This is a genomic window from Desulfovibrio oxyclinae DSM 11498 (genome assembly GCF_000375485.1).
GTDB lineage: Bacteria > Desulfobacterota > Desulfovibrionia > Desulfovibrionales > Desulfovibrionaceae > Pseudodesulfovibrio > Pseudodesulfovibrio oxyclinae.
The window spans coordinates 1-57,671 of sequence record NZ_AQXE01000015.1; the positions used below are offsets into that span (position 1 = coordinate 1).

Consider the following 57,671-nt stretch of genomic DNA (forward strand, 5'->3'; position numbering starts at 1 on the left):
CCGAGGGCTTTGTGATAGGCAACCCAGCCATTCGTCGAAGTGAGTGCCTTGACCATGATGAACTCGGGCGTGCCGCCGCAGTCGTGAGCGAGCTGNCTGCCGGACACGCCGTCCCCGACCCACGTCACGATGTCGAATCCAAACTCCGGCCCGCGCTGCAGGAAGAAGTCGAGATACTGCCCGCCAAGGGCGTTGTCGTTGCTGCCGTCCCCCACGGTGTAGCCGTCGTTGAAGAACTCCCGAATCCCGTTTGTGGGATTGGCTTCGGCCCCGTTGCTGTTTGTCGCAAGGGACCGTCCGGCACCGCGCACCGTGTCGAACAGCATCCAGGTCCCATCTGCGTCCAGCCGCTTCATGAAAACCAGATCGGGCCGAGCGGCAAGGCCGGATACGGTGGCCTGCACTCCGGTCCCCTCCCGTGCGAGGATGCCGACACCGTCGCCCGGAGCACGATGCGCCGGCTCTTCGAGNTTGGCCGCGCAAAGCGGTTTGAAGCCCACCGGGGGAGCGTAGGCGAACGGCGTCGCCCCGAAGTTCGCGGTCAACGTGTGGGGCTGATTGCCCTGAATCGGGCGGCTCGGGCCATCAAGCGGGGTGAACGGAAAGACTCCCTGCGATACGCCGTTCTTGAAAAGCTCGACCTTGCAGCTATCCCTGTCCACAGCCAGCCCCAGCAGGTCGCCGGATGCGAAACCGGCGATCGGCCCGCCGTTGGTGAGCGTGCCGTCGCTGTTCCAGGCGAAACCGTACACCCCGACAAAGTTCTGCATATCCGTGACGGTGGTGTACTCAATCTCCCAGTAGAATTTGCCCTTGCTGAATCCGATGGTTCCTGTCGTGCGGTCATCGCTGGTGGCACTGCATGTCTGCGTGAGGTTGCCGTTGCTGAGGGTGACGTTCCCCTGCAGATCGCCAAGCACGTACGGCTGGAGAACGCAGTGGTTGTTCGTGGGCGTATCGCTTGTCTGCACAGGCGCACCACCGACGGTCCAGTGGTTGCCGTTGCCGGAAGTGTCCGCGCCGAGGTTTCCGGCATCGGAAAAGTCGAGCCGGAATCCGTTCGTGCCATAGCTGCCTGAATAGCCTTTCGGTATCCACAGGCCGTCGACCTGAGCGGAGAACTTGCCGAACATTTCGGGCGTGAGGGCCAATCCCGGAATGTACTCCACACGTGAGGCATAGCCGTCGAAGAATCGGCCCGTGCTTCGGTTGGAAAACAGGTAACTCGGCTCTGTGGCCGTCATGAAACAGGAGTCGGCGTTCTGCGTTGGATACTGTGCCGTGGAGTACGCAAGCCGTTCGCCGTTCACGAACAGTTTCACCCGCTCTTCGGCTATTGCCTGCGTCGAATCGCGGACCAACAGCACATGTATGTGATTCGTGCAGTCAACGAACACAGGTTCCGTCTGGATGAAGTGAGTGTTGCCGTCGATTTCATCCAGCAGGTGCATCTCGCCAGTTGTCAGCCGCCGAAGCTCGAACTGCTGCACCAAGGAATTCAACTCGGATCGGGCAAAGATCATTTCGCTGGCGATGCCCGAAAGCTTCACCCACATGCTGAGAGTGAACGTTTTCCGGTTATCTTCCGTGACAGGTGTGAGCGTCAGGTCATCGCCAGAGCCGTCAAACTGCGCGGAATAATCAATGCGGTGGGGGAACACGCATGCCTCGCGTGCTCCCTGCCCGGCCATGGGATGGCTAATCGGATCAAGCATCAGGCCACCGCCTTGAAGTTCTGCAGGGCGGTGCCGCGAAGCACGCCGCCGCGCTCAAAGAAGGTGACCACGTCCTCGGCGCCCGGCTCATCCGTCACCGCCGGGGCCGCGCCGCCGGGCCAGCGAATGGACGCGGGCCACGCCACGGACCGGTCGCCGGTGGCGTCCTGCGCCAGCGTCAGTTCGCCCGGCCCAGGGTTCGTGATGCTGATAGCCGTCACATTGCTGGTGAGCGTCAGCATCGCGCGGGGCGCGGCGGCCATGTCCCACGTCACCACTCCGGCCTCGATGACCAGCGCGGTCTGCTCGTACTCCTGCGGCGCAGTCCAGAGGTTGGGAACCGCGATGCCGGGGGCGCCGATGTCCGAGCGTACCTGTGCGGCGGTTCGGTGCTCGTAGGAAAGCGCGTCAGGCGTTACGCGAAGCATCTCGCAGCCAGTCAGGGTCGTCATGTCCGGAAGGGAGCTGGTGGATGCCGCCTGCACAGCTTCGTCGCGGGCGGCCTGCGCCTCCTCGCTGCTGATGCGGGCGATCGCGGCATTGGTCTGCGCCGCGGCCACGTCTTCGCCCGTGGGGCCATTGGCAATATCATCGCCGCTCCAGCACAGAGTGCAGCCTTCCTGCGGATCGGGCATCTTCACATCGCTGACTGCGGACGAGATCCGAAGGCTCACCGAACGGTCCAGCCGTTCGGAAAGCGACTGGCAGATCATGGTCAGCCGATCCAGCGCCCGCTCATGCGTTTCCGCCGGGAATGGACCGTTTTCCATGTAATCCACCTCCTGAAGGATGGCCGGATTGCGTCGGATGACCAGCGTTTCCCCTGCAAGGGGGGCGGTGCTGGTGCGCAGGGTGCCGCCGTATGGGTTGCCTTCGCCTTCAAGGGAATAGTGCGTCCCGCGCAGGAGAATCGCTTCGCTCCCGTCGGGATAACGAAGCACCGCCTGCACGTCGGCTGCTGCGATGAAGAGAAAGGGCACCGCAAAATCTCTGGTGGACCCGTTCCCGGCGTATGATGCCCGACTGGTTGTGGATGAAACCGTCATTGCTTACCTCCTGTTTTGATAGAGTTTGGCCCCGAGGCCAATGGCCGTTCCCCGGGGATTCAGGCCAGCAGCCAGACGTGTCGCGTCTGCCTCGCGGCGTCCGTGGCGAAGGGCTCTCCGTGCCTGTGTCTCGGCATTGTCGAGAGCCTCCTGTTCCTCCTCGTGTTTCTCGGCGCTGCGGGCGGCATCCACCAACGCACGCGATCCGCTCATGGCCAGTCCGGAGCGGCTCGATCTCGCACGCAATGCGCCAAGGCGCCTTTCCCCATGTTCCCGAATATCCCCGGCGTGCTCTTCGCCCTTGTCGAGAATGTCCGTCGCCTTTTCGCGGGCGGCCTGCTCCTTGAGCAATGCCTGCTGCTTGGCGATGTCCTTGGACACATCTCCCTCCTCGTCCCCTTCAGTCATGGAACGAAGGTCGGAAAACATCCGCACGGCTCCATTGATGTCCGCGGCCAGACTTTTACTCATGCCCATGGTCTTTCTCCTTGCTTGTTATTCGTTGATGACGGCCTTCGGCACGATGAGCAGCAGGCACATCGGCAGGGGCTGGTCCTGAACCACAGTGATGCTTCCGTCGCGATCCCATCCACCTGAAAAGAGCACACTTTTGTCGCCGCTCCACGGTTCGGGCGCATTGCCCATGGGTGTGGCGGGGGTGCGGAAGTGGATGGTCTCCAGCCTGTCGGGCGAAGGACCCACCTTGCCGCCGAGAGTGCGGTGGAAGCGAACGGATACGCTCACCACCCGTTTGCGCTTGGTCTGGGCCGTGCCGCGGTACGAACCGGCTTCCATGCGCATGGGCCGCAGCGTGGAGACGAAGGGCAGCCCCGCCTGAATCGTTGATGCTTCTGTATTGAGGCTGATGGTGCCCTGCGCGGATACAGGCACGTCGCTGTGGACCGCGCCGTCCGCCAGCACCGAAACCGTCCGGCCCGCCAGATGTTCCAGCCCGGCGAAGGTGCGCTGTGCGTCGCCTGTGAGCGTGACGCCGCAATCAACGAAGAACGCGTCCACCGGGTCGCCTTCGAATTCCGGGTCCAGCCGCTCAATATATCGGTGTTCGATGCCGCCGGTTTCCCGCCGCACGATGCACCACAGCTCGTCCCGGCCAGATGCCGGGGAGTGGATGGCGCAGATGTGCTCGACGAAACCGTCGGTGATGATGCGACTCCACGCCGTCACTTTCTGATCCCTCTGATAGGTCAGCGCCGCGATATTGCCGTCTTTTCTGAGGCAGAAGATGATGGGATCGGGTTCCTGAAGGCAGGCCAGCATGATCACTCCGGGGCCGGTGATGTGCCCGGAGAGCAGCGTAAGATCAGTGGAAACATAGGCGTCGGATTCGAAACGGTAGGCCATCTCGCGAACCTTGCGCCCGCCGCGCTGGATAAAGATGGAGGCAAACCCGACGTTTTCCGGCTGATGTGGTTCGGCTCCACAGGTGCCCTCATGGCCTGCTTGCGCACCCGCAGGGGTCACCGGATCGCCGGCTCCCGAGCCGCAGACGGTCCATTCTCCGCCCGCACATCCCACCCAGAGTCGCGCCTTGGACACGAGAAAGCGGATACCGTTGGCCTGTCTGCCGGAGAGCGTGAGCTCCACGGCGTCGTCGTCCAGCGGCTTTTCGCCCGGCGGTGCCTCCACGCGGTCGCCGACTTCACAGCTAGTCCAGAACGATTCGTTCAGATTGCCGGACGCATCGTGAATCACCTCTATGTGCGAGCCGAATTTGACGGTGTCGTCAGCCCCATCCGGATCGAAAACCTCTTCGCCCCGGTACTGGTAGTAGCGGAGCGAACCGTCGGCGGTTTTGCCTCGCAGTCCGTATCCTTTTTCAAACAGACCGCCATTCTTTACGGTGAAGTATTCACCGCTCTTGCCCGTTCCGGTGCCGGAGCACGTGAAATCCCGCCAGTCCTCCAGCGGGGCTTCGCGGCTTTTCAGCCGCATGTCCGTGAAGTCGCCCACGCGCGACATCCAGATGGTGGCCGGCCTGTCCGGCGTGGCTGCCAGCACCAGTCGCTCCTGATGGAACGTGACACAGGAAGGGTAGTTGTTCTCCTTCCATTTCTCCGGCTGGTCGATGAATGCGATATCCGTGAGGGTCCAGTCCGCAGCTCCGGCGCAGAGCAGTTTTCTCGGGGGGTGCCTGGGATGGACCAGCACGAGAAAATCACCGGACTGGGCATGGCGCAGTTCGTGGAGTTCATCGGACAGATATGGCAGGTCCATGCGGAATTCAGTGCCGTTTATGAGGACGGGGGAGTCTCCGGAAAAAACACGCATGACTGTCTTCTGACCGACTCGGTCCAGCTCCAGCAGATAGGTGTGTTCCCTGTTGAATTCGAAGGGGATGAACAGACCGGGGCCGTCGCCGAGGGCTTTGGCCATAAAGCGCAGGCCGGACCGTCGCCATGCCCCGCCATGAGGATGGACGAGGAAATTCTCAAGCGTGCGGCAGCCGTTGAAATAGTGGGTGAGGTCCATTCTGCCTTCCAGCCGGGGACTCAATTCCCCGGCCGTGAAGCTGGTCAGAGGCGGTGTGGTGATGGTCATGCTTGCTCCTTTCTCGGGGCCGGTTTTCCGGCGCGATTTGCGCAGCAGTATAGCCCCGGATGAGCGGCCTGGGCGTTTTCGGCGAAGCCGCGGGTGTTTCGGGGCGGAGATTTCCTCTTGACAGGGGATGGGCAGTCGGTAGGAATCCTGCGCACGGAGACACCATGAACGAACTCGCCCAAAAACTTTCGCAGCCCCTTGAAGTGCGCGGTAGGACCGTCGCCAACCGACTCTGGCTGGCCCCGATGGCCGGGCTGGGGCACGTTGCCTTTCGCCATGTGCTGGATGATTTTGGCGGGTGCGGCCTGCTCTTTTCCGAGATGACCTCGGCCAAGGCGCTGCCAACGGAGAATCCCAAGGTCTCTGCCGTGTTCCGCTGGCGCGAGCAGGAGCTCTCGCATCTGGTCTGCCAGATCATGGGCGGCGAGCCGGAAGAGATGGCTGAGGCAGCCAGAAGGGTGGAGCGCGAAGGGTTTTTCGGCGTGGATGTGAACATGGGCTGCTCGGTGGCCGCCATCGTCAAGCGCGGCGCCGGGGCTGCCCTGCTTAAAGAGCCGGAGCGGGCCGAGGCCGTGGTCAGGGCAATCCGCGAGGCCGTGGACATCCCTGTGTTCGTGAAGTTTCGCACCGGCTGGACCCCGGATCCGGCGGGCGCGGTGGAGTTGGCGAGCCGCTTCGAGCAGGCGGGCGCCGACTGTCTCGTCTTTCACCCGCGCGTCTCCCCGGACCGCAGAACACGGCCCCCGATACTGGAGCACATACGGCTGGTGAAGGAAGCCGTGTCCATCCCGGTGTTCGGCAACGGAAACGTCTGCACGCGCGAGGACGCGGCGCACATGCTGGATTCCACCGGCTGCGACGGACTCTCTCTCGGCCGCATGGCCGTGGCGCGGCCGTGGCTTTTCTCGGAGTGGGTCGATGGTGTCGGTTACGGCGCGGACATCTACCGCAGGACCGCGCTGGCGCTGCTCGATGCGCTGGATGAGCACTATGATCCGCAGCGGGGCGTGAAGTTTTACAAGAAGTACGCGGTATACCTTGCCGCCAACTTCGCCTTTGGCCTGAAGCTGCTGCCCCGTCTGACCGGAGCCGATACCCTCGACGGCCTGCGCGAGCTGGCCCGCAGGGAGCTGCGAGATGACATGGCCGTTACCAGCCGTCCCAACAGCCTGCTGTTCACGCGTTGAGCGTTGACACCCCTGCGCCTCGGGCCTAGTCTGCCCGGATTATGCGTACAATCGATCTTTCACGGCCCATACGAAATGGAATGCCGGTCTATCCCGGCGACCCGAAAGTGGACCTGCCGCCAGACGCCTGGTGGCTGGGCATCCCCACCCATGCCGGAACCCACGTGGACGCACCGGCGCACATGCTTGAAGGTGCCCCCGCGCTGGACGAGCTTCCTCTGGACGTTTTCACCGGCCCTGCCGCCGTGCTCGATATTTCGGAAAAGGCCATCGGGCCGAAGCAGCTCAAGGATCTGCCGCAAGGCGTGGACCACCTGCTCCTTCGCAGCGGCTGGGACACACGCTGGGGCTCCGATGCGTATTTCTACGAGCATCCGTACCTGACCCCGGAAGGGGCAGAGGTCCTCGCGGATTCCGGCCTCCTCGGCGTGGGTATGGATTTCCCGTCCCCCGACCCCATGAGCGTGACCGACGCACACCGAATTCTCTTCGGTGCGGGTATGATTCTGGTGGAGAATCTCTGCAATCTTTCGCAGTTGCCGCTTACGGGATTCATTTTCACCTGCCTGCCGCTGCACCTTGAAGGGCGCGATGGTGCGCCGTGTCGCGCCGCGGGGCTGCTGCTGTGAACCGCGAGTCCAATCTTTTCGTCTATTTGATGCTGGTGGGCACCATGGCCCTGTGGGGCGGAACATGGATTTCCGGTAAGATGCTTGCGGGCAGCATGGGGCCGCTTTCGGCGTCGTTTCTGCGGTTTCTCTCAGCCGCGGTTTTTCTGGTGATCAGCGCGTGGATGCAGGAAGGGAAGGTGCCGCGGCTGCCGCTGAAGTTTGTGCCGCATACCGCTTTTCTCGGTCTGACCGGCGTGTTCATGTACAGCTGGTTCTTTTTCAAGGGGCTGGAGAGCATCCCCGCCGGGCGTGCGGCGCTCATCGTGGCCTGCATTCCGGTGTGCGTGGCCTCGGTTTCCGCCATGGTCTTCAAGGAGCGCTTCGGTCCGCTCCGCGTACTGGGGACGTTGATCTCCCTGTTCGGTGTTTCCATGGTGCTCTCCGAGGGCGACCCGCTCTCGCTGCTGAGCCACGGCGTGGCCACCGGCGATCTGCTGATTCTTGGCTGCGTGGTTGCGTGGACCGGCTATTCCATCGGCGGACGTATTGCCATGCGGCATCTTGATCCGGCGCGGGCGGTGACCTGGTCCTGCGTTCTGGGCGCGCTGTTCCTGCTGGGACCGGCTCTTAACGCCGGTCTCGTGGACGATGTGCTGCGATCATCCTTCGGTGACTGGCTGAATATCCTCTATCTGGGCGTCATTGCCACGGGCGTCAGTTACGCGTGGTATTATCGCGGCATCCGGGCCATCGGCCCGTCGCGCGCGGCGATTTTCATCAATCTCGTGCCGGTCTTCGCCATCATATTCGCCCAGATTCTGCTCGGCGAAACCGTTGGACTGGCCGTTCTCGGCGGCGGCGCCATGGTCATCACCGGGGTCTACATGACCAACCGTTTCGCCCGCTGAGGGGAAGGCCAAGGTTCCGTGCGGCCACGGCTGTCAGCAACCCATTTCAAAGCGGCGGGCCCTGTGATACTGTTCCACCATGGAAGACAGACTTGAACGACTCGAATCGCTTGTGGCCATGCAGGACAGGACCATAGAAGAGCTGGACCGCGTGGTGGCCGACCAGCAGCGGCAGATTGACGAGCTGGAACGAAAGCTCATGCTGCTCGGCGAAAAGGTGCGGCGTAACAGCGACTCTCAGGACGAGCGGGATCCCGGGCCGGAGCCTCCGCCTCCGCATTACGGACCGGGTCGGTAACCTTACCGAAAATGAACGTATTTGAAAGCAAGGCGCCCTTCGTATCCATTACGAAGGGCGCTTTCTCGTGTTTTGCTAGCCGACTTTGGCCCCGAGCCAGTTCATGGGCATACCGGCTTCCGGAACCCCTTCGCGGGCATCCACGCCGCGTGCTTCGGAAAGCTTTTCGCGGTAGCTTCTCCAGCAGGAGTCCGCAAGAGCCGTGGAGGCGGAAAGGGGATAGGCGAGCATGGCCGTCAGTCGCGAGGACATGACTTCCGTAAGCAGCGGATCGAAATTGGCCGGGTCGGTCTCGCGTTTGACATAGGAAATGAACAGGGGGGCCTGCTCGTTGCAAAGGATCAGCGAGCCCTGAATTTCCCACTCAGTCACGTCGGCGCCGTCAGTGGACACCACCCGAACCACGCGGACAACGTCCGAAGGCAAGGAATACAGGTAGTCCCAGCGCCAGAGCGGAGCATCGGCCCCTGCGGCGAGTTCGGCCTGCGCCATGGCGCAGTTCCACGGATGCGCCCTGAGGACGGCGTCGCGCACCGCGGGCCAGCGGCGGGAACACAGTTCAGCCCCTTTGCTGCCGTCATCCAGCGACATGATGGGGGCTTCGCCAAGATCGAGCAGGGCGTTGTTGCAGATTTCTATGACGCTTTTGGCCATGTGGGTCATCTCCATTCCTGCCGGTGATCCGGCTCTCCGGGCTTCCGTGCGGGCAGGTTTCGCCGGATGACGCAAAGTATACACCGGGTTTTCCATACCGGAGCGCGACAGGCTATGACGGGTTTTTTCGGGGTAAAGAAGCGTGTTGACAGGCGGTTCCACCGGAAGCTGTATATGTGTTTTCCACAGTATGTGAAAACCCTTTGAGGGGTAGGGCTAGTGCTCCGCTTTTCTTGATATTTGCAGACTGCTAAGGTATGTTGAAAAAATGGCGAATGTAAATATCCCGGAATATAGAATATCCGTCGACCAGTTGCGGCCGGGCGTCTTCATCAGGCTGGAGAAATCCAACTGGTTTTCCCATCCGTTCCTGTTCAATAATTTCAAGGTCAAGGATGAAGAGCAGATTGCGGTGCTGCGCCGTTTGGGCGTCACCGAAATCATCTGCGTTCCGGAAAAGAGCGATGTGCTTCCGCTTTCTCCGTCTCAGGCCCCGCAGCACGAAGCGGCGCAGGAGCAGTCCGTTGAAGCCGAGCAGGCCGTGGACCGCCTCTGGGAGCTCAAGCGCGAGCGCACCAAGCGCCTGCAGGACAAGAAGCGACGCATCGCCGAGTGCGAGGAGCGGTTCAACAGCTCCATTCAGGATTTTTCCAACATCATGAAGGGCATTGTCCGTGGCAATTCCCAGTCGGTCAACGAGGGCATCGCCTTCGTGGGGCGGCTCACGGAGCATTTTCTCACGGACAAGGAATCCACGCTGCACCTGATGAACGTCATGGAGCCTGCCGAACGCATGTATTCCCATGCGCTCAATGTGGCCATACTGTCCATGATGGTCGGTCGCGGCGCCGGGCTTGATTCCGCCCGGATGCAGACGCTTGGCATCGGGGCGCTGTTCCATGACATCGGCAAGACCCGCATTGAAAAGAAGTTGCTCAAAAAGCGCGGCAAGCTAACCCGCTCCGAGCAACAGCTCATGGAGAATCACCCGGCCTTCGGCGTCGAGATTCTCTCCAAGATTCCTGAATTTCCTGCCAATGCCATCGCCGTGGTGCAGCAGCATCACGAGCGCATGGATGGTTCGGGTTATCCCGGAGGACTCAAGGGCGAAGATATTGATCGTCTGGCGCGTATCGTCGGCATCGCAGACGCCTACGACAAGCTCTGCAACCAGCCTGATCCCGACGAATCCCTGACCCCGTATCTCGCGCTCTCCTACATGTTCGGCCAGCAGAAGAATCTTTTCGATCCCGAGTATCTGGCCCTGTTCATCCGCAGTCTCGGCGTCTACCCGCCGGGCACCGTGGTTCAGCTCACCAATGGCGCCATCGGCATGGTCATGTCGGTGAACCCCAACAACCAGCTGCGGCCGAGCGTGGTGCTCTACGACTCGGAAGTGCCTCGCAAGGAGGCGCTCATAGTGGAGTTGGCCGACGAGCCCGACCTGAAAGTGGAGAAAAGCATCAGGCTGGCCCACCTGCCTCAGGAAATCTTCGAATACCTGAGTCCCCGCAAACGCATCAGCTACTTCGTGGACATGGACTAGGCTGTCTCGCCGTCACCCGACCGGCTGCACGGCCTCAGTGCAGCTTTCGGTATTCTCGCGGCGTGAGGCGAAGTCCTCCCTGTTTCCAGAACCCCCTGCCGTTTTTCCGAGCCGCCTTCTGGGCGCGCTCAAACAGTTCCGCGTGTCGGAGGTTCGGCGGCACGGGATAGGCTAGAGCGAATCCCTGCCGCACCAGTTCCAGATTGAGCATGGCGTTCGGGGTGTAGACATAGGCCAGAGTCCGCCCGTAACGGTCGGTCCGCTCTTTGCCGAAGCGCACTTCAAGGGGCTCGTCGCCGAGAAAATCGATAAGGAAATCCCGCGCCGCATCACCCCACTCCTGCCCGTGCTCGGGCGCGTCCACGCCGATCAGCCGGATCTCGGTCTTGCGTCCATTCATTTTCAGCACGAGTGAATCGCCGTCAATGACGCGCAGAAGCGAGTCGGCGGACGCAGGCGGCGTCGCAAGCGCCAAGAACAGAAGGGAAAGAAACGGAATCAGACGTCGCGGCCGGACCCGGCGCCGCCGATGCGGCCGATGTAGGACGCAGGAAGCGGATCCTGCGAGTCGATGAGATCGCGTGCGTCCTTTTCGGACAGAGGACGGTGAAAGAAGAATCCCTGTACGCTTTCGCATTGCAGGTCCTCCAGTTTGACGTGCTGGCGCGACTCCTCGACGCCTTCGGCCACCACGTCCAGCGAGAGGCTGTGTGCGAGCGCGATGACCGCCTTGACGATTTCGCCGCTTTCCTGATCCTCGTCCATGTGCATGACGAAGCTGCGGTCTATCTTGAGCGTGTCCACCGGCAGATGTTGCAACTGCGTCAGGGAGGAATAGCCGGTGCCGAAGTCGTCGATGGCAAGGCGTACCCCGGAGCGTTTGAGCTTGTGCAGAATGCGCAGCGCGTGTTCGGGGTTGTTCATGATGGCGGACTCGGTCAGCTCAAGCTTGAGCCGGTTTCCCGGTACGCCGGACGATTGAAGCGCGGAGATGACGGTATCGTAGAAATTGAGCTGGCAGAACTGTTTTGCGGAAATGTTCACGGCCATGAACAGCGGCATGGCCCCGGGCGATGCCGCCCGCATCTGGGCCAGTGTTTCCAGTGCCCGTTCCAGCACGAAGCGGCCGAGTTCATTGATGAGGCCGGTCTCTTCGGCAACGGGAATGAATTCCGCCGGAGAGATGAGGCCGCGTTCGGGGTGCGACCAGCGGGCCAGCGCCTCGAAGCCGATGACCATTTTTTCCTGTGTCAGCAGGATGGGCTGATATTCCACGTGGAACTCGCCTTCTTCCAGCCCCCGCCGCATGTCATTCTCCAGCGTGAGCTGTTCCACGGCGTTTTCCAGCATACGCGAAGTGAAGACCTTGAAATGATTTCTGCCTGCCTCCTTGGCGCGATGCATGGCGATGTTCGCGTTCTGGAGCAGGTCCTCGGGATGTTCGTAGTCGGTCGGACTCAGCACGATGCCGAAGCTTCCGGTGGTGGTGACGCTGTGGCCGTCGAGCTCATAGCGCTTGGTCAGCTCCTCACGGATGCGCTTGATGATGCGGATGGCCTCACCCGGGTTCTGGAGTTCGTCGAGCAGCAGCACGAACTCGTCTCCCCCGAAGCGGGCCACGGTGTCGAGGCTGCGGACGCCCTTGAGCAGTCGCCGGGCGGTTTCCTGAAGCACCGAGTCGCCAAAGTGGTGGCCCATGGAGTCGTTGATGAGTTTGAAGCGGTCCAGATCGAGAAAGACCACCGCGAAAAAGTAATGCTCGCGACGTTTGGAGCGTTCCATGGCCTGCTTGACGCGGTCGATGCACAGGTTCCGGTTGGCGAGTCCGGTGAGAGGGTCATGCAGGGCCTGATGCCGGAGCTGTTCCTCCATCTGCTTGCGTTCGGTCACATCCCGGAAGCTGAAGCGGATGCCCAGCGGTTTCAGTCCGATGCCGAAGACCTTCCTGCCCACCACCGAAAGCCAGCGTCTGCCGTTTTGCGGGTGGTCGATGCGAAAATCGAGAAAGGCGTCGTCGCGGTCTTTGAAGGAGCCGAGGTAGACGTCCCAGTCATCGCGATCTTCGGGGATGATGATGGAGCGGATCAGCTTGGGTCTTTCGAAAAAGTCCTCAGGCGGCTTCCCGGTGATGCGTTCGCACGAGGGGGAGCAGTACCTGACTTCGCCGGAAGGGCCTATCCAAAGCTCCCAGTCATAGGCGAAGTCGGCAATGGTCCGGTAGCGTTCTTCACCCTGCTTGAGGGCGGCAATGAGCCGCTCGCGCTGACGCACGGCCTTTTCCGTGTTCTGGTCGGCCCGGCGGATGCGAAATCCGACGTAGACGGTGAGGCCCGCCGTGATGGCCAGCACGAAGACCATGAACAGCGTGACCCGGTTTCGGATGACGGCAAATTCTTCCTGAAGGTCTGCCTGATACACCCCGGTGCCGACAACCCAGTCCCAGGGTTCGAACAGCTTGACGTAGGAAATCTTGGGAGAGTTCATGTCGGGCCTGTCGTTCCACTGCCAGCTGTAGGTGATGAACCCTCCACCATCACGAGCCGTGCGAACCGCCTCACGGAACAGGGCGACGCCGTTGGAGTCGGTATAGCCTGCCAGTTCGCGTCCTTCGAGGTTCATCCTGTAGGGATGGACGATCATCTGCGGCGTGGTGTCGTTGATCCAGAAATAGTGCTTGTTCCCCTCGCCGTAGCGCAGGTTTCGAACATAGTCCGCTGCCTTGCGACGTGCGCGAGCCGGAGTCAGCTCTCCGTTTTGCACCTGTAGGTGAAACTGTTCGAGCTGATGCACCACGGTGTGGGAGAGTTCGCGGATGGTTTCCTTGCGTCTTTCCAGGACGGCGTCCTTCATGCTCGGCAGCAGATACGCCCAGATGGCCAGAGACAGGAGCGCAACAGCGGCCAGCGCCGGAAATACGATTCCCAGAGTGGACTTGCGCCGTATGTGTTTTCTGACTGATTTCATGGCAAGGCATTATCCGTGCTGAGGAACATACACCCTAGATGATTGTCCGGCGGTGCGAAAGCATTATGATTCCGTGTCTGCGAAGTGGCAGACGCGGTTGCGGCCTGAGCCCTTGGCCCTGTAGAGGGCCTTGTCCGCCTGCCTGAGAATGGATTTGAGTTCCGGGGTGTCTTCCGAGATGGAGGTCACGCCGATGCTGATGGTCAGCCGCAAGTCTCCCGCCGGCGTTTCAAAGGCAGCCTCTTCCACTGTGCGGCGGAGTCGCTCCGCGGTCTCCACGGCCTCTTTCTGTTCCGTTTCGGGGAGCGCCACGGCAAATTCTTCCCCGCCGATGCGTCCGGGAATGTCGGTTTCACGGAGTTCGGAGTCGAGAATGTGTGCCATGTCGGCCAGCACCAGATCGCCGATGTCGTGCCCGTAGCTGTCGTTGATGTTCTTGAAGTGGTCCAGATCCAGCATGAAAAGGGAAAAAGGCCGGTTATACCGTCTGGCTTTGGCAAATTCCTGTTCCGCCAATTCCATGAAGTGGCGTCGGTTGTACAAGTCGGTGAGCGCGTCGGTGGTGGCAAGCTCCTGAAGTTTGAGCTCGGCTTCCTTGCGTTCGGAAATGTCGCGTACCATGGAAACCGCGTACCATTTGTTGCCGAGGTGGAACGAGGAAACCGAACGCTCGCCGGGGAAGCGGCTGCCGTCCTTGCGCATGGCCGTTACTTCGTTGCTTTCTCCAACCACCTTTCCCTGCCCGGTAAACGCGAATTGGTACATGCCCAGCTGGGCCTGTTCGCGTTCTTCCGGCGGCGTGACGAGGTCATGGATGTTGCTGCCCATCGCCTCTTCCTCGGTGTAACCGAAAACCCTGACCGCGGCATTGTTCCAGAAAATGACGGTGCCGTTGGAATCGATCATGATGATGGCCTCGTAGGCGGCTTCGGCCAGTGCCCGCAGCTTTTCCTCGCTAGCCCGCAGTGCCTCTTCCGATTCCTTGCGGTCTGAGATGTCCATGGAGGCACCCCGGACGCCCTTGAAGTTTCCCTTGTCGTCCCAGTAGGGAACGCCGCTGACATTCATCCAGACCGGAATGCCGTCTTTGGTGACGAAGCGGTGCTCCAGTTCGGAAAAACGCCGCTGGCCGTTCCAGATGTCGCGGAACCACCGCTCCAGCTCCTTTGAATCCTCGTCCGGCATGAAATCGAAGGGAGAAAGGCCGATCAGTTCCTTCGGCGTATAGCCGGTGACCGTATGCACGTCATTGGTCACGAACGTGAAATACCCCTTGTTGTCGATTTCCCAGATGAATTCCCCCACGGCCTCGGACACGTCGCGGAAGCGTTGCTCGGAAGCCCGCAACGCTGATTCCGTCTTCTTGAAGGTGGTGATGTCCTCTTCGACGCCCACGAACTGGAGCAGCTCACCCTGTTCGTCCAGAACGGGGGAGACGGAAAGCAGCACCCAGATGTCTTCGCCGGAACGGCTGCGTTGGAGAACCTCGCCCCGCCAGTCGCGACCTTCGTTGAGCACCGGCCAGATGTCGAAGAAAAATTCCGGTCCGTCCGGTCCGTCGAGAATTTTCGGGGTCGCTCCGATTGCCTCGGGCCCGTCGTATCCCGTCATTTGCGTGAAACGGGGGTTGACGTACAGGATGGTGCCTTTGCGGTCGGTAATGAATACGCCTGCGGAGCTTTGTTCCACTGCCTTGGATAGGGTCTCGGCCCGTTCGCGGTTCTTCAGTTCTTCCGTAACGTCCCTGGCGAACAGCGCCGCGCGGTTCAGTTCCTTGTCCGAGAACGGATATACTACGGAGTGGTATTTGCGACCGCTTCGTTCGTCGTGGAATTCACCGGGCGTGCCTTTGGCAAGAGTCTGCTGAAAATGCTCGCGCCGTCGATTGGCGACATCGGGAGGCAGCAGGTCGAACACTATTTGGCCGACGAGCTTTTCGGGGGGGCGCCCCAGACGCTTTGCCCCGACCTCGTTGATGGAGACGATGGTGCCGTCGGACTCAAGCAGAATGGCAGCATCCGGAGTTGCGTTGAGCAGGGCGCGCGCCGCGTGTTCGCTTTCCCGCAGGCGTTTTTCCGCGGCCCTGCGGTCCGTGACGTTACGCATGGTCACCACAGTGTGCGGCTGCCCGTCAAGGTCGATAAAGGATGTGGTGGTCTCCACAAGGAGGGCCGCACCGCCAGAGTTTTTCATGACGATTTCCGCCGTGCGGTCCTCTGTCTCGGCGTAGAGGACAGTTCCCGCGGGGCCGAGCATGGGAGTGAGCGATGCTTGCGAGTCGGGCCCGGTGAGCACTTCGGCCATGACGCTGCCGAGCATGGCCTGACTGTCATATCCGAAGAGTGTGGCAGCTGCGGGATTCCAGAAGACAGTGCGCCCGTCAGGATCAAGGACGGCAATGGCGTCATGCACGGCGGTGGTGATCGCCTTGAGTCGTTTTTCGTTGTCCCGAAGCGATTGCTCCACCTCAAGGCGTTGTACACGCAGAGAGGCAAGCCGCCAGAGCGCAAGTCCGAGAAAGATGAGCAGCAGGGCCGACATGCCGAAGAACAGCCGGTACCATTCCGGAACCAGTTTGTCCTCAGGCAGAAACGAGACGATCCTGAGTCCGTGTCCCTTTGGCGAGATCATCGGCTTTCCCGGTCGCACCAGGGTGTCCGTGGGGGTGCTCAGGCGATTGAATGTGAACATCCCGTGCTCGTTGTTGAACTGCCCGAAACGTGAATTCATGATCTTGTCCCACGCGTGCGGGAAGTCGCGCCTGAATCGCTCCATGGAGCCGTCCTTACCCGCCAGTCCCCAGTCCTGAGAGGCGGTGGGTCCAACGAGCCAGTATCCGTCGCTGTCCAGAAGCCAGATGCCGGACTGCCTGCTGGCAGACGTCAGCGGCGTGAGCAGTCGGTCGCCGTCGAGACTCAGCACCACCAACCCGAATGTGCCGAAGTCGTTGCGGATGGGAGATGCGAAGCGCAGCATGGGGTGCCGCTCCGAACTGATGCGTCCCATCTTGACGTTCAGGTCCAGATCGGAAATGTACACCGACCCCATGGGGGCGGAGATTCCCTTGCGGAAAAAGGTGGTGTCGTTCCTGTCTTGCAGCAGTTCCTCGGGAACCGGAACCGGTCCTGCGGGCGAGGTGTTGGCCCGTACGAACTCGCGCCCGAATTTGTCGAGAATGAACAGGTTGATGTAGCTTTTCCTGCTCAGGCTGAAGTCGGCAAGCAGCGTGTTGAGGAAGTCTTTGGAGGGCAGGGAGCGGTAGTTTTCGGCGATGAAGCGGGCGAGGAAGACCGCATCGCCGCTGTGCTGTTCGATGGAATGGTCGAAGAGCAGTTTCTGGCGCAGAACCTTGCTGCGTTGCTGAATGGCGACCCGCTCCAAATGGTCGCTTCGCCGGGTCTGGGAAAACCAGCCCGCGGCAAAGACGATGCAGATCGCCAGCGGCGCATACAGCAGCAGAAATTCCTTGAAGGTCTTGCGCATCGGCCCCCGCCTAAAAGGTCGGTTGAAGGTTGCGATCAGGATGGTCTGGCCATCTCGGTTCTGTTCCGTCCTTTGCTTTTGGCCGCGGTCAGCGCGGATTGAAGACGTTGTATGAAGGTCTCGGGGCTGTCATCGGCCTTTGCCTGTGTCACGGAGAGGCTGACGGTGGTGTGCACCCCGGAGGCGAAGGTTTGGGCTTCGATGTCCCGGCGGAGCTTTTCAGCCACGATTCCGGCCTTGTCCAGTTCGATGTGCGGGATGAGAATGAGGAATTTGCCGCCGCGCCAGCGAAAGAGATAGTCGGTGTCCCGAATCCGACCGTTCACATATCGGGCGATGGAAAAAAGCAGCTTGTCGCCTTCACCGTATCCGAAACGTTCGTTCACTTCCTTGAAATTGTCTATGTCGAAGAATATCCCGGCGAGCAGGCTGCCGTAGCGCCTTGTGTTTTCCAGTTCGCGAACGATGACCGAGTCGAACTTCCGGCGGTTGAAGGTCTTGGTCTGCGCGTCGATGACCGTGAGCTTGCCGATGCGTTCCGTAAGCTCCTCTGCCCTGCGGCGATCTTCGCCCATGCGGGCCATGATGCCCCTGAAGACGAGAACGGCCTGGAATCCGAGAAGCAAAAGACCCGCCACGGTAAGCAGGTAGGCGAACTTCATGAGCTCGCCCGCCTTGGCCGGATCGACGGTCATGGAATAAATGACTCCGAAATCAAGCAACAGGACGAGAGCAAGCCCGATAAGCGTCGCCGAGAAAAGCAGGGAAAGGCGGCCCTGTCCGTGCCGGTTCCGAGGCTGAAGGCTCACTTCGCCGCTCCCGGTGCTTTGGCGGGATCGCCTTCCCAGGTGTAGAAGACCGCGCCACGGTCGCTTGCGGAATCGTAGGCTATCTCAACGGAAAAATGGGGCCAGACCCAGCCCTGCCTCGCGCCGACCTGCCTGCCGTTGCCGTACCGCTTCATGAGGGCTTCCTTCAGAAAGAAGTGGTTCGTGCCGCCTTCATAGGCCACGCCTACCCGGTAGAGCCTCTTGTCCTTGAAGTAGTAGGCCACGGAAACCAGCTCGGCTCCGTCCATTTTCAGGGGCTCGTCGCGTCGGAAATAGGTGTCGTCGAAGCCGGGTTCCTGAACCGGGGCCAGCTCCGGCAGGTTGTCTATGTGCGTTCCCCACTGCATACCGCGAAAATCGGACGGCGGCGGTGCGGAAACGTATTGCTGCGCAAAGGCCGACCCGGCGAGAATCAGCAGGACGGCCAGCGCGAGTAGTGTCCTTTTCATGAAACCTCCATTGATATCAAATTGTACAGCCTCTTGAGGGAATTGCAAGTCCGTGATTGTTGGCAATTGCGGTTACGGCGTGTTAATTGTCATGTCAACGAAGGAGGAGTCATGAAAGGTCTTCTGTGTGCCGTGTGCGCCGTTTTTCTGCTGGCTGCGTGCAGTTCGGGGAACAACTCGGGCGAGGAACTTCGTCAGCTTCGCTCGCGCGTCGAGCGGCTGGAGAAGCAGACCGGCCTCTTGCGTGAGGGCATGAAGCAGACCCGCCAGACGCTGGAAGCCGTGGAAAAGGGACTCGCACGCATGGGCGAAGGCGCTTCAGCCAACGCTTCCGGCGATGCCGGGCCAGAACTCTCCGAAGACAAAGTGACCAAGGACGAGCTGGACGACAAGGCGCGCAGGTTTGCCGGTGAAAGCCTCGACAGGCTGCTCGACCTTTCCCGCACCGTGCTCGACCGCCTTGAACAGCAACTGGAACAACTTGAAGAGGAACCCGCGGAACCGGCTCCGGGGCCTGAGGGTTCCCCTGTGGAGGAAACCATATGAAACGTCTGATATTGATTGGAGCCATGCTCCTGATGATCACCGGGTGCGCATCCGGTGGGATCGTGCCGCTGCATTATACCCCCGTGCAGGCCGTCAAGGGCGACTGTCCGGGCGTGGTGAGTCTTATCAAGTTCGAGGACGAGCGGACCAGCGAAGAGCTGGGCTGGACCAAGGAAGGGGAGCCGGTGCGAGCCGCGGGTGATCTGGGCGAATGGGTTGCGCGGGCCGTGTTCACCGAGATGGCCAACGACGACTGTGACGTGCGCTACCATGAAATGGAAGGTGCATTCCCGGCCGACGCCGAACTCAAGGGGCAGGTGCTGCGCGCTTCGCTTGAGCCCACGGAAAAGACTGCGTGGAAGGCGGTGCTTCAGGTCCGCTTTGAGCTGCTCAGGGACGGCAAGACCATTTATGCCGAGAAGGGCTTTGCGGAAGTGGAAAAGCCGGTCCTGCCGGGTGTTGCCAGCCGTGAAGATCTTCTGGACGAAGCTCTCGGCGGTGTCATTGACGTGGTACTTCCGTCCATCATGAGGGAGCTGCGCTCTCTCTGATTCGGCAACTTGGATGGAAACAAAAACGGGCGCGGCTTCACTGGAAGCCGCGCCCGTTTTCATGAGGATCGTCGGTCCTATATGTCAAGCAGGGCTGCGCGAATGTCGCGCTTGCCGAAGCTGCGTGCCTGTCCTTCGTCCCACATGAAGATGTCGATGCGCTTGGAGTAGCGCTTGTTCATGAGGTCGTTGATCTCGAAAATGCCCACTCCCTCGATGCGAATCTTCTTGCCGAAGACCCAGCCCTGATCGAACAGGTCGCGCGAGACGGCCACGGTGCCTTCGCGAACCTTTCTCATGCTGGCCGCGATGAGGGGGTCGGAGTCGGTCTGCTCCTCCACCGGGTTGTACGCCGTAACGGTGACGGTGAGCACGTTGGGCGCGGAGACCGCCTTGGTGAGCAGTCTTGCCTCTTCGATCATCTGTTTCCTTGCTTCGGCCGTCCTTTGGGTCAAGGCCAGCTTGTGGCGCAGGGAATCTATTTCCATGTTCTGCCAAGCCACCACGCCACCCATGAGCACAAGTGCCGTGCAGAGCAAAGGGGCCGCAATCATTATGGAAAAAAATCGCATAAGCACACTCCGTGTTTGTTCCGGGACGAGGCATATAAGGAGTCGAAGCAATCGTGTCAAATCCGGGGCGATATTTTTTTGCAGTACGCAATTTGCGGTCAATCGGCTGAAATTACCGAAAAACCGCTTTGAACGGTCAAATGCGGCCTCGCCCGTGGTTGTGTAATTTCGGTATCTTGAGCAATACTGGAAAAATAACGATTATAGTTAGCTTGTATAGATTGACCGATAGCATGGCCTGTACTAGCGTGGCGAACATACTCGTGTGGGAGGGACGTAATGCTACAATTCCGAGCGCTGCCCGTTGAACGGGGAGACGCTTTTCTGCTTGCCACCGGACGGGGGGCATATCTTGTTGATGGAGGCGGCGGCAGCGAAAAACAGCTGGCCGGGATGCTGCGGTCGCGCGGGGTGAAGAAACTGCGCGCCGCGATCGTGACCCATTTCGATCCGGATCACGTGGACGGGATTCTGTCGCTGATAGGGCAGGGGTTTCCCATAACCGAATGCTGGCTCCCGCAATCTCTGGCGGATGTGTGCCGCTCGGCCGTGGGATTGAACTGCGACATGCGCCGCTGGCACGAGGCGGAGGACGCAGCTCCGACGGAACTGCCCGCCTCCAGAGAGTCTGACGTTCAGGACAACGGACCTGTGCGGAATATTCTTTATTCGGGCGGGCGTCGTCTTGCCGGCCTTGCGCTGGATTGCGCCTTGCGCCTGTCTGAAAAAGGAAGTCCGCAGGATTTCGATGCCCTCTGGCAGGGCATTAGCACCTGCACGGATCAGAACTGCGCGCCCGACGCCTATTTCTCGGTTGCGAGAAAGCTCATCTCCGGAAGCCGGGAGAGCGTCTTCGACATGGCACGCGATATCTGCGGCGGCAACGGGTACCGCCTCTGCGCCGTGGCCGCGGTGGCCGCCTGCAAGGCGCAGCCTGCGGGGGCGCTGACAGAGCTCTGCCAGTCGTTGTCGCTTGCCGCGCAGAGCGCCCTGCTCCTGTGGGACAGTCCTTCGCGTCTGCGATTCTTCTCGCTGGAAAGCGAACGGGTGGATCATCTCATTCCTCATAGTCACATGATGTGTCTCAATGGAGTGGAGGTCGCTCCACGCAGCGTTCCGGGATCATCCGATGCCGAGGAGTTGATCTCGCTGGCACGGGGGCTTGTCGAAGATCGTTTCAGCCGCGTTTTTCGCTATGGCGACCGGGAATGTTCCGTGTTGTTCTGCTCCGATTCGAGCCTGCCGTTTCTGTCCGCGAAGAGTCGAATGGAGTTGGATCGGCCTACCCTCGTCACCGCGCCAAGGCATGGCGGCACCTCGTGCGACAGGGTCTATCCGCTTATCGAGTCGAGAACACCTGAAGAGGATGTCTGGGTACGCACGCACAACCCCGGTCAGTACAAGACTTCCGAATGGTTCAAGGGCATGAAGCGGTTCTTCTGTCTGAACTGTGGGGGCAGCCTCCTGCAGGAGATTGCGGCGGAGCACGACGGCAGGAGCTGGAGAGTCCTTTCCGGCAATACCTGCCCGCGATGACTCGCATTCGCCGGAAAAACGTGCTAGCGGATTCCTGACTTCCGTCTGGAAGTCGAGGAATTATGCGCATACTCAATGTCATCACAGGTCTGAATACCGGCGGCGCCGAGACCATGCTGCTCAAGCTGTGCGGCGGTCTTCGCGCCAAAGGCGCGGATGTGGGTGTGGTCTCGCTGCTGGAGCCCGGCACAGTGGGTCGTCGCATCGCCGAAACCGGCGTGCCGGTCGAGGGACTCGGGATGCGTCGCGGCGTGCCGTCGCCCGGTGCATTGTTCTCCCTTGTATCCAAACTTCGCAGGGACCGCCCCGACGTGGTCCTGTCATGGTTGTACCATGCGGACCTGCTGGCATTTGCGGCCACACGGTTCGTTCCTCGCACCGCGCTGGCCTGGAACCTGCGCTGCTCCTACATGAATCTGGCCGAATACCGGCGCACCACGGGCCTGACGGTCCGTACCTGCGCCGCGCTCTCACGCTTTCCCGATGCCGTCATGGCCAACTCGGAGGAAGCCATCCGTTTTCATGAAACCCTCGGCTACCGACCGCGCCGAACGCAGGTCATCCCCAACGGTTTCGATCTGGAGTTGTTCCGTCCCGATGCCGAGGCTCGCCGTGCGTTCCGTGAGAAGCTGGGCGTTGCCGAAGATGATCTCCTCGTGGGGCTGGCCGGACGGTTTGATCCCATGAAGGATCATGCGACCTTTCTTGCTGGCGCTGGCATTGCGCTGAAGGATAATCCGCGTCTGCGGTTTGCCTTGTGCGGCACGGGTGTGGACGAAGGGAATGCCGAGCTGATGGATTTGGTTCGGGCCACGGGAGCGGCCGAGCGGGTGCATCTGCTTGGCCGGCAGGATGACATGCCGGGATTCATGGCCGGGCTGGATCTGTTGACCCTTTCCTCTATAGGCGAGTCCTTTCCCAACGTGCTGGGCGAAGCCATGGCCTGCGGCGTGCCCTGCGTTTCCACGGATGTGGGGGATGCCGCATCAATCATTGGGGATACCGGAACGATAGTGCCGCCCGCAGACCCGGAAGCGCTGGCGCGGGCGATGGTGGAGCTGTCCCTGATGTCACCGGATTCCCGCGCGGAGTTGGGTGATGCCGCCCGGGCCTGGGTGGAAAGGAATTACGGGTTGGAATCCGTGACGAGTAAATATATTTCCTTTTTGGAGCAATTGCGGAAATAATACCTATACCTTGCACATCATGGCAGAGTGCGGTCATGATACATATCTGTCGATCACCATATAGGGAGTGAAGCATGACGTTTTTCGATTCCGAATATTTCCTCGGGAGTCTGGGCGGAGACAGCGAACTGGCAGCAGAGCTGCTGGACGCTTACCTTGAAGACAGCCCCAAGCGGCGCGACACGCTGGCGCAGGCCGTGGAGACTGGGGATATGGATGGGGCCGCCAAGGCCGCCCATTCCCTCAAGGGCATGTCCGGCGTTGTGCGCGCCACGCGCCTTTCCGAAATGGCTCTGTCCATCGAAATGGCTGCCAAGGAGGGGCGTGAGGATTATCTGCGCGAACAATTTGAACAGTTCGACTCGTCATTTGCCGACGCCATCGGCGAGATGAGGGATTTTCGCGGCTCCATCTAAAGCGGAGATGCCGGCAAAAAAAGGCCCCCGCACCTGTCGGTGCGGGGGCCTTTGCCGTTCTGGATGTCGAACCTAGTTGGATTCGGCTTCGGCGTCCTGCTCGGCTTCGGGCATGGCGTCGAAGTCGATCTGGACCTTGTTCATGCGCTCGGTGACTTCTTCGGTCACGTCGAGTTCCGGGGACATGGACAGCGCGGACTGCTTGGGCAGGATGATGTCGAGGCCCTTTTCCTGACGGTAGGCTTCCAGCTCCTTGACGAAGGCGTCATTGAGCTTGCCGAAGATGCGCTGCTGTTCCTTGCCCATGCTCTGCTGCAGCTTGCCCATGGCCTGCTTGTAGCGAGCGGTGGTTTCCTGATTTTCGTCAGCCTGCATGGCTTCGTAGGCTTCACGTGCTTCCGCCTGAAGGCCTTCGCCCTTCTTCTGCAGGTAGGCCATGGCTTCGGAAGTGGCGGAGTTGCTCTGGAATGCGACGGTCTCGTCCACAACGCCGATCTTCAGGCTGTCGGCCTTCTGCTGCTGGTTGCAGGCGGTGAGGCCGAGAAGGAGGACGAGGGCGCAGAGCGCGGATGCGAAACGTTTCATGTGCTAAAGCTCCAATGTTTGTTTTTTTGATGATTTCAATGGTCCGTCTACGCCCGGGCGAATCAAATGGCAACCCTGTCGAATCCTGCGCTTCGCAGCTCGGATCCGTCGGGGCCGAGAATCAGGCATTCGGTGCCGGGGCGTGACTTGACGAGTTGCAGGCCGTTTCTGGGGCCGAGGACATAGACCGCCGTCGAGAGCGCGTCGGCTTCGGCCGCGTTGCGTGCGATGACGGTGACCCCGGCCGCGGTCCGACAGGGATAGCCGGTTCGGGGATCCAGCAGGTGGGTGAAGCCGCCGGCCTCGGGCCGCAGCGATTCATAGCTGCCGGAGCTGGCCACTGCGCCGTTGCGAAGACGGGTGACCGCAGGATACTCGCTGCCGTCGGGCGACTGTACCGCCACTCGCCACGAGCGGTGCTCGGAGTCGGTTCTGGCCCGGATGTCGCCTCCGGCGTTGATGAGATGCGTGGATGCACCGAAGTCGCTCAGGACCTCGGACGCCCGGTCCACCAGCGCGCCCTTGGCGATGCCGTCGAGGGTTACCGCCATGTCGCAGCCAAGTGTCAGACGCTGGCCGGAAACGACGATGCGTTCGGCGTGCACCAGCTCAAGTGCCTGCGTGATCTGCTTGCGATCCGGCTCGACACCTCTGGCCGCTGCTTCGCGAAAAAGGGTCACCAGCGGGGTGACGGACGGGTCGAACGCGCCGCCCGTGGCCCGGTGCCAGTTGGCTGCCGCCTCCATCAGCGAGACCATCTGCGGTGGCGGGGAAGCGAGTTTTCCGTCGCGGTTGAGCACGGAAAGGGCGGAGGAGCGGTCATGCCCGTCGAAAACGGGCAACTCTCCACGGATGGCTTCAAAGGCTTTCCCGGCCGCCTCGTCGGCAAAGTCCGGAGATTCGTGGGCCACCGTTACGGTGACGAATGTTCCCATGAGCAGTGCCGTGCGGCTGTGCCGTTTCGTACCCGGTGCGGCAAATGCCGTTACGGGCAGGGAACCCGCGCCGAGGGTCAGACCCAGAATGCCAATGCTCCGGATCATGTCTCTGCGGGAAAGTGTGCGGGCCATTCGCTGCTCCCGTGCTTGGGGTTAAGAATCGTTTTCAGACTACGCAACTGGCGTGTTTTTGTCCAGACGACGAGGTTTTCAGGGGGTCTCTTCGTGCCGGGGCACGTTTTGCCCATTGCTCCGGGATGATAACCTGCCGGGATGAAATGTCAATCCCATGGCATGAGTGTTGCTAGATACTGGCACGGAGAATATCGGGAACGTTTTGCCCGGTTGGGGAACCGGGGAGTGCCCGCAGGAGGAAGTCATGGCATTCAGTTCAATGTATATAGGCGCCACCGGGGTGAAGGCGTACAGCGACGGCATGCAGGTCGTCGGCAACAACCTCGCCAACGTCAATACGGTCGGGTACCGCAAGGCGGATATCCATTTCAATTCGCTGATGTACTCCCAGATGGCAACTGGCAGCCACCGCTCGACGGGGGGCGTGATGGAGTCCAGCCAGATGGGCAAGGGCGTCGGCGTCGCGGCCGTGCTTGCGGACTTCAGACAGTCGGCTCTGGAAAGCTCCAATGAAGTCACCGACCTCGCCATTCAGGGCAAGGGATTTTTTGGCGTGGCCGACCCGGACAATTCGGGAGTCTTCTACACCCGTGCCGGAAATTTCCGGTTCGACCGTGAAGGATATCTCGTGAACCCGGCCGGATACCGCCTTCAGGGATACGGCGTGGACCGTGAGACCGGGCAGGCCAACGGCGCCATCGGCAGCGTACAACTGCCCATGGAGGACGTGGTGGTTGACGGCCAGAACATCCGCACGGTGGTCAGCCCGCCGCGCGCCACTTCCTCGGTCTCCATGATCACCAACCTCGACCGCACGAGCCCCGATTCCATTACCAGCAGTTCGAACCCGTTTTTCGCCATGCTCGGCAGTTATGATGCTTCGGACGAGGATCCGCTTGGACGCGCACCCTATACGTCCAGCATCAAGGTTTACGACGAAAACGGCGACCCGCATCAGCTTACGGTGTCCTTTGATCCCGTGAACGAGAACGGGGTTTCCAATGCTTCCGGCGGCAACACTTTCTGGGAATACGCCGTGACGGTTCCGGCTTCCGAGGACGGGCGTGCAGGCTTTCAGGGCACCTCGCAGGCCGGTTTGCTTGCGGTGGGTACTCTCAGCTTCGGCCCCGGCGGCAGCCTCGTGAACATGAGCGCCTATACGGCGGACGCTGCAGGCACCCTCAGCAACTGGGCCCCCGCAGACATGGGTTTGGTGCAGAGCAACGGTGTCCCAACGTTCGACGTGGCTTTCATTTCGTCAAACGGCAGCACCGCCGCGCAGACCGTGGGGCTGGACTTCGGGGTGAGCACCTCGACCCTGAACTGGTCAGGCGGCGCGAGCAACGCGGCCTTCGTGGGGAACAACGCCGCCGCACTGCCGGAAATGAGCGACACCTCTCTGGGCGTGAATAACACCAGCTCCTTCCCGGACGGGTCAAGAACCAAGTTCGCCACGCAGGACGGATACACGCAGGGCTACCTGCGCGATATCTCCATCAGCCGCGACGGATTCGTGGAAGGCAATTTTTCCAACGGGGAGACGGAACGGCTGGCACAGCTGACCCTGTATCGGTTCCAGAACGATTTCGGCCTGCGGCGCGAGGGGGGCAATCTGTTCTCCGCTTCGCAGGATGCGGGCACGATTCTGACCGGAACCCCTGACAGCGAGGCGTTCGGCACCACGAATCAGAACTCGCTGGAGATGTCCAACACGGACATGGCGCAGGAGTTCGCGGACATGATCCTGACCCAGCGTTCCTTCCAGAGCAACACCAAGGTCATCACCACCTCGGACTCCATCCTCAACACCACCATCAACATCAAGAAATAGCTCTTGAATCCGGTGGGCCGGGCGGGTATCTCCATGCACGGAGGTACCCATGAACAGCGAAAGCATCCGGTCCGCCGTTGAAACCGCCCGGGCCGACAGTCCCGCCGGGGCCGAGGCACTTTTCTGCGCCTGTGCGCTCGCGGACGCGCCAGTGCCCTTCGAGATGGCCATCGCCGCCGAAGGCGCCATGCACAATCCCGCCCTGATCAATCCCGCCGCCGCCATGTTCGCGGTGGCCGCCACCCTCGATCCGGTGTGCCGCCTCGGACTTGTCGAGATGGACCACGCCACCGGCACTTTCAGCGTGCCGCAGCAGGTGCGGCGCGTCATTCTTGACGACCTTGACCCCGACGAACGGGCCGTCTGGCAGGCCCGCGCCCTGCATGCCCTGTCGCTGGCCGTGCCCGACGCCGAACCCGGCTCGCAGGTGCCGGAAGCCCTGGCTCCGCACGTTGCCGCCTGCGTTGAAATGGTCCGGGAAGGACTCGCCACGCCCGACGCCAACCGCATCCTGCACCAGTACGGCTTCCTCCTGCATTTTGCCCAGAGGCACGCCGAGGCCGTGGAATACCTTGAAGCCGCGCTCGCAGTGGACAAGCGCCTCAAGCCGGAAACGCACCCCGACATCGCCGCCGACCTCGAAGGCCTCGCCGCTGTGCTGGCCGCAGCCGGGGAGCACGGACGCGCCGTAGAAGTCTACCGGGAGTGTCTGGCCCTGTTCGAAAAAGGGTGGACCGAGAATAACCGGGCCCTCATCCCGGTGCTTGCCGGGTTGGCTTTGTCTCTCAGGGAAACCGGGGAGAAGAGTGAGGCGGATGAGATGGCCCGCAGGACGCGAGAGCTGTTCGAAAGCCATTTCGGTGATCTGCCGGTGGAACCCGACGGCGTGGTGGCGGACTGTTTGAAGATGAATTAGGCGGGCCGCCCCAACAGTCCGGAGAGGAACGAGCGTGGATCGTTGGCCCTGAGGGCGCGGTGAAACGCTCTCTCCGCCTCGGCTTTGATGGCGAGGCCCTGTGCGTAGCGAAGGGTTTCCATGCCCTGCTTGATGCGGAATGAACGTAGGTCGGCGAGCGCGCTTTCAAGCTCAAGCCGCCAGTCGCCGCGCACGTGCAGGGTCAGCATGGCCAGATAGCCGCTGCGGGCATGTTCCAGTCCGCGCTGCCCTCGCGTGGCGTTTTCCATCAGCCGGAGGGATTCGAGATTTTCCGGCTCCAGTTCCAGTGAGGTGACGAGGCAGTCCGTTGCGGCCCCCGGCAGGTGCCGGACGGCGGAAAACGGAAAGCCGTGGCGGATGATTTTCCCCTGTCGCAGCAGTAGTCTGGCCCATTGCCGGAGCATGGCTCCGGAGGACTCCGGCGCATCAGGAATTCTGGCCCCGATCGCTCGCAGGTGCCGCATGAGTATGGCGCGGGCGAGTTCGCGCATAGTGTCGCCGCCGCAGCGCATGGCGGCTGTTGCGGCACACAGGTTCAGATCCGTATTTGTTGCGAACTCCGTGTTGGCGAACACCGTTGCGGCGGATGACGCCATGGCCGCCTTGTCGTCGGCTAGGGCCTGCATCCTGAGCATTGCCGCCGTGACCTCGGCGTCCGCCGGGAGCTGGCGCAGCCGCCGCACCAGTTCGCCGTTGTCCATCACCGAAGGGCCGGACTCCAGCAGGCGTGTCGCGGCAAGTGTCAGCCATTTTTCCTGATTGTTCGATGCTGTCGAGACAGCCTCTTCGGCAAGCTCCAGAATGCGTGCAACGCGGTGCTCCGGCAGATGGTCGCGGTTCACGCGTTCCCAGGCGGCGCGGGCCATGGCCTGACTCGCTGCGCGGTCCGAGAGCAGGTGGTCGCACAGGGCGCGCATCTCGGCGGCGTCCGCGTAAACCGCAGCCTCGATTCCCGGTTCGAAGAGGGCGTCCTGCTCTGAGCCGAGGTCCTGTGTCACCGGCACGCAGCCGCAGGAAGCGGTTTCGAAGAGCCGGAAATTCACCTCGCCCAAAATGGATTCGTTGGGAGCAAGCCGCGAATCGGCATAAAAGTCGAGCATTTGCGGCAGCGTCAGGTCGTCGCGATGGACGAACCGTTCTGCGTATCGTTCGGCAAGGATTTCCACCAGTCGCCGCCGCATGGGACGCTGGGCGGTGACCCGTCCGGCAAAAGCCATGTCGTGGGATCGGTCGCCGAAGGGATGCCATGGGCGGGCGTGTCCGTACCACGGCAGATGCGCCGTGCGCACACCGAAGGCTTCCACCGCCGCTCGCCAGCGTTTCTGCGTGCAAAGGGTAAGATCGAAGAGCTTGGCGTAACAGGAATGCCAGTACGCGTTGAGGTGCGGATCGACCGACCAGAAGAATCGCGGGCAGTCCAACGCATCCAGACCTTCCAGAAAAAGCCGTCTGCCGAGGTTCTCCTGCTGAAAGACGATATCCGGCTCGAAACCGTGAGTCTCAAGCTCGGCGGGCAGGTCCAGCAGGGATCGGTCCGGGCCGGGACGCAGGGAAAGAACCCTGCATCCCGATTCTTCGAAAGCGCGCACCAGCGGCGGCGAGCACTCCACGAGACAGACGTTTTTACCCGGCACCGGCATTTCCCTTCACCAGCGGCCTAGCGCTGCATGTCCTCGATGACGAGTTTGAGTTCGCGGGCCAGTTCGGAAAGTTCCTGCACGGCCCGGTTGGATTCGCTCATGGCACGCGAGGTTTCGTCGGCGATGACGCTGATCTCCTCGGTGGAGCGGGTGACCTCTTCGCTCGCGGCGGACTGCTGTTCGGCGGCGGTGGCGATGTTGCGAACCTGATCCGCGGTCTGCTCCACGAGGGAGACGATCTCCGTCAGAGCGCTGCCGGACTGGTCGGCCAGCTCGGTGCTGCGGTCGATGGCCTTGGTGGCGTTGTCGGTGCTGACGATGTTTTTCTGCGTCGCGCTCTGTATGGCGGAAATGTAGTCGCCCACCTCGGTGGTGGCGGTCATGGTCTTTTCCGCCAGCTTGCGCACCTCGTCGGCAACCACGGCGAAACCGCGTCCCGCCTCGCCGGCGCGTGCGGCCTCGATGGCGGCATTCAGCGCGAGCAGGTTGGTCTGGTCCGCGATGTCGGTGATCACGTTCATTATCTTGGAGATGCCTTCGGCCTGCTTGCCCAGTTCGCCCATGTTGACCTTGAGTTCCGAGGCGCTTTCGTGAACCTGCTTGATGGTGCCGACAACCATTTCGACCACTTCTGCACCCTCCTGTGCGCGCCCCCTTGACTGGTCGGCCAGCTCGGATGCGCTGGAGGCGTTCTTGGCGACTTCGAGCACTGTGGCGTTCATCTCTTCCATGGCCGTGGCCGTGCTGGCGGCGTTTTCACGCTGCTGGTTGGCGCCGCGGCTGGACTGCTCCACCTGCGCGGAAAGCTCTTCCGAGGCGGAGGCCACCTGGTCGGCCACGCGGTTGGCGCGGGCGGCGGCATCCTCAATGGTGCGGTTCTTTTCCTCGATCTGGTTGAGCGTGTTTTTGATGCCTGTCAGATCGTTCATGAGGGCGAAGGCGCCGGTGAGGTTGCCGTCGAGGTCATACAGCGGTGCCACGTCGAAGCGGACATGTATTTGGCTGCCGTCGGGAAGGTCGGAGGTGATCTCGTTGCCGAGGATGGAGCGCTGCTCGCGCATGGCCTGTCCGGTGATGGTGGATTTGCTCGCGTCTCCGTAAAAAAGTTCGCCCATGGTCTTGCCGAGATGGTCTTCGGGCTTGCCGGTGAGCTTGTACAGGTCGGCGTATGCCTGATTCAGGAAGGTCAGCCGTTCGTTGCGGTCCACCACGAGGCACGGGTTGGTCAGGCCCTTGAGGATACCGTCCGCAAAACCAAGCCGGGTCTTGAGTTCGGCCACCATGCTCTGAACGGATGCCTTGAGATGCCCCATCTCGCCATGGTCCGGGATGTCCACCGTCGCGTTGAGATCCCCGGAGCTGACCTTGTCCGTGTAGGTGATCATGCGGTGCAGAGGGGTCTCCACAGCCCGGAAAATGAGGAATGAAACCCCAAGCCCCGCTATGAGCGCGGCAAAGGTCAGGGCTGCCAGCTGGATTTCCGCAAGTTGGCTCTGCTCAAGCAGTTCATTGATGCTGTTTGAAACCACATGGTTGCCGAGCTCGGCGTCCTCTATGGCCTCTTCCACACGGTAGATGGCTTCTTTGGCCTCGGAGAGCATCTTGTTGCCCTCCACCGGACCAATGCCCTGCTCGCGAATGACATCCGCCGCCTCGAAGAAGAGGTCGTGATATTCATCATAGTCCTCAAGCATCCCGGCCAGGGCACGTCGTTCCTTCTCGTTGACATGTCCGGTCTTCGTTGCGAGGTCGCGCAATTGATTGATTTCGGCACGAAGACGCTGCGAGGCCTGTTCGAACCGTTCGAGATACCCGCGCTGCTTGTCCGCATTTCCTGCATTCAGCAGCAGGTCTTTCTCATAGCGTCTATTCTGAAGAATGAGGCGCTGGATGTTGATGGCGGAGTTGGAGAATTCCAGCTCCACCTCGATCATGCGTTCGTTCTTTTGAGAGTTGTCGTAAATCTGGTAGAAACCGATGCCGCCCACTGCCACGGTCAGTACCAGAACCAATGCAAAGCCGGTTATAAGCTTGGCCTTAATCGTTTTCATGCTTTTCGCCCCTTTTGGGATTGCCGTTTGTCACCATCATGGATAGCCGATGACGTCATGGAATTACAAGCATTACTAAATGATTATATGAGCGGTGGAGAATCAGGGGCAATTTGCCCCTAATCCGAACCGGAGGGTGGCCGATAAGAGATGTACGCACCCGATTCAGGGTCCGGAACGGGAACATCGTTCCGGGAGGCCTGCAACGGGAGACGGGGAGAAAAGGGGGAAGGGCTCGACCCTTCCCCCCTTGAAAGAAACCGCAACACCGGAGGGGAGACTGGTGGCACGGGATCGCGAAGGCCTCGATGAGGCCGTGCGCTCAGTATGTTCTTCACGCGCCGATGAGAAGCGTCGAGCCGAGGACGAGGTCGAGAGAGGCCGCCGTCGCCGGATCGAGGAACTCAAGCGGCAGGTCCGCGAGGGCGACTACAGCCCGGACCTCAAGGACATCGCGCGCCTTCTGACGTCCGCCATGGACCCGACCCTGTGACATCCGGGGCGGGCCGCAACGCCTAGCCCTTGAAAACGTCGTTCCTGATGGCCTCGCGGGCCGCTACCGAAAGAAAATCCGCCGGGTCCACGCCGTGTCGGTCGCAGTACTCCGAAATGCGCTCCAGCAGGTGCCGGTGAAACGTCACTTCCACTTCCTCGAAGTCAGAGCCGTCGGGGGCCACTTCCACTGCTGCGAGCTTGGCGTCGCCCGTGGAGGGCAAGGCGCGCACTGCGTCGAAGTCACGCGGTTCCGGCAGTTCTCCACCTGACTCCAACTGCATGGCCGCAAACATCGCCAGCGCCTCGTGCGCCATGTCCAGCGCCTCTTCCATGTCGGCCCCGAAAGTCACGCATTCCGGAAAATCCGGGAAGGTGACGCCGAAGCCGCGCTTTTCTTTCTTGAATACCGCAATATACTGCATTGATGATCGCTCCTTGTCTGTTGCGGTCCTGTTAGCCCCGCATGGAGCGAAACGCAACAGCAACACATTATCGTCACGCTGCGGTCATGCACCGGTGACAGGATCCGGCGTATGCTGCTTCTAGACAAATTCACGAAAACCCCGCATGGTATTATCCATGAAAAAAGGAGGTCGCATGGAAACGGACGAGGCATCTCCCTTCGGGGTGTCGTCAGGCTGAGTTCACTAAACGGAAAACAGCGAACACGGACGGGGGATTATGGCCCAGAAGCATTTTGTCCTCGATACCAACGTCCTCATTGAAAATCCCAAAAGCATCGCTGCCCTCAGAAACGGGCAGGAAAACATCATCCATATTCCCTACACGGTCCTCGCCGAGCTAGACAAGCTCAAGAAGGATCCCCGCGTCGGCCACATCGTGGCCAAGGCAGTCGGGTGCATCCTCCATGACGAAAGCGTGCGCATCCTGCCGCCGGATTTCGCCCAGGAACTGACCGACGAAACCTACGATGACCGCATCCTGAAAGAAATCATGCACATGGCCCCGGAAGAGGCCATCCTCATCACCAACGACCGCATTTTGCAGATCAAGGCCAAGGTTTTCGGCATTCCGTGCGAGGCGTACCGTGATTCGGTACCGTTTCGCTCTGAGTCGCAGAACTACACCGGCTTTGTGGAGCCGGACGAGGAGCCCGTGCCCAACTGCTTCCGCTGGGAAAACGGTACGCCGGTGCTCTACGGACCGGACGGTCCAAAGTCCATGAATTATCAGCATGAGGCGTGGAACGTGAAGCCGCGCAGCGTGTACCAGAACCTCGCGCTGGAACTGATGCTCAATGAAGGCATCGACATTGTCTCCATTCAGTCCGAGGCGGGTTACGGGAAGACATTCCTGGCTCTGGCCGCTGCCCTGTATCTGGTGCTGGAGCGCAAGGACAATCCGTTCCGAAAGATATATCTCGTCAAGCCCGTGGTGGAAATCGGGGCCAAGATGGGATATCTTCCGGGGGACATTGAAGAGAAGATGACGCCTTACGTGCGCTATGTGAGCGACCAGCTCGCCAAGCTGCACGAGATGCGTTCGGCCAACCGTATATTCGCCGACCCTTCGGCGGAGAATCTCAAACTCAACTCGAAGCGGTTCGAGATACAACCGGTGGCCTTCATCAGGGGGATGAACATCGAAAACGCGGTGGTAATCGTCGATGAGATGCAAAACCTCTCGCGTTCCGAGACGCGGGCGTTGCTGACCCGCATGGGCGAGAACGTCAAGTGCATCTGTCTCGGCGATACCCGGCAGGTGGACAACCCCTATCTCAACGAATCCAACAACGGACTGAACTGGGCGGTGAAGAAGCTCAAGGGATACCGCAATTACGCGCATATGGTGCTCAAGGGAGAGCGCTCGCGCGGGCCGATCACCGACATCGTGCTCAAGTCCAAGCTTTAGGAGTGCAACATACCGCATGAGATGTGCGATTATCGCGATGGTCGTGACCCTCGTTTTTGCAGCCACGGCTGGCGCCGCCGAGCAGCAACGCCCGGCGGCGTTTCCCGCTCTGGAGTCCGTGCTGCGTTCGGTGAAGGAGGCCGATTTCTGCGGCGAGACAGTGCCGCTGCACATTGTGGAGGTGCGCGAGCGGTTCGAAAAGGATCTGTTGCTCATGCTTTGGGACCGTGCGCAGGTCATCCTGTGGCTCAAGCGATCCTCGCGCTATTTCCCCCACATCGAAAGGCTGCTCGACATGCGCGAAATGCCGCAGGACCTCAAATACATCGCGGTTATCGAAAGCGCGCTGCGGAATCAGGCCGGATCATGGGCCGGGGCCAAGGGGATGTGGCAGTTCATGCCCTCCACGGGCCGCAAGTACGGGCTTACCGTGAACCGCAGTGTGGATGACAGACGAAACTTCTACTTCGCCACCAAGGCCGCGCTGGACTATCTTCAGGAACTTTACGATCGTTTCGGCTCGTGGACGCTGGCGGCCGCAGCCTACAACATGGGCGAAAACGGGCTGGAGCGACGCATCCGCGATCAGGAGACCGACGACTTCTACCGCCTGCATCTGCCGCCCGAGACCGAACGGTACGTGGTGCGCGCCGTGTGCGCGAGGATGATCATGGAGGATCCGGAACGCTTCGGTTTCGACCTGCGGGAAGAAGATTATTATCCGCCGCTACGGTTCGACCGGGTGCGGGTCAAGGGACGCCGCTCGGTGCCGCTCATCGTGGTCGCCAAGGCCGCCAACACCTATTACAAGATGATAAAGGACCTGAACCCGCAGCTTCTTGGTGATGCCATCCCGCGCGGCAACCATGCGGTCTTTCTCCCGGCCGGTGCCACCGAAGGATTCATGCGCCGATACAACCCGGTGCTGAAGGCGTATCGCGAGGAGAACGGAACGGACACCTATCATGTCCAGCCGGGGGACTCCCTCATCCGCATCGCCCGCAGGCACGGAGTTTCGCTGAAGCGGCTGCGGGAACTCAACGACCTGAGCGCGCAGTGTGTCATCCACCCGGGACAGGTGCTCCGGCTGGAATAAGCCTTAAAGCGAGGCGGCCAGCATCCCGGCGCCGAATGCTGCGATGAACAGCGCCCCCAGAGTGGTGAGCAGGGCGTGGGACCAGTTCAGGATGGTGCGGTTGTGCCCCGCCATGCGAAGCGTCGCGCCTCGCGCGCCCACTGCGGCCCACGCGAACAGGGTGGTGGTCAGCCCCATGCCCACTGCCATGGCGAACATGGCGGCCAGTCCTGACCACAGGATGTTCAACCCCACGGCAAAGGCAAGGACAACGGCTGCGCCGGGACAGGGGATGAGCCCGGTCACGAAGGAGACCAGCAATACGTGGCTTTTCCCTTTACGGGTTTCGGCCACGTCGCCGGGCGTACAGGCCGCGCCTGCTTCGGCTTCGCGGAGAATACCCCCCCTTCTGAGTTCCAGCACGGCTTTCACCGCCAGAAAGACACCCATGAGCATGAGCAGGCCGTAGCTGGCGGGCTGCATGATTTTTGCGGCCTCGTGGAAACCGCCCATGCCTGCGCCGAGAATCAGGTACGCCGCAGCGACAACGGCGATGGCCGACCCCACGTGCACGAAGGTAATGGCGTTGCCCATGAGGGCCCCGAGCCACAGATCGCCGGGCCGCGCGAGGAAGTAGGAACAGACCACGGATTTGCCGTGTCCCGGCCCCACCGCGTGCACCACCCCGTACAGGAAGGAGAGCGCGAGGAAGGTCCAGAAGGCGGGCCCGAGCGGATTGTCGCGGATGTCGCTGCCCAGCGGGGTGATCTTTTCCTTGAGCGCCTTCTGCCATGCGCGGGCCTGCAGGACTACCTTGCGGAAAAAGCTCGGTTCGACCTTCTTCTGCACGGACCCGGGCGGCACCGGGGTCGGGATGGAGACGCCGGAAGGGCTCCCCACCTGAACATGGATGCCCCGCGGGATATTGAATCCGGCCCAGTAGGCGAGGTCCTGCTCGTCCCGGATCGTGTGCTTTGCGGCAAGGTCCGAGGTGTTGGCGTAGGCAATGGCGTCTTCCTTGAGCAGGATGTCGGCGTAGTATTCCTTGTCGTACACGGCCAGTCGGAACATGCCCGGAGCGGGAACCCGCAGGGGAATGAAAAAGTCGTAGATCAGCCTGTTGTCGTCACGAAGGGACGCTTCGAATTCCGTGGCCTCCGGCATGTCCAGCCGCTCCCCGCCGGAAAATGCTGCGGTGAAATAATCAGAATTCTTCAGATAATCGAAGGCCCCGCTCTTGATTTTCTCGCTCCATTGCGGTGCGGAGTCATCCAGCGGCAGGTCGAGGTCCCCGAGCAGGGCGCGGGTGAACATTTCGTCGAAGAGCCAGTGCTGTCGCACGCCCCGGACGCCGTTTTCGTCAACCTCGAAGGTGACTTCGGCGTCGATGAAGACGTGCGGATGAGCTGCGGCCACGAGCGGAATCGCGGCAAGGGCAAGAGCCAGGAAAAGGATTCGCATCTTGGACATGGTCGATGCCTTGTACCTTCGCTCCCTGGCTCGGGCAAGCCGCATTTGCGGGGAAAACGAGGACCGGTCGGGAACAATGAACGTAATTCCCCATATTGCAATATCAATTGGATTACCATAGAGTGATCGGCACCGCTCCGAGAAGCGTGGCGGGCACCAATGCGGAGGATGAATGGCTGGGACTGAAAGCGCAAAACGCGGCACTCCCCTCTTTCCCGGAAGAGGGCGGTCCCTGTCGCGTGACCTTACCGCCAGTCTGGTGGTCATCGTGGTGTTTTTCGCCACGGCCATGATTGCCTACACCTACTGGCATCAGTCCCGCGATATGCGCGACGCGGCCGAACGCAAGGCCGGGGAGCTCACTGCCCGCGTGGTGGAAATCCTCGCCGTCCCCATCTGGAACCTCGACTACGAAAACGCCCGGCTCATCGGCGCCGTCTACGCCCAGAACGAAATGGTGCAGGGCTTTCGCATCTACGGTTCCCGCAACGACGTCATCTACGCCCATGAAAAAATGATCGGCATCAAGCCGGACTTCAGGCGAGTCAAGGACATCGTCTTCGAAGGCCGCACCATCGGCCGCGCCGAAATCGATTTTACCCTCATGAGCGAACGGGATCGCCTTGAACGGCAGATGCTCGTCTCCGTGATGCTCATTCTTGTCTCCGTCGTGGTTATCCTTGCCGTGACGGGCATTTTGCTGCGCGTCTTTCTGGCCACGCCGCTACAGGTCCTTCAAAAGGGCATCAGCCGTGTTGCGCGAGGCGATTTCTCGTATGATTTTGGTGAAATATATCATTCGGAGCTGTTGGAGATAGCCGAGCGGTTCCGGAAGATGAGCACCGAGATCGAAGCGCGCGAACGCAAGCTGCAGGTCATGAACAACACCTTGCAGGAGGCCGAGGAAAAGTATCGCGGCATTTTCGAAAACGCGGTGGAAGGCATCTTCCAATGTACGCCGGAAGGGGAGCTGCTCAATGCGAACCCTGCCATGGCCCGCTTCTTCGGCTACGACTCGGTGAAGGAATTCCTGCTGCGCACGCGCAACGTCAAGGCGCTGATGTTCGTTGACGGTGAGCGTGGCGACATGTTCCTCGACGCGGTCACCGGCGAGGGCGAGATCATTCGCTTCGAGGCCCAGTACCGGCGCAAGGACGGCAGCATCGTCTGGGGGTCCATCAACGCCCGGACCGTGCATGACCGTGACGGGAACATCGTTTCCATCGAGGGCATCCTCGAAGACACCACCGACCGCAAGAAAGCCGAGGAAGAGCTGGCCGACCTCAACCGCCACCTTGAACAGCTGGTCCGCAACCGCACCGAGGACCTTGTGCGCAAGGCGCGGGAGCTGGAGGACGCCAACCGCAGGCTGCGCGAACTGGATGAGATGAAGTCCGCGTTCCTGTCCTCGGTTTCCCATGAGCTTCGTACGCCCCTGACCTCCATTCTGGGTTTCGCCAAGCTCCTTTCTCGGGACTTCAACAAGAATTTCAAGCCTATGGCCGTGGGTGATGACCGGCTCATGCACAAGAGCGAGCGCATCAACGAGAACCTTGAGATCATCGGCCAGGAAGGCGAGCGCCTGACGCGGCTCATCAACGACGTGCTGGACCTGATCAAGATCGAGTCGGGCAGCATGGGCTGGCAGGATCGGCCCATGGACATCGGCGAGCTTGTCGGACGCGGCGTGCAGGCGGTCAAGGGCATCTTTGAGCAGCGCTCCAGCGTGCGGCTCATTCAGGACATCGACCCGAACCTGCCCAAGGTCATGGTGGACCCGGACCGCATGCAGCAGGTGTTTATCAACCTGCTGAACAATGCGGCCAAGTTCACCGAGGACGGCACCGTCACCGTGCGCGCCCGCATGGCGGGCAACGAGATGATGCGTGTGGAGATCGAAGACACCGGCGTGGGCATCGCCGCCGAAGAACTCGACAGCATCTTCGAAAAGTTCCACCAGTCCAGCCTGAACATCATCAAGCACAAACCGCAGGGCACCGGCCTCGGCCTGACCATCTGCCGCGAGATTGTCGAGCATTATGGCGGCCACATCTGGGTGGAGTCCTCCCTCGGAGAGGGCAGCACCTTCGTCTTTACCCTTCCCCTCGAATAGCTACTGAACCAGCCGCCATGTTCCGTCAGGAGCGCGGTAGGCCGTTGCGTGTACCGTGTCCGTCTTTCCGTCCGGGAAGGTGGCGGTCAGAGCCACGTCGCGTTCGATGCGGCCGTGGTCGCGCCGGGCCGGACGCGGAACCGCGGTGTAGCGCATGTCGGTATCCGGGTTGCGCCACTCGCGGCTGGTGCCGGACGGCGTGTGTTCCAGCGTGCGCGAAAGTTGCGCACGGTCTTCCTTGTCCAGTTCGTTTCCTGCAATGTAACCGAGCAGCAGCCCGGTGCCGGCGCCGATGGCGGCTCCCGAAACCTTGTTGTTGAAGGTCAGCGCGCCGATTGTGGCTCCGGCGAGCGCTCCCAGTCCAGCGCCGGTTTGCGCCTTGTTCGCGCAGCCGGTCAGGAGCACAAGCAGCATCAGCATGGGAATCAGAAAGCGGTTCATGATCGTTCTCCTTTTTGCATGGAACAGGGCAAGCTCCGTGCCGGAATCGTTCATGCCGCAAATGCCCCGAAATTGTTGCAGAATCGTTGTGAAGGCGGCGAAGGATGAGCATATTGTGCGTGGAATGAAACGCAAATATTGCTCTAGGGGTGCAAAATGGTGCCGGAAATGAGGGTTCATGTGGTGAATTCTGACAGCAGGGATCACTTCATGGCTTGCGAATTGCGCCGAGAGGTGTTCTTCAGCCATCTCGGCAGCGACTTCGATGGGGTCCGCGACGACCGGGAAGAGGAGAGTATCCATGCGGTCATTCGCGGCGATAAGGGTGTGTGTGCGTGCGGACGCCTGACGGCCATCGGTCCGGCTGGGTGGGTGGTGACGCAGATGTGTGTGGATGAACGGTGGCGGGGACGCGGCCTCGGCAGTCGGATATTGACCACGCTGCTGGCGCAGGCCGTGAAGCACGGCGGCGGTCGCATCGAGCTGGCCTCACGGCTGAAGGCGGTAGGTTTTTACCGTCGTTTCGGATTCATCCCTGCAGGAGAACCGTACCCTTCCCCGAGGACCGGCGCCATGCTGTTGCGCATGGTGCTGGAGCTTTCCGCCAACTGATCCGGGCTATTCCAGCGTCTCCCGGTCATGCAGGCCGAGGAGGTAAAGGATGGAGTCCAGCCCGAGGGAGCTGATGGCCTGACGCGCGCCGCGCTTGACCTTGGGCTTGGCGTGGAAGGCTATGCCGAGGCCCGCGAGGTTGAGCATGGGCAGGTCGTTGGCGCCGTCGCCCACGGCGATGACCTGTTGCAGGCTGATTCCCTCGTGCTCGGCAAGCTGCTGGAGCAGTTCCGCCTTGCGGTCCGCATCCACGATGATCCCTTCGGCGCGGCCCGTGAGCTTGCCGTCGAGAATCTCCAGCTTGTTGGCGAAGACGTAGTCGATGCCCAGTCGTTCCTGTAGCCGTTCTCCGAAGTAGGTGAACCCACCCGAAAGAATGGCGATGGTATAGCCCACGCGCTTGAGGTTGCTGATGAGCCGCTCCGCGCCTTCGGTCAGTGGAAGACGCTCGTAGACCTTTTCGAGCACGGCTTCGTCCAGTCCTTCGAGCAGGGCCAGCCGCTTGCGAAGGCTCTGCTTGAAATCCAGCTCGCCGCGCATGGCCGCTTCCGTGATGGCCGCGACCTTGTCGCCTACGCCCGCTTCCACGGCCAGCTCGTCGATGACTTCGGCCTGAATGAGCGTGGAGTCCATGTCGAAACAGACCAGTCGGCGGTTGCGCCGGAAAATGCTGTCTTCCTGAAAGGCGATGTCCGCGCCTGTTTCGGCGGACATGTCCAGAAACGCCTTGCGGATCACGCCGAGGTCGCCGGGAACGCCGCGCACGGAGAATTCCACGCAGGCGCGTCCGGGATCCCTGCTTTCGTCCAGCGGTCGCCGGCCGGAAAGACGGCGGATGGTGTCGATATTCAGCCCGTTGTCGTGGATGATGCGCGATATGCCCGCGATGTGCTCTGGCGTGATGGCCCGTGCCAGCAGGGTCACGATGTGCCGGGGCCGGTCTGCGGCGTCCACCCAGTTTTCGTAGCGTTCGTTTTCGAGCGGGTGCAGCTTCATGGAGACGCCGAGCTCGTGCGCCTTGAACAGCAGTTCCTTGAGCACGGGCCGCGAGTCGCGGGGCAGCTTGAGAAGAAACCCGAGCGTGAGAAAGTCGTGAATGACCACCTGGCCGATGTCGAGAATGTCCGCGCCGTATTCGGCAAGCACTTCGGAAAGGATGGCGGTCAGGCCCGGACGGTCCTGTCCGGTAACGTGTACGAGAACGGTCTGTTCCATGCTCTGGGCTCCGGTGAGGGTTCTGCTGTGTTCCGGCGGAATGTGTCACAAAACCGGGCGGGAGTAAATCTCGCTCGGCAGTTGACACCGTGCTGTCGTTTGTCTATTTTGCCAAACATGCAAATTGAACCGATGGAAGACATGGGGGCCGCAGGGCTTGCCGATGCCGGAATCGAGGGCTGCGCCGAGGTTTTCAAGGCACTGGGGCATGGTGCCCGGCTGAAGATGGTCTGTATGCTCGTCGAGGGTGAACAGTGCGTCTGCAAGCTTCAGGAGGCAGTGGGGTTGGATATGTCCACAGTCTCGCGGCACCTGTCCGTGCTCAAGCGCGCGGGGGTGGTGAGCTCCAGACGGCAGGGCAACTGGCAATACTATTCGCTCGATCTGGACTGCGTGGGCGGCTTTGTGGCCTGTCTTGCGCAGCGGATGGCAAAGAGGCGGGGGGCGTAATATCATGCAGGATCTCAAGATGGCGCCGCAGGAACCTTGCGCGTGCATGTCGGACGGCAGTGGTGCGAAGCAGGCTCCGCAATGGAGCGCGGCAAGGATTTTCGGGATCGGCATTCCCGCAATCGTGCTGTGGTTTGCGATCTACAAGATGCTCAAGCCGGTCGCCGACCATGTGACCGCGCAGGTCTTCGGGCTGGACATGGCCAAGCCGCTCGGCGCGGCGGTGGCATTCTTTATTTACGACACGCCAAAGGTTTTGATGCTGCTGGTGCTGATCGTGTTCTTCGTGGGTATTCTGCGTTCCTATTTCACGCCGGAACGGGCGCGGGCCATGCTGGCTGGCCGCAGGCAACTGGCAGGCAACGGCCTTGCCGCGGCGCTGGGTGTTGCCACGCCGTTCTGTTCCTGTTCGGCAGTGCCGCTCTTTGTGGGATTCGTCACTGCCGGTGTGCCTCTCGGGGTCACCTTCTCCTTTCTGATTTCCGCGCCCATGGTCAACGAGGTTGCCCTGGTCCTGCTTTACGGCCTGTTCGGCTGGAAGGTGGCCGGAATCTACCTTGTCACCGGGCTTGCCGTGGCCGTGGTGGCAGGCTGGATCATCGGACGACTGAACATGGAGCCGCATCTGCAGGACTGGGTCCGCTCCCAGCTCTCCATGGGCGGCGCTCCCGCATCCGTATCCATGACGCTGAGCGACCGCGTCCGGGCCGGGCTGGAGGCCGTGAAGGAGATCGTGGGCAAGGTCTGGCTCTATGTGGTGATCGGCATCGCGGTGGGTGCGGGCATCCACGGATACGTGCCCGAGGACTTCCTTGCGGGCATCATGGGCCGCGAAGCGTGGTGGGGCGTCCCTGCGGCGGTGGTCATGGGCATCCCCATGTATACCAACGCGGCCGGGATGGTCCCGGTTGTCCATGCACTCATCGGCAAGGGGGCGGCGCTCGGCACCGCGCTGGCGTTCATGATGTCCGTGATCGCCCTATCGCTGCCCGAATTGTTGATCCTGCGCCGCGTGCTCAAGTTCCGGCTGCTTGCGGTCTTCACCGCAGTGGTGGGCGCGGGCATTCTGCTGGTCGGGTATCTCTTCAACGTGTTGATGTAGGATTAGTTTTTTCCGGCACTCCTTGTCACCGCGCGTGCGGAAAGGTATATAAGCCTCCTGGACCCCCTCATTCAGAGTCCGGGAGGCTTCATGCGTTTCGACGGGCCCACACAATGCGGCGTGCACGATGACTACGTCGAAAGCCGCATCAGGGAAAAGATTGAAGACTACAAGCGCTACTCGTTCGACGAGAAGAAAAGCCGCGCGCTGGCCATTTTCTTCGACCTCAGTCAGGAGTTTCAGGCAAGGGATCGGTTCTACGAGACCCTGATCCTCATTCTGAAGGTCATCTTTGAACTCGATAGCGCCATGTACGTGCTGGAAGACGAGGAGACATTCGTCCTCGCTTCCTGTTCGAGCGCCTATTCCAACAACCCGCGTATCACTCGTTCGTGGGATGATGACATGGGCAGCGAAACCGTCAGACGGGGAAAGCGACTGTACATCCCCATTCGCTGCAACCCGGAATTCAACGACATGCTGCCGTTCCCGCCGCCGGACAACATCATAGGGATGCTGGTGGTGGTCATGTCGCAGGAACTCGAAAGCGACATGCTGCTGTTCCTTGAGAAGTACGCCAACCGCGTCGGGTTTCAGCTCCATAACCGCATCCTGCGCGACAGAAGCCGCGAGCACCTCGACTTCATCAGGAATCTGGTGGAGGACATCGGCCACAACGTCATTGTTCCCAATATTTATTTCAAGCTTTATTTCAACAGGTTGAGACGGCGGATCGATTCGCTCTCCGATCTGCGCGACGAGGCCGAGGCCGCAGATAACGAATGCTGTCGCCGGATTGCCAAGAAGCTCGACAGGATGCATGGCGGCCTGCGTGAACAGTACGAGGAGATATACCGCCACTACGTGCAGACCAGCATGTTTCTGGAGACGCTGTTGCGCCGCAGGCACTTCGAGGAAGGACGCTATGTGCTGGAGAAGCGGCCCTGCAACCTCATGAGGCAGGTCATCGAACCGCAGCTGGAGCGGTATCTGGAGCGGATGGCGGAGCGGGACATCAGGGTGGACCTATCGTTTGGCGGAGCGCCGGATCAGGCCGTGCGGATGTACATGGACGTGGGGCTGATTTCGCAGGTCTTCGCCAATCTCTTTTCCAACGCGGTGAAGTACACCGGCAAGGTCGAACTGCCGGACGGCAGGCGTGGCAAGTTCGTCAGCTATGGCTGGCGCATCCTCAAGGACTACTTCGGCCAGGGCGCAAGCGCCATACGCATGTTCGTGTTCACCACTGGCGAGCCGCCGAACGTGGATGATCCCATGGAGCTTTTCGAGCCCGGATTCCGGGGCTCGGACACCGCTGCGGAGCAGGGCTCGGGGCACGGGCTGTATTTCGTAAGGCAGGTGGTGGAACTGCATCGCGGCGAAGTGGGCCTGAAGGTGCACCCCGAGGGGAACGAGATATTCATCATCCTGCCGTTTCAGGTGGAACCGGAGAGGAGCGGCGACGGCCGGAAGTGCGACCTGTAACCGGTCCTCATCAACCCGTTCAGGCGGGTCGGTGCATCACCTTGCGGCGATAGTACGCCAGTACGAGACAGGTGAGCGGCAGAGCCAGCACCAGCCCGAGAAAGCCCAGCAGTTTCCCCCATACAGACAACGAAAGCAGGATCATCCAGGGCGAAAGGCCGAGGCTGTCGCCTTGAAATTTGGGTACCAGAAATCCGTCCTGAAGCGTCTGCACCACGGCGAAGATCAGCCCGACGCCGCCTAGTGCGGCCCAGAAGTTCCCGCCGGTGGCCAGCGCATCCAGCCCGGCCAGAATGAAGGCCGGAATGAGTCCCAGCGTCTGCAGGTAGGGGACCATGTTCAGCAGCCCGATGAACATGCCCAGCAGAACGGCCAGCGGCATTCCCAGAATCAGAAAGCCGATCGAGAACAGCACGCCCACGGTCAGCGCAATGAATGCCTGCGTGCGGAAGTAGCGATCCACGGCTCCGGTGAACTCGTCGGAGAACTCCCTGGCCGGGTTCTGCCACGAGGGCGGCAGCTGGTCGGTCCAGTGCTTGAGACGTTCGAAATCCGCCAGCAGGAAGATGAGGTACAGCAGGATGATCATGAGTCCGCCCACCGCCAGCATGGTGTCTGCGGTGCCGCTCACGAGGTTCCAGACACCGGGAAGCACTTTCTTGGCCGCCTCCTGAGCGGTGTTCAGAAAGCCGGATTCCGTCAGAAGCTCGCGGACTTCGGGGCGTTTCACGAAGTCCACCAGTGCCCTCCAGATGTCCTCGGGCAGATATTCCACGGCGCGTTGCGCCATGTTGGAGTCGTTCACCAGCGAAGTCAGCAACTTGCCGGTTCGGGCCACTTCGCGAATTGCCATGGGCACCGCGATCCACAAGGCGGTTCCGAGCACCACGAAAAGCGAGCTCAGCGTGAGGCCCACGGCAAGCTTGCGATTTTTCACCTTGTCTTGAACCCGCTCCACCAGCGGATTGACGAAATAGGCGAAGGCCAGAGCCGCCGCGAAAGGCAGCAGAACGTCGCTGAGCGTATCGAGAAGCAGCACGGCTCCCCATAACAACGCGGCGGTTATGCCGATGCGGACCACGCTGTCCAGAGTGTACTGTTTGTCGTTCTTGAACATGGGACGGAACCTCCCTTTAGCGATGGGATAGCAGGTGCGAAGGCAATTCTCAACCACAGCGGTAGGTTGCAATACCTGAATCCCGGTGGCATCCAGACGTCATGGAGGAGCTTTGAACAAACCGAGTCTACTTGCTCTGCTGGGCGTCTTTTTGAAGCTGGGAACTACCGCGTTCGGCGGCCCGGCAATGATACCCTACATCAAAAAAGCCGTGGTGGAACGCCATGGATGGCTTGATGAAAAGGATTTCAGCCTCGGCATGGGTGCCGCACAGCTCGTGCCCGGCGCGACCGCCATGCAGGTGGCTGCGTGGGCTGGACTGCGCATCCGCGGCACTGCCGGCGCCTTCGTGGCTTACCTCGGTTTCTCCCTCCCGGCCTTTCTGCTCATGCTCGGCCTGTCCGTTCTGTATTTCAAGGGCGCGGACCTGCCCCGCATACAGGCGGCCTTTGCCGGACTTCAGGTGGTTGTGGTGGCGCTGGTGCTCAGTGCCGCGTTCGATTTTGCCCTGCAGTATTGCGATTCCATCAGGGCGCGTCTGCTCGCCCTGGGCGCAGGTATCTGGCTGGCGTTCAAGGGCAACCCGGTCATCGCGCTCGTGGTGGTCTGCCTTCTGGCAGTGCCTCTTTTTCGCGAGCTCCCCGCCCTGCGTCCCGACGCACCGCCCGGCGGCAGGCGTGGCGGGTTTCTCGTGCCATCCTGCCTTGTTCTCATTGCCGTGGCCTGCTGGCTCGTATTGCGCTCCTACCTGCCTGAACTCGGTGGGCTGGCCGCGCTCATGGCCCGCATCGACCTCTTCGCATTCGGCGGCGGGTACGTCTCCGTGCCGCTCATGCTGCACGAGGTGGTGGAAGTGCGCGGTTGGCTGACCGAAGCAGGGTTCATGGACGGCATCGCGCTGGGCCAGCTCACCCCGGGGCCCATCGTCATGACCGCCACCTTCGTGGGATACAAGGTGGCCGGACTGGTTGGCGCCGCCGTGGCAACCGTAGCGGTTTTTACCCCCTCTTTTATCATTCTGCGCTTCATCGCTCCCGTATCCCGCCTTCTGGTGGCCTCACCCGTTGCCGCCAGAATGCTCAAGGGCAGCCTCATCGGCCTCGTGGGACTCATGGCCGCCGTAGCGGGAAGATTTGTCCTGAGCACCGACTGGACGGCTGTCTCGGTCGCCATCGCCGTGGGGGCATTCATTGCCCTCAGAATGCGGGTTGACGTGCTTCGTGTGGTGGTCTGCGGGGCCGCCGCTGCAACCTTTCTTTTGTAAAGGGGCAAAAGCTCACATGATTTCATTGACTTTTTCCATTTGCGGAGTGACAAAATAACTAATCCTCCCCGAAGTGGCGTTGCTTTCGGGGGCGGAGGCCGGACGTATCATTTCAACGAAACCGGGGGGTTTTCGTGATCAAGAACATGCCGTTCCAGTCCAAGTTGCTGATAGGGGTTCTTTCGGTGGTGGGCCTCGCGATCATTACCATGTCAACCATCACCTACATTCAGGTTCAAAGTTCGCTCACGGTTCTGGGCGAAACATCCATGGAGGCCTTCTCGGAGAGCATCTACCGCATGATGGAGATGCAGCAGTCCACGCTCGCGGACAAGGTCAAAGGCGACCTTTCCTACATGGATGCGGAGATCGAGGAAGAAGGGACACCGTATCTGGATCGAAACGATACCACGTCCATGACCATCGTGAACCAGATCACGGGCAAAACCGAGCGGGTGACCATCCCGAAGATGAAGATGGGCCTGAACACGGTGACGCAGAACTACGACGTCGTGGACAGGGTGCAGAAGCGCGTGGGCGGTACGGCAACCATATTTCAATTGCTGCCCGGAAAGCTGCTGCGCATCTCGACGAACGTGCAGAAGAAAGACGGCAGCCGTGCTGTGGGCACCTACATTCCGTCGTCCAGCCCGGTCTACAAGACCATAATGAAAGGCGAAACCTATTACGGCATCGCCTACGTGGTGAACGCGTGGTACCAGACCGGCTACAGACCGCTCAAGAACGCCTCCGGCGAGATCATCGGCGTGGTCTACGTGGGGCGCAAGATTCTTACCGACGAATTTCGCAAGGCCGTGGAAGCCGCAAGCATCGGCGGCGAAGGCTACGGATTCATTTTCAACCGCAAGGGAACCCTGATTCTGCACCCCAGCCTCGAAGGCAAGACTCTGGCCGACTATTCCTTCTGGTCCGACTTCAGCGAGGAAAAGGACGGCATCGTCAAATACGTCTTCCGAGGCGACGATAAGCAGGTCTTCATCAAGTATTTCGAGCCATGGGGCTGGAGTTACGGCTTCTCTCTCACCCAGACGGAAATGATGCACGGCGTGGACAAGAAGGTCCTTTACTGGAATGTCGGAATCGCCGCCGCAGCCTTGCTGGTCATCTCGCTGATTCTCGTGCTGCTTGTCCGCGTGGTGGTGCGCCCCCTGCGAGGACTCTCCGCCTTCACGCACAAGGTGGCGGAAGGCAACTACAATGCGGAAATAAGCTACCCCGCCCGCGACGCCATTGGCGAAACGATCGATGCCGTTCGGGACATGACCGCCGAACTCAAGACCAAGCTCGGCTTTGCGCAGGGGCTTCTCAGCGGCATTACCATTCCGTGCGTCGTGGTAGACATGGATGAACGGATAACCTTCATCAACCAGCAGGAACTTGACCTCTTCGACAAGCCCGGAAAGCCCGATGACTACATCGGACAACCCTTCGGCGAGTTCGTCTACGGCGATTCCAGTCAGAGGACCAAGCTGCACGAATGCCTGCATCAGGACAGATGCCTGCTCGGTGTCGAGACCTCCGGAAAAACAGAGAAGGGCAAACGGTACGACATCATAGTTGATTCGGCCCCCCTCAAGGATCTCGACGGCAAGATCATCGGCGGCTTCACCCTTATCAAGGACATGACCGCCATCAAGCAGGGCGAACGCCGGGCCGTGGCCCAGCGCGAGAACATCGTGAACATCGCGCAGGAAGCCGACACCATCTCGGAGCAGCTCTCCTCGGCCGCCGAACAACTCGCCGCGCAAGTCGAACAGGCTTCACGCGGCACCGACTTGCAACAGGAACGCGTGGCCGAAACATCCACCGCCATGGAACAGATGAACGCCACCGTGCTGGAAGTCGCCAAAAATGCCTCCGATGCCGCCGAAAACGCCGATAATGCCAAGCAGCAGGCGCAGGACGGAGCCAACATCGTGGAGCAGGTGGTTCGCGCCATCAACCGCATCGAAGCACGCTCCGAGCAACTCAGAAACAGCATGAGCACCCTCGGAGAACAGGCCGACGGCATCGGCACCGTCATGCAGGTTATAGAAGACATCGCCGACCAGACCAACCTGCTCGCGCTCAACGCCGCCATTGAAGCCGCCCGCGCAGGCGAGGCGGGACGAGGCTTCGCAGTCGTCGCCGACGAAGTCCGCAAACTGGCCGAAAAGACCATGGCCGCCACCAAGGAAGTGGGACAGGCCGTTCGGGATATTCAGGACGGTGCCAGAGAAAACCTCGAATCCACCGAAGAGGCCGTCGCCGCCATCACCGAAGGTACCGAACTCGCCGGAAAGGCCGGAGCCTCCATGACCGAAATCCAGGCGCTCGTGGAACAATCCGCAGATCAGGTCCGAAACATCGCCACCGCCGCGGAAGAACAGTCCGCCACCAGCGAAGAAGTCAACCGCGCCACGGACGAGATCAACACCATCTCCTCCGAAACCGCCCGAGCCATGCAAGAGTCGCGCGAAGCCATCGAATCGCTCGCCGCACAGGCCTCAAAACTGCAACAGCTCATCGAACGGATGCAGGAATAAACGAAGGCCTTCGTTTTCAACGACAGACAATACAGACAAGTAAAGGGCGGGCCCATGGGCCCGCCCTTTACTTGTGCCTCCGGCGGCCCTTCGGGTACCCTCCGGGGGCTTAAGAACCCTTTTGCAAAAGGGTTCTTAAGAATCTCCCAAAAACATTTGTGTTGCCAAGCCGCACTCGGCTTTCCGAAAGCTAAGGTGCGGAGGCGGCTTGGCGTATATGCTGACGGCGGTTTTTTAGCTCTGAGGGATATGACGAACCTAAGCAGCTCCAAACCGTGCAGCCATGACACATTGAACACAAATTCCCGTCAGCGGGTTTGCAGCTGGAACGCGAGTTATGCGGCCGCATGAACCCGGCAGCTGCAAGCCCGCTGACAACGCAGGGATTCCAAAGGGGGCCCGCCCCTTTGGTCCGCCTGAGGGGCCCGCCGGAGGCATTGTCGTTTATACCATTTGCAGGTTTCGGCCTGTTGGCCGACCTTCCTTTTTGCTTGCGCAGAAAAAAGAAGGCAAAAACTGCGCTTGTGGGGGAACGCCGCCGCTCTCGGCGAGAGGCTCTATGACGCGGTCACTGCTCCTGGAGAAATGTTTGTGCCTACAAACATCACCCGGACCTGCGTGACCGGTCAAAAGAGCCTCTATGCCTCGATCGGCATTGCTGCGGTACTTGGTTGGCGGGAGTAGAAGCTTTGTTGGAAGTNCAGGTGGGAAGTCTGTGGGCTGACGGAATCCCGCTTAACTCAGTTCTGCTANGGAAGCTCGTCAGCCAAGACGCACAGAACATAGATTCTCGTCAGCGGGGTTGCAGCTGGGACGCGGGTTGTGCGGCCGCATGACCCCGGCAGCTGCAAGCCCGCTGACAACTCAGGGATTCCAAAGGGGGCCCGCCCCTTTGGTCCGCCTGAAAGGCCCGCCGGAGGCACACCAAAAAGGGGCGCGGTAAAACCGCGCTCCTTTTTTCTGAAAAGATGGTGCTTCCTAAATGCCGAGTTCGTTCTTGAGGTACTGGAAGTCGATATTTTCTGCCACGAGGTCGGCGCCCTGTTTGATTTTGATGGCGTCGCGCAGTTTGTGGCGAGAGAGTATGGAGTCCATTTTCTTGGCGACGGAGTAGGTATCTTCGCGCACCATGATGATGGGTGTTTCGAGCACTTCGGAGCGGGTGAGGATGATATCGTTGGGGTAGAGGTTTCCTGTGAGCACGAGGCAGGGGCAGTCGCCTTCGAGGGCCACGAGCTGCACGTCGGAGCGGTCGCCGCCAACGATGATGGCGGAGTTTTTCTTTTTGCGGAAGTGGGTCATGAAGTTTTCGACCTGCATGGTGCCGATAAGGAAGCTTTCGACGACGCGATCCGCCTTGTTGTGTGCGGAGATGATCTTGCCGCCGAGGCGGTCTGCGAGGTCGCCTACCTTGATGGCGCCCATGAGGGGGTCTCTGGGGATGACGCCGAGGACCTTGATGCCGCGCCGTTCGAAGAAGGGTGCGAGCAGCTGGTTGACTTCTTCCATGAAGTGCGGGGGCACGTCGTTGAGGATGACGCCTGCGAGCTGGTCGCCGAGGTGTTCCTTCATCATGGCGAGGTAGTCGTATTTGAACTCTTTTTCGAAGCGGTCGATGATGACTGCCTTGATGCCGAGCTTCTTGATGATGGTGACGGCGTCGGTGTCGCAGTATTTGCCGGAGTACATGGAGCCGGAGCCTGCCACGAGGGTCAGGTCGCGGTCCTTGGAAATGTTCTGGTAGCAGTCGGCGATGCGGTCGGAGAGGCCGTCGATCTTGCCGGTGAAGGCTTTGACCTTGAAGTCCTGGGTGACCACGACGGGGGTGACCATTTCGGGATCCTGTTCGAGGCCGAGGATGTCCTGCACGAAGAGGGCGTCCTCGTCGCCGAGTTTGCCGTCGGATTCCACGGGCATGGCGCCGACGGGCTTCATGTAGCCGATGTTCAGCCCGTCCTTGAGGAGCTTTTGGCCGATGCCCATGACGATCATGTTCTTGCCTGAGTAACCGCTGGTGGAACCTATGTAGAGACCGGGCATTGCATGCATCCTTTGTTGTTTCGGTTGGCGCCGGATCAGTGCGTGGCGCTTTCCATTCTTTCAAGCATGTAGCGCATCAGTCGCGCGGTTGGCAAGGCTCGCCGAGCACGACGCGTATTCCGGTGACGAGTGCCCCTTCGGGACCGGCTATGACGGGGTCGAGTTCGGCTTCGAGCACTTCGGGGAAGTCGTTTGCGAACTGGGACATGGTCAGGACGATATCTTCGAGGGCCTTGAGATCGGCGGCCTTCTTGCCTCGTGCGCCCTGCAGCAGGGGGAACAGGCGGATTTCGCGGATCACGGCCTGTGCTTCCTGTACGGTGAGCGGGGCGATGCGGTAGGCTCTATCGCCGAGAAATTCCGCTGACGGGCCGGACATGCCGAATTCGAGCAGCGGGCCGAACTGCGGGTCCTGCTTGATGCGCACGGTGCATTCCGGGGCGTTTTCGGGGCCCATGGATTGAACGAAACAGCCGGAGACGTGCGCGTCCGGTCGGTTGCGGGTGGTGGCGGAGGTAATATCGAAAAAGGCCTGCCGCACATCGTCGGGGGTGTGCAGGGCGAGCCTGACGCCGCCGAATTCGCTGATGTCGCCCACGCCTTCGGCCACGAGCTTGAGAACTACGGGATAGCCGATTTTCTTGGCGTGCTTCACGGCCTGATCCGCTGTGCGGGCCAGCTTGGTTTCGGGCACGGGCAGTTCGTAGGCGTAGGCTACGTCAAAGGCCTGCGGACCGGAGATTTCGCTCAGGCCGATGTCGCGCATGGATTTGAAGACTTTCTCGGCCTTGCCCCGGTCGCGGCGGAAGCATATTTCCACCGGGTACTGCCGGGTCTGCCAGCGCCACTGGGTGTACATGGCGTCTGCGGCGGCAACGGCGGGCTCGGGATAAGCGTAGCAGGGAATGCCGGATTCGAGCAGGAAGTCGCGGCCCGGGCCGACTTTTTCGTCGCCCATGAGACAGGCGAAAAATGGTTTGTCGGAGTTTTTGGAGACCTCGGCGATGATCTGTGCGGTCTCCATGATCTCCGCGGATGCCGTCGGCGTGAGCAGCGCGAGGACGCTGTGCGTGGCCGGGTCTTCGGCCACGGCTTCCAGAGCGGCCTTGTAGCGGTCTGCGCCCGCGTCGCCGATGATGTCGATGGGATTGTAGAGGGCCGCGTAGGACGGCAGGGCTTCGCGTAGTTTCTCCAGTGTGGCGTCGGAGGGTCGGGGCAGTTCGAGATCCGAGTTCTCGCAGGCGTCAGCGGCGAGGATGCCGGGACCGCCGGAGTTGGTGACCACGGTCAGGTTCGGACCCTTGGGCAGCGGCTGTGTGGAGAAGGCACGGGCGAGATCGAAAAGCGAGTCGAGCCCGTCGGCCACGATGATGCCGGACTGTTTGAACGCAGCGGTGCAGGCGGCTTCGGATCCGGCCACGGCACCCGTGTGGCTGGAAACGGCGCGGGCACCTGCCTGCGTGACGCCTGCCTTGATCATGATGACGGGCTTGTGCCCGGTGACGCGGGCGGCGGCGTTCATGAAGTCGCGGCCGTTGTCGAGGGATTCGAGGTAGCCGATGATGACCGAGGTGGCGGGGTCGTCTCCGAGGGTCTCAAGGGCGTCGGCCTCGGTGATGCCGGCCTTGTTGCCGAGGCTCAGGAAGCGGGAAAAGCCGATGCCGTTCTCCAGCGACCAGTCGAGCACGGATGCGCAGAGGGCGCCGGACTGGGAGAAGAAGCCGATGTTGCCGGGCATGGGTGCGTCCTGCGCGATGGAGGCGTTGAGCCCGGAGGACGCGTCGATGATGCCGAGGCTGTTGGGGCCGAGCAGGGTGAAATTGTACCGCGCGGCCATCTCCGCCATTTTCAGTTCCAGTGCCAGCCCGTCGCGGCCGGTCTCGCGGAATCCGGCGGAGAGCACGGCTATGGCGCCCACGTGGGCATCGGCCAGCTCGCGCATGGCGTCGAGCACCTTGTCGCGCGGCAGGCATATGACGCCGAGGTCGGGCGGCCGGGGCAGGTCGGCACAGGAGGTGAAGACGGGCAGATCGCGGATGGTTCCGCCTGCGGGATTGACTGGAAAGATTTTCCCCTTGTATCCTGCGGCCTGCAGGTTGGCGACCACGAGGTTCCCCAGTTTCGAGGAACTGCGCGATGCACCCACCACGGCCACGGAGTCCGGGTGGAAAAGAGCTTTGGACCTGTCGACGGAAATCATCATAAATTTAGGATCTCTTGTGAATATATCATGTCTTGAGGCATCTATCCACTATCGTTTCAGCCAAGTCAAGCACGCGGAAACCGCGCTGACACACAGTTCCTACGCCAATGAGTCCGGCGGAGGCGACCATAACGAACGACTTGAGTATCTTGGAGATGCGGTGCTGGAGCTGTGCATTTCCGAAGAGGGATTCAAGCGTTATCCCGACGCTCCGGAGGGCATTCTTACGCGCATCCGCTCGGACCTTGTCAAGGAGGAAAGCCTTGCGGTCATAGCCAGAGGCATTTCCCTGCACGAGTATATCCTTTTGGGCAAGGGTGAGGAGCGCCAAGGCGGGCGAGACCGCGACGCGTTGCTGGCCGACGCGCTGGAGGCCCTGTTCGGCGCAATTTTCCTCGACGCGGGCTTCAATCGGGCGCGCGAGGTCATCCTTGCCATGTTCGAGACCCGCTGGCCGGAAAAGCCTATGCTGCCGGTCCGCAAGGACTACAAGAGTCGCCTTCAGGAAGTGACGCAGCGGCTGTTTCAGGACCGTCCCCTTTACGTATTGACCGGAACGCGCGGTCCCGAGCATCAGAAGATTTTCGACGTGGAGGTGACCATCCCCGACGGACGGACCTTCGACGGCTCCGGCTCCGGCGTGAGGCGCGCGGAACAGCACGCGGCCAGCCGCGCCCTTGAAGCGCTCGGGGAACCCTTCGACTAGGCGGACGCCACCGCCACCAGCCGCTCCAGCATGGTCAGCACCGAGCGCCATGCCTGCGGGCGGAAGTCGCCGTTTTCCAGCATCATGTGGGCGAGCCCGTTGAACGGGCGCATTTCTCTGGGACTCTCGGACCAGAAGGACTCGTTCAGCAGTTCGCCTTTTGCCACGCCATTGCGGAACTGCCTGCCGGTTTCGGACAGGTGGGAGAGCAGGCGTGTGGTTTCTTCCGGGGCCAGTTCCCGTGCCCGTCCCAGTGCTTTTTCAGGATGGTCTTGCGACCATAATCCGAAATGATGGCCGAAAAAGCCCTGCCAGAATCCCGAAAGCAGCCGGTCCTCGTCGGGGCGGCATTCAGTCTCGCACAGCGGCTCCAGATGATACAGGCCGTGCCCGTTGCGCGCGGTGCGGAACAGTTCCAGTCCGGGCAGGCGCATCCGGGCAAGCTGGTCGGCTCGTGCACCGCGGGCCATGCGGTGGGCGAGGGCGGCGATTCGCTTGGGGTCGAACGGGTCGCGGCATTCGAGGCTGTCCTTGACGCAGACCCAGCACCCCTTGGCGCAGTCCAGATCCGAGCGCAGCACGTAATGTCCGGGCTGGAACGGTCCGGTCTCCCACGGATTCACGTTGCCCATGCTCAGGTTCAGGCATTTGAGACCGGTCCACGCCGCCAGATGCATGGGGCCGGTGTCCGGGGTGATAAACAGAGCCAGCGTCTGGCCCACCGCGCCGAATTCGTCAAGGCCGAGCTTGCCGCAAAGGTTGAGCGCCGGGGCCTTGGCCAGTCGCTCCACTTCCCTGCCCAGTTCAATTTCGGCCGGTCCGCCGAAGAGCACCGGACGAAGTCCCCGATTGAGCAGGGCGAGCACCAGTCCGGCCCAGAAGCGTGCGGAGGGGCGTTTTGCCGGTTCGCTGGCTCCCAGAAAGAATCCTACCCGTGTCACATCGTCCGGCAGGGTGCGGGGGCCGTCGAAGCGCGTCTCGGCCATGCGTCGCAGCGGGATGCAGTCCAGCGCGTTCAGGTCGGCCCAGTGAAAGCGGTTGTAGCGGTTGTTGCGTACGAGCGAGCTACGATACATTTGCCAGTTGCCATGCACGTGGCGCACGCCCTGCGCATCCATGGACGGGCCGAATCGTTCCTCGGTTGCAAGGTCGTGGCATAGGCATGCGGCCTTTTCCTGAATGCTCAAATTGATCACGGCGCGGTACTGCCGCTTTTTGAGCACGTCCACACCGCTCCACGGGATGTACGTGACCTTCGGCGAGACGGGCATCAGGGGGCGGAAAAATGATTCCTCGGCCGCCACGAGAATCTCGCGGCCCGGATATTCGCGGCTAAGCCAGAGAAAGAGCGGGAACGACAGAATCAGGTCGCCCATGCGCTGCATCTGGAGCACGAGGACGGGTTTGTCCATGCGGCGCGTCTCCGTCTATCCGAAGGTTGCCCGCATATGTTCGATGAGCGAAGCCATGCGGTGGTCGTAGGTATGCTCTGCCAGAACCCGCCTGCGCCCTGCGTCCGCGATCCGTTGTCGGGCCTGCGGATCCGCGAGGTAGCGTTCCAGCAGTTCGGGTATTTCGTCCTTGGTGCGATAGGCGATCACTTCCGTGCCGGGCTCGAAGAGGTCTTCGAGTCCCATCCGGTCGTCGGTGAGCAGAAACGCTCCGCAGCAGGGCACGTCGAACACGCGCTGGTTCACGGCCCCCTTCATCTGGCGGCTGGTGCAGTTGAAGTTGATCTCGCTGACAGGGTAGAACGAGGGGAGGTCGTCGTAGTAGCTCAGTTCCTTGTGATACCGCCACCCCTTCACGTGCTTGAACAGTTCGGTCCAGCCCTTGTCGCCCACGAGTAGCGGGTTGAAGGGCATGGTCCGCGCGATGCAGTCGCGCCGGTACAGGCAGGTGGCCAGCCACGTGATGTAGGTCTCGTAGGCCAGCTTGCGGCCGGGCTCGATGGCATTCAGCTCGGCGCTCAGGTCGGGCCGGACGCGGGCGATGAACGCCCTTGCCGTGCGCTCCTTGGCCTCCACGAATTCCTCGGCCAGATCGAAGCTCGCCTCCACCAGTGAGAAGGAAGGTTGCGCCGCCACGAAGCGGCGTTCAGTCTTGGTCTTCATGGAATTGCCCACAAAGGACACGCGCGCCCGCCATTCGTCGGGAACGGAACGGTCGCCGGGCACGAAGCGTGTGGCGTCGCAGCCCAGAGGCAGATGATGGACGGTGTCGAAGCCGAAATCCGCCAGCGGGGCCACCGTATCCACGTCCCACGTGAACAGGGCCGTGCGGCAACCGGTAAGGTTTCGGTAGGTGTCCAGAATGAGAAAGGGGCTGTCCACAAACCATGAGGCAAGTGGAATATCCGCTTCGTCCAGCAGCTTCGCCAGCACGCCCTCGTGGTCCACGCCGAGGTGGTTCACCGTGAGTACGAAGTCCGGTTTGAAATCGTTCAGGGTGTCGCGGACCGTGGTCACGAAGGTGTCGAGGTCCATCTCCTTGGTCCCGAAATCCAGCAGCCTGCACGGCACTTCCAGCCTGTTCAGGGCTGCCAGCACCTCTCCGAGCAGAAAGTACTGGCTGGTCATAAGCAGGATTCTGGGCGGATTTTCAGGCAACTTCGGCGGGTTGTATCCTTCCGGGTAATTCATGATTTGAGGTGTACCCCCGCAGGCCCTATATGTCCATAGGTTGGGCGTAAAACCGACAGGAGGAAAAAGCTGCCTCCGTATGTGTGTTTGTAAATGTCTGTAATGTTATACAAAATTTTTGGCACGGTACTTGATTGCATCCGAGGCAAAGGAGTCCGAGATGCAGAATGTTCCCATCAGCGAGCAGCACAAGAATGCGGCCACCAAGTGGCAGTCCGAAGCGGTGAAGAACGTCAACGCCGACATTGGCGGCAATCTGTTTGACGAACTGCTTCTGAAGCAGGCCGAAGTGGTCAATGAGGATTGCGCCACCGCCACCGTGGCCGCCAACGACCAGATGGCCGAGACCGCTTCAAAGGCGGTTGACGACAGGGCCGAAGATTCGCGCGAGCATGAAGTGGGCGAATCTGCCGTTGAAGCGGCCGAAAAGGAGCGCGCGGAAAACCGTCAGGACGAGGTGCCGCCCAAAAAGGCCGCCGAGGAGCGCATGACCGAAGAGGATGTCCGCAATCTTGAGGAAGACCTCAAGGAATACGGGCTGTCCGAAGAGGAAATCCGCGACCTTGAAGAGCAGGCCGCCAGTGAGGAAGGCCTGACATGGGGCCAGTTCGTCGGTTTTCTCTCCCAGAAGATGCAGGGCATGAAGGGCGTTTCCCTGAGTGATGAACAGGTCAAGGGGCTCAACTCCTTCCTGAACAAGCTCGGTTTCGACGCCAAGGGCGCCGAAAAGGTCCTGAACATGCTCCGCAACGGCGACACCGAAAAGGCCCTCGACGCCATCCAGCAGAAGCTGGCCGCCATGGGCGACGATGCCAACATCAAGCTCGACAAGAACGAGATTGAAGCATTCGTTTCCGCCATGAGTCTCTCCAAGGAGGCTTCGGCCAAATTGCGCGAACTCATGGGCAAGGCTCAGGCTCCCAAGGACCTGCGTGAAGCGTTTGCCGGACTCCGCGACGAGCTCGACCGCATGGACGCCAAGGATGTCAAGCTGGTCCGGGCCGTGAGCGATGCCCTGAAGGAAGCCACTGACGAAGGGAAGAATCAGGGCCACGCCGCCAAGCATCTCGGCGCCGACGTGGACATGCGCCAGCGTCTGGCCATGAACGAGCGCGGCAACAACGGCGGCATGAACGCCAACACCGGACAGAAGGACAGCCGCGACGCGGCCATGGAGTCCTTCATGCAGCAGTCCGGCGAGGGCGAGAGCGAAGGGGACGACTTTTCCTCTTGGAAGTCCTTCTTCTCAAGACTTCGCGAGGATCCCACCGGCGGCGGCCAGAGCCGTCTGCGCAACGCGGTGAAGACCTCCAACGAGTTTGCTGCGGCGCAGAACAGCGCATCCGCCAAGAGCGATACCGCCCAGACCATGACCGAGCGCACCGCCGCTCCGCGCATGGCCAAGCAGGTGGAGAACGCCTTCATCAAGAATCTTGGGCAGGGCAACAAGCAGCTCACCGTCCAGCTGAATCCCGAAAATCTGGGCAAGCTGCACGTGGTGCTCCAGAGCCGTGGCGACGAAGTCCGTGCCGTAATCCGTGCCGACAACCCCGAAACCGCCCGCATGCTCACCGACCAGCTGGAGAGCATCCGCAACTCGTTGCAGGAGCAGGGGGTCAAGGTTTCCCGGCTGGAAGTTCAGACCGGG

The 57,671-nt window shown here is 61.1% G+C and carries 48 protein-coding genes (1 of these 48 running past the window's edge); 24 read left to right on the top strand and 24 right to left on the bottom strand.

Annotated features, from left to right (window positions below; all coding sequences use genetic code 11):
• The 4 genes from B149_RS0114320 to B149_RS0114335 form a co-directional block, all read right to left on the bottom strand.
• Nucleotides 1-1,715, bottom strand: a 1,715-nt coding sequence (locus tag B149_RS0114320) for a DUF7483 domain-containing protein (RefSeq protein WP_026167631.1), incomplete at its 3' end; no start/stop codon positions are given.
• Nucleotides 1,715-2,761 (bottom strand): hypothetical protein, encoded by a 1,047-nt coding sequence (locus tag B149_RS18110; RefSeq protein ID WP_018125858.1) that lies wholly within the window; start codon nt 2,759-2,761, stop codon nt 1,715-1,717. The genes B149_RS18110 and B149_RS0114320, both read right to left, overlap by 1 nt.
• A gap of 3 nt (nt 2,762-2,764) precedes the next feature.
• A complete protein-coding gene (locus B149_RS0114330) occupies nt 2,765-3,238 on the bottom strand; it encodes a hypothetical protein (RefSeq protein ID WP_018125859.1) in 474 nt (157 codons plus the stop codon).
• A gap of 18 nt (nt 3,239-3,256) precedes the next feature.
• Complete coding sequence (locus tag B149_RS0114335; RefSeq protein WP_018125860.1) at nt 3,257-5,320, bottom strand: phage tail protein; 2,064 nt, start codon at nt 5,318-5,320, stop codon at nt 3,257-3,259.
• Between the two features lie 164 nt (nt 5,321-5,484).
• Here B149_RS0114335 and B149_RS0114340 point away from each other — a divergent pair, with 164 nt between their 5' ends.
• From B149_RS0114340 to B149_RS0114355, 4 genes are all read left to right on the top strand, one after another.
• Complete coding sequence (locus B149_RS0114340; protein WP_018125861.1) at nt 5,485-6,507, top strand: tRNA dihydrouridine synthase; 1,023 nt, start codon at nt 5,485-5,487, stop codon at nt 6,505-6,507.
• A 41-nt stretch (nt 6,508-6,548) separates the two neighbouring features.
• Nucleotides 6,549-7,136, top strand: coding sequence for a cyclase family protein (locus B149_RS0114345; protein WP_026167632.1), 588 nt, complete (start codon nt 6,549-6,551; stop codon nt 7,134-7,136).
• Nucleotides 7,133-8,026: a DMT family transporter gene (locus B149_RS0114350; protein WP_018125863.1), complete on the top strand. Its 894-nt coding sequence runs from the start codon at nt 7,133-7,135 to the stop codon at nt 8,024-8,026. The genes B149_RS0114345 and B149_RS0114350 overlap by 4 nt, the downstream gene beginning before the upstream one ends.
• 79 nt (nt 8,027-8,105) lie before the next feature.
• Nucleotides 8,106-8,324 carry a SlyX family protein gene (locus B149_RS0114355; protein WP_018125864.1) on the top strand — a complete coding sequence of 73 codons (219 nt, stop codon included), beginning with the start codon at nt 8,106-8,108 and terminating at the stop codon, nt 8,322-8,324.
• Nucleotides 8,325-8,399: 75 nt separating this feature from the next.
• Here the strand turns inward: B149_RS0114355 and B149_RS0114360 are convergent, their stop codons facing one another.
• Complete coding sequence (locus B149_RS0114360; protein ID WP_026167633.1) at nt 8,400-8,978, bottom strand: phage connector family protein; 579 nt, start codon at nt 8,976-8,978, stop codon at nt 8,400-8,402.
• Between the two features lie 268 nt (nt 8,979-9,246).
• On the opposite strand from B149_RS0114360, the gene B149_RS0114365 reads away from it, so the two are divergent.
• A complete protein-coding gene (locus tag B149_RS0114365) occupies nt 9,247-10,524 on the top strand; it encodes an HD-GYP domain-containing protein (RefSeq protein WP_040372964.1) in 1,278 nt (425 codons plus the stop codon).
• Nucleotides 10,525-10,558: 34 nt separating this feature from the next.
• On the opposite strand, the gene B149_RS18745 is transcribed toward B149_RS0114365, so the two are convergent.
• The 5 genes from B149_RS18745 to B149_RS0114390 form a co-directional block, all read right to left on the bottom strand.
• Nucleotides 10,559-10,924, bottom strand: a complete 366-nt coding sequence (locus B149_RS18745) for a thermonuclease family protein (protein ID WP_245533225.1) — start codon at nt 10,922-10,924, stop codon at nt 10,559-10,561.
• Nucleotides 10,925-11,022: 98 nt separating this feature from the next.
• Complete coding sequence (locus B149_RS17415; protein WP_051069594.1) at nt 11,023-13,488, bottom strand: EAL domain-containing protein; 2,466 nt, start codon at nt 13,486-13,488, stop codon at nt 11,023-11,025.
• Between the two features lie 63 nt (nt 13,489-13,551).
• Entirely contained in the window at nt 13,552-16,971 is a 3,420-nt protein-coding gene (locus B149_RS0114380) for a PAS domain S-box protein (protein WP_018125868.1), read from the bottom strand.
• Between the two features lie 35 nt (nt 16,972-17,006).
• A complete protein-coding gene (locus tag B149_RS17420; RefSeq protein ID WP_018125869.1) occupies nt 17,007-17,780 on the bottom strand; it encodes a GGDEF domain-containing protein in 774 nt (257 codons plus the stop codon).
• Entirely contained in the window at nt 17,777-18,250 is a 474-nt protein-coding gene (locus tag B149_RS0114390; RefSeq protein WP_018125870.1) for a hypothetical protein, read from the bottom strand. Before B149_RS0114390 ends, B149_RS17420 begins: the two co-directional genes overlap by 4 nt.
• Before the next feature lie 111 nt (nt 18,251-18,361).
• Between B149_RS0114390 and B149_RS0114395 the strand changes: the two genes are divergently transcribed.
• Nucleotides 18,362-18,796, top strand: coding sequence for a hypothetical protein (locus B149_RS0114395; protein WP_018125871.1), 435 nt, complete (start codon nt 18,362-18,364; stop codon nt 18,794-18,796).
• Nucleotides 18,793-19,347 carry a hypothetical protein gene (locus tag B149_RS0114400; RefSeq protein WP_018125872.1) on the top strand — a complete coding sequence of 185 codons (555 nt, stop codon included), beginning with the start codon at nt 18,793-18,795 and terminating at the stop codon, nt 19,345-19,347. Before B149_RS0114395 ends, B149_RS0114400 begins: the two co-directional genes overlap by 4 nt.
• 77 nt (nt 19,348-19,424) lie before the next feature.
• On the opposite strand, the gene B149_RS0114405 is transcribed toward B149_RS0114400, so the two are convergent.
• The gene (locus B149_RS0114405; protein WP_018125873.1) at nt 19,425-19,919 is read right to left on the bottom strand and encodes a 3D domain-containing protein; all 495 of its coding nucleotides are present in this window, start codon (nt 19,917-19,919) and stop codon (nt 19,425-19,427) included.
• A gap of 279 nt (nt 19,920-20,198) precedes the next feature.
• Here B149_RS0114405 and B149_RS0114410 point away from each other — a divergent pair, with 279 nt between their 5' ends.
• From B149_RS0114410 to B149_RS17425, 3 genes are all read left to right on the top strand, one after another.
• A complete protein-coding gene (locus B149_RS0114410; RefSeq protein WP_026167635.1) occupies nt 20,199-21,455 on the top strand; it encodes an MBL fold metallo-hydrolase in 1,257 nt (418 codons plus the stop codon).
• Nucleotides 21,456-21,517: 62 nt separating this feature from the next.
• Nucleotides 21,518-22,642, top strand: coding sequence for a glycosyltransferase family 4 protein (locus B149_RS0114415; protein ID WP_018125874.1), 1,125 nt, complete (start codon nt 21,518-21,520; stop codon nt 22,640-22,642).
• A 74-nt stretch (nt 22,643-22,716) separates the two neighbouring features.
• Complete coding sequence (locus B149_RS17425) at nt 22,717-23,058, top strand: Hpt domain-containing protein (RefSeq protein WP_018125875.1); 342 nt, start codon at nt 22,717-22,719, stop codon at nt 23,056-23,058.
• 72 nt (nt 23,059-23,130) lie between these two features.
• Here the strand turns inward: B149_RS17425 and B149_RS17430 are convergent, their stop codons facing one another.
• Together B149_RS17430 and B149_RS17435 are read right to left on the bottom strand one after the other, a co-directional pair.
• On the bottom strand, nt 23,131-23,643 hold the full coding sequence (locus tag B149_RS17430) for an OmpH/Skp family outer membrane protein (RefSeq protein ID WP_018125876.1): 513 nt from the start codon (nt 23,641-23,643) through the stop codon (nt 23,131-23,133).
• Between the two features lie 62 nt (nt 23,644-23,705).
• Nucleotides 23,706-24,713: an FAD:protein FMN transferase gene (locus B149_RS17435; protein WP_018125877.1), complete on the bottom strand. Its 1,008-nt coding sequence runs from the start codon at nt 24,711-24,713 to the stop codon at nt 23,706-23,708.
• A gap of 247 nt (nt 24,714-24,960) precedes the next feature.
• Here B149_RS17435 and B149_RS0114435 point away from each other — a divergent pair, with 247 nt between their 5' ends.
• Complete coding sequence (locus tag B149_RS0114435) at nt 24,961-26,547, top strand: flagellar hook protein FlgE (RefSeq protein WP_018125878.1); 1,587 nt, start codon at nt 24,961-24,963, stop codon at nt 26,545-26,547.
• A gap of 49 nt (nt 26,548-26,596) precedes the next feature.
• Nucleotides 26,597-27,463, top strand: coding sequence for a tetratricopeptide repeat protein (locus B149_RS17440; protein ID WP_018125879.1), 867 nt, complete (start codon nt 26,597-26,599; stop codon nt 27,461-27,463).
• On the opposite strand, the gene B149_RS17445 is transcribed toward B149_RS17440, so the two are convergent.
• Both B149_RS17445 and B149_RS0114450 read right to left on the bottom strand, forming a co-directional pair.
• Complete coding sequence (locus B149_RS17445; RefSeq protein ID WP_169332929.1) at nt 27,460-29,118, bottom strand: glycosyltransferase family protein; 1,659 nt, start codon at nt 29,116-29,118, stop codon at nt 27,460-27,462. The genes B149_RS17440 and B149_RS17445 overlap by 4 nt on opposite strands.
• 23 nt (nt 29,119-29,141) lie before the next feature.
• On the bottom strand, nt 29,142-31,175 hold the full coding sequence (locus tag B149_RS0114450) for a methyl-accepting chemotaxis protein (RefSeq protein ID WP_018125881.1): 2,034 nt from the start codon (nt 31,173-31,175) through the stop codon (nt 29,142-29,144).
• A gap of 283 nt (nt 31,176-31,458) precedes the next feature.
• On the opposite strand from B149_RS0114450, the gene B149_RS0114455 reads away from it, so the two are divergent.
• The gene (locus B149_RS0114455; RefSeq protein WP_018125882.1) at nt 31,459-31,668 is read left to right on the top strand and encodes a flagellar biosynthesis anti-sigma factor FlgM; all 210 of its coding nucleotides are present in this window, start codon (nt 31,459-31,461) and stop codon (nt 31,666-31,668) included.
• A 22-nt stretch (nt 31,669-31,690) separates the two neighbouring features.
• Here B149_RS0114455 and B149_RS0114460 read toward each other — a convergent pair whose 3' ends face one another.
• On the bottom strand, nt 31,691-32,092 hold the full coding sequence (locus B149_RS0114460; protein WP_018125883.1) for a type II toxin-antitoxin system HicB family antitoxin: 402 nt from the start codon (nt 32,090-32,092) through the stop codon (nt 31,691-31,693).
• 259 nt (nt 32,093-32,351) lie between these two features.
• Between B149_RS0114460 and B149_RS0114465 the strand changes: the two genes are divergently transcribed.
• The gene (locus B149_RS0114465) at nt 32,352-33,542 is read left to right on the top strand and encodes a PhoH family protein (protein WP_018125884.1); all 1,191 of its coding nucleotides are present in this window, start codon (nt 32,352-32,354) and stop codon (nt 33,540-33,542) included.
• Between the two features lie 16 nt (nt 33,543-33,558).
• A complete protein-coding gene (locus tag B149_RS0114470) occupies nt 33,559-34,638 on the top strand; it encodes a lytic transglycosylase domain-containing protein (RefSeq protein ID WP_026167637.1) in 1,080 nt (359 codons plus the stop codon).
• 3 nt (nt 34,639-34,641) lie between these two features.
• Here B149_RS0114470 and B149_RS0114475 read toward each other — a convergent pair whose 3' ends face one another.
• The gene (locus B149_RS0114475; RefSeq protein WP_018125886.1) at nt 34,642-36,087 is read right to left on the bottom strand and encodes a HoxN/HupN/NixA family nickel/cobalt transporter; all 1,446 of its coding nucleotides are present in this window, start codon (nt 36,085-36,087) and stop codon (nt 34,642-34,644) included.
• A 172-nt stretch (nt 36,088-36,259) separates the two neighbouring features.
• On the opposite strand from B149_RS0114475, the gene B149_RS0114480 reads away from it, so the two are divergent.
• A complete protein-coding gene (locus B149_RS0114480) occupies nt 36,260-38,200 on the top strand; it encodes a sensor histidine kinase (protein ID WP_018125887.1) in 1,941 nt (646 codons plus the stop codon).
• Here the strand turns inward: B149_RS0114480 and B149_RS0114485 are convergent, their stop codons facing one another.
• Entirely contained in the window at nt 38,201-38,641 is a 441-nt protein-coding gene (locus B149_RS0114485; protein ID WP_018125888.1) for a glycine zipper domain-containing protein, read from the bottom strand.
• Nucleotides 38,642-38,851: 210 nt separating this feature from the next.
• On the opposite strand from B149_RS0114485, the gene B149_RS18115 reads away from it, so the two are divergent.
• Entirely contained in the window at nt 38,852-39,253 is a 402-nt protein-coding gene (locus B149_RS18115) for a GNAT family N-acetyltransferase (RefSeq protein WP_169332930.1), read from the top strand.
• A 6-nt stretch (nt 39,254-39,259) separates the two neighbouring features.
• Here B149_RS18115 and serB read toward each other — a convergent pair whose 3' ends face one another.
• On the bottom strand, nt 39,260-40,468 hold the full coding sequence (gene serB, locus B149_RS0114495) for a phosphoserine phosphatase SerB (RefSeq protein WP_018125890.1): 1,209 nt from the start codon (nt 40,466-40,468) through the stop codon (nt 39,260-39,262).
• 132 nt (nt 40,469-40,600) lie between these two features.
• Here serB and B149_RS0114500 point away from each other — a divergent pair, with 132 nt between their 5' ends.
• From B149_RS0114500 to B149_RS0114510, 3 genes are all read left to right on the top strand, one after another.
• The gene (locus B149_RS0114500; RefSeq protein ID WP_245533224.1) at nt 40,601-40,918 is read left to right on the top strand and encodes an ArsR/SmtB family transcription factor; all 318 of its coding nucleotides are present in this window, start codon (nt 40,601-40,603) and stop codon (nt 40,916-40,918) included.
• Nucleotides 40,919-40,922: 4 nt separating this feature from the next.
• Nucleotides 40,923-42,020 carry a permease gene (locus tag B149_RS0114505; protein WP_018125892.1) on the top strand — a complete coding sequence of 366 codons (1,098 nt, stop codon included), beginning with the start codon at nt 40,923-40,925 and terminating at the stop codon, nt 42,018-42,020.
• Nucleotides 42,021-42,110: 90 nt separating this feature from the next.
• A complete protein-coding gene (locus tag B149_RS0114510) occupies nt 42,111-43,505 on the top strand; it encodes a sensor histidine kinase (protein ID WP_018125893.1) in 1,395 nt (464 codons plus the stop codon).
• Between the two features lie 19 nt (nt 43,506-43,524).
• Here the strand turns inward: B149_RS0114510 and B149_RS0114515 are convergent, their stop codons facing one another.
• Nucleotides 43,525-44,622, bottom strand: a complete 1,098-nt coding sequence (locus B149_RS0114515) for an AI-2E family transporter (RefSeq protein ID WP_018125894.1) — start codon at nt 44,620-44,622, stop codon at nt 43,525-43,527.
• 112 nt (nt 44,623-44,734) lie between these two features.
• On the opposite strand from B149_RS0114515, the gene chrA reads away from it, so the two are divergent.
• Both chrA and B149_RS18955 read left to right on the top strand, forming a co-directional pair.
• Nucleotides 44,735-45,886, top strand: a complete 1,152-nt coding sequence (chrA, locus tag B149_RS0114520; RefSeq protein WP_026167639.1) for a chromate efflux transporter — start codon at nt 44,735-44,737, stop codon at nt 45,884-45,886.
• A 134-nt stretch (nt 45,887-46,020) separates the two neighbouring features.
• Nucleotides 46,021-48,432: a Cache 3/Cache 2 fusion domain-containing protein gene (locus B149_RS18955; RefSeq protein WP_018125896.1), complete on the top strand. Its 2,412-nt coding sequence runs from the start codon at nt 46,021-46,023 to the stop codon at nt 48,430-48,432.
• Nucleotides 48,433-49,410: 978 nt separating this feature from the next.
• On the opposite strand, the gene B149_RS0114530 is transcribed toward B149_RS18955, so the two are convergent.
• Both B149_RS0114530 and B149_RS0114535 read right to left on the bottom strand, forming a co-directional pair.
• Nucleotides 49,411-50,472: a phosphotransacetylase family protein gene (locus B149_RS0114530; RefSeq protein WP_018125897.1), complete on the bottom strand. Its 1,062-nt coding sequence runs from the start codon at nt 50,470-50,472 to the stop codon at nt 49,411-49,413.
• Between the two features lie 76 nt (nt 50,473-50,548).
• Nucleotides 50,549-52,675, bottom strand: coding sequence for an acetate--CoA ligase family protein (locus B149_RS0114535; protein ID WP_018125898.1), 2,127 nt, complete (start codon nt 52,673-52,675; stop codon nt 50,549-50,551).
• A gap of 16 nt (nt 52,676-52,691) precedes the next feature.
• On the opposite strand from B149_RS0114535, the gene rnc reads away from it, so the two are divergent.
• Entirely contained in the window at nt 52,692-53,381 is a 690-nt protein-coding gene (rnc, locus tag B149_RS0114540) for a ribonuclease III (RefSeq protein WP_026167641.1), read from the top strand.
• On the opposite strand, the gene B149_RS0114545 is transcribed toward rnc, so the two are convergent.
• Nucleotides 53,378-54,793, bottom strand: coding sequence for a glycosyltransferase family 9 protein (locus B149_RS0114545; RefSeq protein ID WP_018125900.1), 1,416 nt, complete (start codon nt 54,791-54,793; stop codon nt 53,378-53,380). The genes rnc and B149_RS0114545 overlap by 4 nt on opposite strands.
• Before the next feature lie 15 nt (nt 54,794-54,808).
• Nucleotides 54,809-56,023, bottom strand: coding sequence for a CgeB family protein (locus B149_RS0114550; RefSeq protein ID WP_018125901.1), 1,215 nt, complete (start codon nt 56,021-56,023; stop codon nt 54,809-54,811).
• Nucleotides 56,024-56,183: 160 nt separating this feature from the next.
• On the opposite strand from B149_RS0114550, the gene B149_RS0114555 reads away from it, so the two are divergent.
• Nucleotides 56,184-57,671, top strand: the 5' portion of a protein-coding gene (locus tag B149_RS0114555; RefSeq protein ID WP_018125902.1) for a flagellar hook-length control protein FliK. The gene runs 195 nt beyond the window's last position; 1,488 of the gene's 1,683 nt are visible here — the first part of the coding sequence; the start codon lies at nt 56,184-56,186; its stop codon lies beyond the right edge, outside the window.

Excerpts from the sequence above, each read along its gene's own strand:
- B149_RS18110 (WP_018125858.1), bottom strand. The coding sequence starts at position 2,761 with ATGACGGTTTCATCCACAACCAGTCGGGCATCATACGCCGGGAACGGG.
- B149_RS18745 (WP_245533225.1), bottom strand. The coding sequence starts at position 10,924 with ATGAATGGACGCAAGACCGAGATCCGGCTGATCGGCGTGGACGCGCCC.
- B149_RS17425 (WP_018125875.1), top strand. The coding sequence starts at position 22,717 with ATGACGTTTTTCGATTCCGAATATTTCCTCGGGAGTCTGGGCGGAGAC.
- B149_RS17440 (WP_018125879.1), top strand. The coding sequence starts at position 26,597 with ATGAACAGCGAAAGCATCCGGTCCGCCGTTGAAACCGCCCGGGCCGAC.
- B149_RS0114515 (WP_018125894.1), bottom strand. The coding sequence starts at position 44,622 with ATGTTCAAGAACGACAAACAGTACACTCTGGACAGCGTGGTCCGCATC.
- B149_RS0114405 (WP_018125873.1), bottom strand. The coding sequence starts at position 19,919 with ATGCGATTTTTTTCCATAATGATTGCGGCCCCTTTGCTCTGCACGGCA.
- B149_RS0114365 (WP_040372964.1), top strand. The coding sequence starts at position 9,247 with ATGGCGAATGTAAATATCCCGGAATATAGAATATCCGTCGACCAGTTG.
- B149_RS0114380 (WP_018125868.1), bottom strand. The coding sequence starts at position 16,971 with ATGCGCAAGACCTTCAAGGAATTTCTGCTGCTGTATGCGCCGCTGGCG.
- B149_RS0114530 (WP_018125897.1), bottom strand. The coding sequence starts at position 50,472 with ATGCCCGGTCTCTACATAGGTTCCACCAGCGGTTACTCAGGCAAGAAC.
- B149_RS0114355 (WP_018125864.1), top strand. The coding sequence starts at position 8,106 with ATGGAAGACAGACTTGAACGACTCGAATCGCTTGTGGCCATGCAGGAC.
- B149_RS0114460 (WP_018125883.1), bottom strand. The coding sequence starts at position 32,092 with ATGCAGTATATTGCGGTATTCAAGAAAGAAAAGCGCGGCTTCGGCGTC.
- B149_RS0114415 (WP_018125874.1), top strand. The coding sequence starts at position 21,518 with ATGCGCATACTCAATGTCATCACAGGTCTGAATACCGGCGGCGCCGAG.
- B149_RS0114400 (WP_018125872.1), top strand. The coding sequence starts at position 18,793 with ATGAAACGTCTGATATTGATTGGAGCCATGCTCCTGATGATCACCGGG.
- B149_RS0114340 (WP_018125861.1), top strand. The coding sequence starts at position 5,485 with ATGAACGAACTCGCCCAAAAACTTTCGCAGCCCCTTGAAGTGCGCGGT.
- B149_RS0114330 (WP_018125859.1), bottom strand. The coding sequence starts at position 3,238 with ATGGGCATGAGTAAAAGTCTGGCCGCGGACATCAATGGAGCCGTGCGG.
- B149_RS0114465 (WP_018125884.1), top strand. The coding sequence starts at position 32,352 with ATGGCCCAGAAGCATTTTGTCCTCGATACCAACGTCCTCATTGAAAAT.
- B149_RS17435 (WP_018125877.1), bottom strand. The coding sequence starts at position 24,713 with ATGGCCCGCACACTTTCCCGCAGAGACATGATCCGGAGCATTGGCATT.
- B149_RS0114550 (WP_018125901.1), bottom strand. The coding sequence starts at position 56,023 with ATGAATTACCCGGAAGGATACAACCCGCCGAAGTTGCCTGAAAATCCG.
- B149_RS0114390 (WP_018125870.1), bottom strand. The coding sequence starts at position 18,250 with ATGAAAAGGACACTACTCGCGCTGGCCGTCCTGCTGATTCTCGCCGGG.
- B149_RS0114435 (WP_018125878.1), top strand. The coding sequence starts at position 24,961 with ATGGCATTCAGTTCAATGTATATAGGCGCCACCGGGGTGAAGGCGTAC.
- B149_RS0114360 (WP_026167633.1), bottom strand. The coding sequence starts at position 8,978 with ATGGCCAAAAGCGTCATAGAAATCTGCAACAACGCCCTGCTCGATCTT.
- B149_RS0114505 (WP_018125892.1), top strand. The coding sequence starts at position 40,923 with ATGCAGGATCTCAAGATGGCGCCGCAGGAACCTTGCGCGTGCATGTCG.
- B149_RS0114475 (WP_018125886.1), bottom strand. The coding sequence starts at position 36,087 with ATGTCCAAGATGCGAATCCTTTTCCTGGCTCTTGCCCTTGCCGCGATT.
- B149_RS0114535 (WP_018125898.1), bottom strand. The coding sequence starts at position 52,675 with ATGATGATTTCCGTCGACAGGTCCAAAGCTCTTTTCCACCCGGACTCC.
- B149_RS0114480 (WP_018125887.1), top strand. The coding sequence starts at position 36,260 with ATGGCTGGGACTGAAAGCGCAAAACGCGGCACTCCCCTCTTTCCCGGA.
- B149_RS0114485 (WP_018125888.1), bottom strand. The coding sequence starts at position 38,641 with ATGAACCGCTTTCTGATTCCCATGCTGATGCTGCTTGTGCTCCTGACC.
- B149_RS0114395 (WP_018125871.1), top strand. The coding sequence starts at position 18,362 with ATGAAAGGTCTTCTGTGTGCCGTGTGCGCCGTTTTTCTGCTGGCTGCG.
- B149_RS18115 (WP_169332930.1), top strand. The coding sequence starts at position 38,852 with ATGGCTTGCGAATTGCGCCGAGAGGTGTTCTTCAGCCATCTCGGCAGC.
- serB (WP_018125890.1), bottom strand. The coding sequence starts at position 40,468 with ATGGAACAGACCGTTCTCGTACACGTTACCGGACAGGACCGTCCGGGC.
- B149_RS17415 (WP_051069594.1), bottom strand. The coding sequence starts at position 13,488 with ATGAAATCAGTCAGAAAACACATACGGCGCAAGTCCACTCTGGGAATC.
- B149_RS0114470 (WP_026167637.1), top strand. The coding sequence starts at position 33,559 with ATGAGATGTGCGATTATCGCGATGGTCGTGACCCTCGTTTTTGCAGCC.
- B149_RS0114510 (WP_018125893.1), top strand. The coding sequence starts at position 42,111 with ATGCGTTTCGACGGGCCCACACAATGCGGCGTGCACGATGACTACGTC.
- B149_RS0114345 (WP_026167632.1), top strand. The coding sequence starts at position 6,549 with ATGCGTACAATCGATCTTTCACGGCCCATACGAAATGGAATGCCGGTC.
- B149_RS0114335 (WP_018125860.1), bottom strand. The coding sequence starts at position 5,320 with ATGACCATCACCACACCGCCTCTGACCAGCTTCACGGCCGGGGAATTG.
- B149_RS0114545 (WP_018125900.1), bottom strand. The coding sequence starts at position 54,793 with ATGGACAAACCCGTCCTCGTGCTCCAGATGCAGCGCATGGGCGACCTG.
- B149_RS0114410 (WP_026167635.1), top strand. The coding sequence starts at position 20,199 with ATGCTACAATTCCGAGCGCTGCCCGTTGAACGGGGAGACGCTTTTCTG.
- B149_RS0114450 (WP_018125881.1), bottom strand. The coding sequence starts at position 31,175 with ATGAAAACGATTAAGGCCAAGCTTATAACCGGCTTTGCATTGGTTCTG.
- B149_RS17430 (WP_018125876.1), bottom strand. The coding sequence starts at position 23,643 with ATGAAACGTTTCGCATCCGCGCTCTGCGCCCTCGTCCTCCTTCTCGGC.
- B149_RS0114500 (WP_245533224.1), top strand. The coding sequence starts at position 40,601 with ATGGAAGACATGGGGGCCGCAGGGCTTGCCGATGCCGGAATCGAGGGC.